The following is a 57,671-nucleotide window of genomic DNA, read 5'->3' as shown; positions in this document are numbered from 1 at the left end:
AATTTATTGATGATTTCCTGGCGAATAGCCAAATTTCCGTGAATGAGATAGTCCAAAATACTCATTTTAGAAAAAATCTCTCCTAATTATCATTTTGCCGGCAGATCCATGATATAAGGTTCCTTTTTACCAGCTTGTAAACTTTTCGAATCGTTTTTCTTTCATCTCTCCATGGAGGCTCCGGGTCAGGCAAATAATCCGGCAGACCTGTTCCAGGCAGGAAGTCCACTGGTAGGCTTCCTCAATCATTTGGCCTACCGCGAAACTTCCATGTCCGCGGACCATCACAATTTTATATTCACTTAAAAGACCGGGTAGAATATTTTCCAATTCTTTAGATCCAATCGTATGCTCCGCCCCAATCACGGGGATTTTGTGCAACAGGTAAGCCCCTTCGGAATCAACGGGTATGATTTGATCTTCAAGCAGGGAAAGGGCAATTGCGTGGACCGGGTGGGCATGTACTACGGCAAGAGCGGAGGTCCCTTTGTAAATGGCCCGGTGGACACCGATTTCAGTTGAAGCCAGGATGATCTTGGAGTCGTTCTTGGCAAGCCCCGTTTCGATCAGGTCACGCTCTTCCAAATGTCCCAACATCGAACCCCGTCGCGTGATGACAATTCTATCCCCGTAACGCACACTTAGATTGCCGCTGTGCGAGCTGTTAAGGCCGCTAAGAAAAAGGTCTCTGCCAATCTTCTGAAAATCTTTCAACACGAGTATTCCTCCAATTCCAGCTCCTGTAATTTTTTAGAAGTGGGAATGCCTGCCGCATCCCAGCCTCTAAATCTGTAGTATTCAGCAAGCATAGGTTTTAATTCGACTGTTTTACCGAGGGACGGACCTTCTGCAATAGGTTCTTCCAACAGTCTCGGAGGGAGGGTGTCAAAGGAGGAATCCAGTCCCGCTTGTAAGTTATATAGTCTTTCCAGGGTCCAAATCCGCTCCCCGATGCGGTGCAGGTCCTGGGGCCTATAATCGACACCGGTTGCCGCGGACAATGCTCTGGCAAAATACTCCTCCGATACGGCCAGGTTAATAAAACGGCAGATGATCAGGCTGTCAACGGCAGCGTTGATGTTCTGCTGGGTGATGGTAAGACCGGCCTTACCGCCTGTGCTGAAACGATCCACCATCTTTGGAACCCCGAGCGCCTCAGGTCCAACCATATAGGCGCTCAGGTGGCAGCCACCCCTGTTGGAGGTAGCAAACCCCAGGCCCATACCCTGCATGCCCCGGGGGTCGTAAGCAGGCAGCTCCAGTCCCTTTACCTGCATACTATACTGGGAGAAGCCGCTACTATCAGCCATACGGCGTGAACCCTCCGCCAGCAGATCGCCGACTCCCTCCCGGCTGGCAATTTGTTTGATAGCCCGGAGGAGCCCAACCGCATCATTGAACTTTAGCCCTGTTTTGAGCAAGCCTCTCTCTTCAAGCTCCATAGCGCAGCCTATGGTTACCCCGGTGGAAATTGTGTCAAGTCCAAGCTGGTTGCAGAGATTATTGGCCTCGGCTATGACCGTTAGGTCGTCAATGCCGCATTCCGGACCCAAGGCCCACAAGGACTCATACTCCGGACCGGGTATAGTTGAAGCACCAATTTTGACCATCCGGGTACATTGGACCGGGCAGCGGTAACAGCCCTTGCGGCCGGCGTAAATAGTTTCAGCAATAGCTTCACCTGATATTTTGCCGGCATTGGCAAATTGTGAACCTTGAAAATTATATGAGGGGAACACTCCCAGTTCGTTAAAAAGATTTACCAGGACAGGGGTGCCGAATTCAGGCAAGCCCTTAGAGGTTATGGGGCTTGCTTGAATCCATTTGTCGGACTCGTAAACCATGAGGTCCATTTTCTCAGGGTGGGCAACCCTGACCTTCTTATTACCGCTGACAACGACAGCCTTGATTTTTTTTGCTCCCATGACAGCGCCCAGCCCGCCACGGCCCAGAGCCCGGTGAGCGTCATTCATGATTGCCGCAAATTTAACCTGGTTTTCACCGGCCGGGCCGATGCAGGCAACACTAACATCTTTTCCTAGTATGCTTATTATTTTGTGGTTGGTTTCAAAAACATCATTACCCCAGAGTTCGCCCGCATCTTCCAGGGAAGCTGCTCCGTCTTTTATCGACAGGAAAACAGGTGTAGATGCCGCACCTTCGATAATCAACATATCAAAACCGCATCTCTTTAATCTTACACCCCAGGTTCCCCCGGCATTTGAATCAAAAATCGTCCCGGTCAGCGGTGACTTGGCAGATACGCTGAACCTGCCCGAACCCGGAAAGTTGGAGCCCGTCAGGGGACCGGCGGCAAACACAAGCTTGTTTTCTGACCCAAGGGGGTTGCAGACTGCCGGGACCTCACGGTATATCATACGTGTTCCCAAGCCGCGGCCACCTAACCAATCCATCATAAGGGTTTTTTCTATTTCCTCTTCTTTAATAACACCTGTACTTAGATTAACTCTGAGAGCTTTACCAAACCATCCATATAAATCCATACTATAGCCTCCCTGGAACAAGCAGTTGATCAACTTTTGTTGAGATCTGGCTTCTTTTTCGAGCTTCTCCGGTATTTCTCGGGGAATAACTCAAGCTGATAGGTTGAGTCAGGGTATTTTTCCATGTAAGGAGTACTTTCGTTGTTACGGTATAGTTCTAGGGCCGCATAAAAGTTTAGATGAAGCCGTGAGCAGACATAGGAAAGAAGACACTGTCCCCGTTCAAGTATCTCCCCCTGGTGAAACCTGAATTGTGAGGCGCGTTTTCCTCTTGCCCGGAAATGAAAGTAGGTGGCTGATTCCTGCATTTCCTTGATCTTTTTAAATTCTGCTATTGTATCGGCGTCTTCGCAATAGGCCACCCAAAAACCTTCGCCGGCATACCATAGGTCATTTTCCATTTTATCAACGCTCATTTTGTTTTAGAGGTTCTCTTCGGGGCAAAATAAGTATTTTCCTGCTTTACTTTGGATTCCTCCCTGCAAGTACGCTTAAAAAATAAGTGTTGACGGTTGTAAGCTGCTGTAAAATCGTTTGACTTGTTCAATACTTAAGATCCCGCTATTATAAAGATAGGACTCTAGCCGAACGAGGTGTTTTGAGTGAACTGCACAGGTCCAATAGGCTTTTTTGATTCCGGCGTAGGAGGTCTTTCTGTGATGAAGGAAGTCCGGCGCCTCCTGCCCGGGGAAGACATGATTTATTACGCCGACTCAATTTACTGTCCTTACGGTGGAAAACCGCCCGTGATCATACGCGACAGGGTTTTTACAATCTGTGATTTTCTTATCTCCAAAGGTGTAAAGTTGATTGTAATGGCATGTAATACAGCTTCAATCACTGCCTTGGATGCGGTTAGGGAGCGTATCACTGTTCCCGTCGTTGGGCTCGAGCCGGCTGTAAAGCCGGCTGTAGCCGCAACCAAAAATGGGAAAATTGGAGTTTTGGCAACCGGAGTGACGCTTGCAGGGGAAAGGTTCCATTCGTTAGTAGAGCGGTTTGGGGAGACAGTTGAGGTTTATACCCAGCCTTGTCCGGGTTTGGTTGAACTGGTTGAGGCCGGTAAGTTGGAAAGCCCTGAAACCAGGACTTTACTTGCCCGCTATCTGGACCCGCTGCTGGCCAGAGGGGTTGACACCATTGTGCTCGGCTGTACGCATTACCCCTTTCTGAAGCCGCTTGTGCAAAAGATGAGCCATAGCGGGGTCTCTGTTATTGATTCTGGAGCCGCAGTTGCCCGTCAAGTTGCGAGACTGTTGCAAGGCTGTAATCTCGCTGCGGATATAAGTGCGTCCGGCCGGGAGCATTTCTTTACGAGCGGTGAGCAGGAGGAAGTGCAAAGAGTAGTGCGCTTATTATGGGGGGATCGCAAGCTGGTAGTGGAGCAGGTTAGACTTTAAATAAATGCCGGCCCTTTAAGGGCCGGCATTTATTTAAAGCGATTAGATTGTACCTTTTTCTGGTAATTCTTGTGCGGTTGGGCCGGCTCTTCATCAAGTTTGATCGTCTTGATAGCCTCGTAGATCAGTACCGGCTGACCATTTTCAACTCTGATTTTCATGTCGCCCCACCCCAGTTCGCGGATAAACTGTATGATCTGCTTTTCCCTGCTGCTTAGGCAGTGTACCATAACAGTACCTTCTCTCATTGTCAAGTTCGTATAAATTAAATATAATAACTATACAAATAATTCTGTATTGGAGCTGAATTTCCTGCTTGCTCATGAAAAATTTATATTTTTGTACAATATTACAAACATAGATGCAGCGGTGGAAGTCATTATTGTTGGGTTTAACCAAAAAAAGGACCTATAAGCATTTAATACCCAAAATCTACTAAAATAAAAGGGAAAGGAAACCTGCATGGGGCCTGCCGCTAAAGATGCGGCAAAAAAGTATGGTATTTCCGGGCCGGACAATAGACGCCGGTCTTTTGTGCGACTATTCACATGCTTTATATCAAAGCAAGGGTTTAAAAACTAGACAGCTATAGTTAATTACGTATTATTCAAAGATTTTTTAATTATAAACGCTATTTTACATTCTATTCGAATATGGAGTAAAATAAGGTTTAGGCTTTATTAATAATACTATCGATTAAACCAAAAAAGGGTGAACCTGCTGAATAATGAATGGTAACTATAAAATAATTATATTGTTTATATGCGTTTGCCTATTTACACTGCTGCTCACTCCAACGGAAATCCTCCATAATTCCTGGGCGGAGCCGAACGAGACGATTCGTGTAGGCGTTCTTGCAGGCGAATTGAAGTCCGAACAGGATACACTGTTGCTCTCAGCTTACGAGCAGATCTTGAAGGAAGAGGGGTTCCCCTGCCAGGTGGTAAAACCTGGTGACCTGGTTAATAGTGCAGGGGAAATCCAAATTAATTATGATGCCTTGATAGTCCCCGAAGTTATCAATGCGACTATGCCTGAGGACTTTTCTCAAGCTATAAGTTCCTATGTCCGCAGCTATGGGCACGACGTCTTGCTGGTCCTGGATCCGGCCACAAGAACAGCCGGGGGGGAACTTCGCCAGGCAGGACTGTTGTCGGAATTAGCCGGAGTCAAGTATTACCAGCAAGCGCCGGAGGACCAGCAGACAACCTATTCCGGTTTCTGGTATTTTTCTTCAGCCGGCAAGGGCCGTGAATGGGGGATAACACCCGGGAAACTGGATGGAGACAATGCCGTCAACAGCTATTCCTACGGGAAGCTGAAGTATGAACACGCCAGAGCTGTTAACCAGGATGCCGATATTGTGGCCTTTGACCGGGTGGACGGCTCGGAAGTGCCGGTTATCACAGAAAAGCAGTATGCCGGCGGGGGAACCGTAGTATACGCCAACCTGCCCCTGGCCAAGTACAAGTTGCGCTCGGATGACCTCGCGATCAGGTCTGTTCTTCGCAGTTTCCTGATTAAGAAGGCGCGCCTGCCTCGCCTGGTCAACAGCCCTGGAGGGGCGGGAGGATTAGTCTTCAACCTGCATATATGCAGCGGCGCCTACTTCAAGGCCTTAACAGTTATGATGATGCAGGGTATTTTCCAAAAAGAACTTCCTTTTTCCATACATATTACGGCCGGTCCGGATACTTATAAACTGGGCGATCATATGGGTTTTTCAGCTGAGGACAAGCTTAAGGGGCGACCGCTCCTGGAAATGCTGCAGGATTATGGTGAGATCGGCTCGCATGGCGGCTGGGCGCACAACTTTTTTGCCTATAACATGCAGTACCTGCCACAGGATCAAGTCGTTGAACTAATCAGGTGGAATTCTGAGGCGCTGGAGGCGGTTACCGGCAAAAAAGTGGTGGAATACAGCGCCCCGGGTGGTAATCACCCTTACTGGGTTAATCAGGCGCTGGAAGAAATGGGGGTTAAAGCCTATTATTTTGCTGGTGACACCGGTTCCAGCCCCACTCAGCCGTTACTGGATGACAAACCGACTGATGGAACAACCTGGGCCTTTCCCATTACCCCTTACCGGCAATTTGCCTCCCTCGAGGAGATGGAAAGGGGACATGTGTCCCCGGGGGAAGTCAAACAGTGGCTGGAGGACCTGGTAGAATTCTCAGCGCAGGAAAGGTCAATCCGCATGGTCTATACGCATCCCTCATATGTGTCCTTTGAACTGGATGCAATGCGGGCATTGGAAGATAAAGCGCTTGCTGAGCAGGAGAAAGGCAGGCTCAGAGTTGAGCCGATGAGCCGGTTTGCTGATTTTCTCAACCGGCATGCCGCCACCAAGTGGCAGGTCGAAAAGCTGGAAGGTAACGGGTTTGCCATTAATCTCGAAAACCCGGACGGATTAAAGGATATGACAGTGGCTGTTTACGTGGGAACAGACCGCAAAAATTACGTCATTGGTGAATCTATAACGACCGTCCAGGAAGACGACGGATGGCTCTACCTGACAGTCAACTCGAACGAGAAGGAAAAGCACCTGGAGGTTTATATAGATTAAAAGGACGCTATGCTCCACGCACTGCGTCCTTTTCTTCCTTAAAACAAGCGGGGTGGCCAACAATGACCTGATCATTGACGTACCCATAAAATGTGCGGTCGCCCGCACCGACAACCTGACCGCAGATCGAACAAGTCCTCTTTTCATCCCTGGCGTTCAGGATTACCCCTTCGATCTTGGAGGAGTTCCAGCTTACTACAAACGTTTCCAGCGTACTCTTTAAAGGTGTCACCGGGGTGCAGGCAGGATGGAAGTACCTGCGTATGCGGCGTCCGTTTTCCCTGAAGCGGTAAACGACAACCGGTGAATATGGCCTGATTTTTTGACGGCACTGCTGGCAGGAGCGGCTATGGCCACCGTTGCATTTAAGAATATAACGGGTTTCGGCAGGTTTGCGCCTGACTTCACGGTCTTTCCAAAAGATTTGGCGCCCTGGTTCTGCCCCTACCCATTTTTCAATAAGGCTGTAATACTCCCGGTAATTACGCTCAACCAGTTGAAGTTCAGGAGGAAAGCCGGCCTGGACAGCCTGGGTGTGAAAAAAATATTCTGCGAGGTCATGGGCAAGCCCGTCAATTTTGCCTGTATCCCAGGTGTAACCGCTCTCGGTCAACCAATGGTGAAAAGTATTAAAAATATTGCCGGAGCACACCACCAGCCGGTCATTTTTCTGTACGCCTGCCTTTTCCATCAGGCCGGTTAACTGGTTGCATGCCTTTTCCTCAAGGCTGAATCCGTCATCCCAGGTCAAGGGCAGAGCAGTGGCAAATATTTCTCTTGTCTCCTCGCATACAAGCACCAAAATTTCAGAAAAAGCGCGACAACCGCCGCCGGCATCCTCAACATGCCATTCCTTCACAAAGCCAACTCCTCTTAAGTTTTTTTCCGGAAAAATCTATGCCGCCTTTGTGTTTGTATTTTTAACCATTGATTATTATACAACACCTTGAGGAAAAGGACATAAAATATTCTGAGTGATAGAATGTAAAATATGGTATTTTCGCAGTAATGCTTGTTTTCTTTTGTAAAATAAAATTATGTCTTAAATAATCGATATATCAATAAATGAAATAATGTGTTATAATGTCCTTACTATAATTTAGAATCCAAGGTAGGAACTGGGGTAGTTATGCCCTGGTTAATTTAAATTTCATATATGCATGGGGAGCTGGGTAATCCGGCTGAGAAAGAACAGTGCGTTCTGACCCAATGAACCTGAACTGGGTAATGCCAGCGGAGGGATGCTGCTTTTCGATTGGATCGTTAGCCCTTTGCCAACTTCAGGTAAAGGGCTGTTTCTATTTAGACAATTATGCGCTGAAGCGGCGCCACGTATGATGAAAATACCAGCCGATGTAGTCGCCATTTCAATCGCACACGGCGCGCCAGCGCCGAACTTGGGCATTTAAAGTAACTTTTGTGAATTCGCACCTACATTTTGAGGGTAGAAGGAGGGATGTTGTTTCTTTTTGTTGCCATAATGAAAGCGAGGGGGCTTTAGTTTGAAGACAAAAGTGGCATTAACAATTGCGGGTTCCGATTCATGTGGCGGAGCAGGAATACAAGCAGACTTAAAAACATTCAGCGCACTGGGCACCTATGGTATGAGTGTGATTACAGCAGTGACGGCGCAGAATACCACAGGCGTGGTTGATGTCAGGGAAATGGATGTTGATATTGTCAGAAATCAGATTGACTGCTTGTTTGCTGACATTGAAATTGACGCGTTAAAAATTGGGATGGTGTCAAACGCTGAAATCATCAACGTCATCGCGGCTTGTCTGAGGGCGAATAAAGCTGTGAATGTAGTTGTGGATCCGGTCATGGTTTCCAAAAGTGGTCATTATCTTTTGCGTCCGGAAGCGAAAGAAGAGCTGGTAAAAGTATTGTTTCCCATAGCGGCAGTTGTTACGCCAAATATTCCCGAGGCAGAGCTGATAACCGACGATAAGATCGCAAGCCTCGAGCAAATGAAAAAAGCGGCCCGTAAAATCTACGAATTTGGACCGGGCTGTGTCGTGGTAAAGGGGGGCCATCTTACAGAAGATGCGGTAGACGTGCTTTATGACGGCAGCAGCTTTAAGTACTTTAAGGGGACGCGGGTAGATACAAAAAACACGCATGGTACCGGGTGTACCTTTTCATCGGCGATAGCGGCTCACCTTGCCAGGGGGTATGCAGTGCCGGAAGCGGTGTCGCTGGCAAAGGATTATATCAACGGCGCAATATTGCACTCAATAGAACTTGGCCACGGATTTGGACCGACCGGTCACTTTTATGACTTATATCGAAAGGCAGGTATTTTCAATGGGTAAAGAAGGAACACTGGGGGGGCTTAACCAGTTTGCCCTTTGGTTTGGCGCAGCCGTGTCCCTGGCAGAAATTATGACGGGCAGCTTAATCGCTCCCCTCGGTATCAAGGAAGGGATAGCGGTAATCCTGGCAGGGCATCTGATCGGCACGCTGATCCTGGCATTAGTGGGGGTTATTGGTTTCAGGGAGAAAAGTCCATCCCTCAAATCGAGCCGCCTGTCTCTCGGCCGGTATGGTTCGTACATTATTTCAGTGTTTAACATCATCCAGTTGGTCGGTTGGACTGCCATTATGTTAATCCAGTGTACAAGATCACTGCAGTCTATCACAGGGAAACTGTTTGGTTTTGATAATTTCACCGTACTGGTAATAGCTATTGGAATTCTTGTGGGGATTTGGGCGTTTAACGCCCACCGGGGTATTAATCTGATTAACAACGTTGCCGTAGTACTCCTGTTATTACTATGTGTGTTGATGTTAAGGTCAGTATTGCAGGCGGGAGAAGCGCAGGAGTTTGCTTCTAGTATTACCTTTGGCGCAGCGTTGGAATTAAGCATTATTATGCCTTTGACGTGGCTGCCGTTAATCTCTGATTATACCATGCTGGGCAAAAGCAGGGCAGGGAGTTTCTGGGGCAGCTTTGGCGGATATTTTCTGGGCAGCTCTTTTATGTATATCATTGGCCTGTTGTCCGCGACATACGCGGGAACGCCGGATCCCATAGGGGTTATGGCCGGTTTGAACCTGGGCATATCAGCTGTTTTTATCGTGATCTTATCAACTGTCACCACAACCTTCCTGGATGTATACTCCGCGGTAATGTCAACAAGCAATATCTCACCCGGCGTTTCAAGGAAGAACCTGATTCTGATTTTTACAGCCCTGGGTACGCTGCTGGCAATGTTCTTTCCTATGGAACAGTACGAAAATTTCCTTTACATGATCGGGTCCCTATTTGCGCCAATATTTACAATTGTGTTAATGGATTATTTTATCTATAAAGACAACCGCTCCATGGATGCTTTCAATATTACCGGTTTTGTCGCGGCTATAACTGGTGTAATCACCTACTACGCCGTTACCGGTATGGATCTATTAATCGGCTCGACGATTCCAGCCATGACCGTTACTATGGTGGTATATGGGTTAATCCGTCTTATTAGCAAATATCTGGTTTTGAAAGGAGATAAATATGCTAAACAAAATTGCTAGCGCGCTCAATACTGTCAGGGATAAAACTCCGCTCGTCCAAGCTATTACAAACTATGTAACAATCAATGACTGCGCCAACATCCTGTTGTGTTTCGGCGCCTCACCGGCCATGTGCGAGGTCAGGTCCGAGGTGGAAGAATTTGCCGGATTTATATCCGCCCTGTATATCAACCTTGGGACCTTGACCGAAGAGCAAAAAGTCGCCGCCGTGCTTGCAGCTAAAAAGGCCACAGAGCTGCAAAAACCGGTTGTGCTGGACCCGGTTGCCTGTCCGGTCATCACCCGGAAAATGGATGTATCCAGGGAACTTCTTGAAAACGCGAAAATAACTGTTGTTAAAGGGAATATAGCTGAAATCAAGTCACTTGCGGGCTTTAAAAGCATGGCCAGGGGGGTTGATTCTTTAGATGAGGGAGACGACGCGGTTGAGGCCTGCGTGAGCCTGGCTAAAAAATACGGGACGGTGGTCGTCGCTACAGGTAAAACGGATATTATTACGGATGGCGAAAGGACTTGCCTGATCCATAATGGGACACCAATGTTGAGAATGGTAATAGGGACAGGCTGTATGGTTGGCGCCCTGGTCGCAGCCGCTGCCGGGACTGTAGAGGATAAATGGGTTGCGAGCGCCGCTGCTGTTATGATTATGGGGCTGGCCGGGGAAATGACTGCCGGTTCTATGGTAAAGGAACTTCCTGGTACCTTCAGGGTCAGGTTGTTTGATTACGTATACGGGATGACTGCACAAGACATATTGAAAGGGGGCAGAATTGAATGCCTGTAGACTACAGTGTCTACCTTGTTACAGACAGAGGTATTCTGGGCGGCAGGGATTTGTTCAAAGCTGTTGAGGATGCGATAAAAGGCGGGGCAAGCCTGCTTCAACTCAGGGAAAAAGATATATCCAGCCGGGCTTTTTATGATTTAGCTGTTAAAATGAAAGATCTTGCCAATTCGTACGACGTCCCGCTGATTATCAATGACAGGCTCGATATCGCCCTTGCCGTTGATGCCGATGGCCTGCATATCGGACAGGATGATATTCCTCTGCGTATTGCGAGAGAAATTATGGGTCCTGACAAGATAATCGGCTATTCGGTATCCAATCCTGAACAAGCGCTGTTTGGTGAGAAAAATGGGGCGGATTACCTGGGGGCCGGCCCGGTTTACGCAACAGGAAGCAAAGCTGACGCCGGTTTGCCAATAGGGCCTGGAACCTTAAAAACGATCAAGGATAGCGTGTCGATACCGGTAGTGGCTATCGGAGGAGTAGGTATAACCAATATTAGTGAAGTGAAAAAGACGGGTGTGGATGGGATTTCCGTAATCTCGGCCATCCTGGGGAAACTTGATATAGTGGAAGCCGCCAAAAATATTACCGGATTGTGGAAGGACATATGAAAAAGACAATTTTTGTTGATTTCGACGGCACAATAACAAAGGTTGATACCTGCGCGGCCATGGTCGAAGCTTTTGCCGAGGAGGGCTGGCAAGAAATAAATGAAAAGTGGGAACGCAAGGAATTGTCAACGCAGGAGTGCGCCAACCGGACTTTTCAGCTTTTCCGGGCCGGTATCGACGACATCGCCGGGTTGATGGAAAAAATGGAGATAGATAATTTCTTTAAGCAATTTTTGAGTATCTGCCGGGAAAAAGGCTATAAAGTTTATGTTTTAAGTGATGGCTACGATTTTTGTATTGAAGCAGTTTTTGAAAAATATGATATACAGGTTCCTTATTACGCAAATAAAATGCTATATGACCGGGGCTTCAAAATTGAATGCCCTCACTTCAATGAATCATGCGGGAATTGCGGAACCTGCAAAACGAAACTGATGACGGCGTTAAAGGAAGAGGGTCAGGCTGTTTACATAGGAGATGGTTATTCCGACACATGTCCTGCTATGCATGCCGATGTTGTGTTTGCCAAAGGAGACTTGTATATCTATTGTCTCAAAAAAGGAATCAAAACGATTCGTTATGAAACTTTTGCAGATATATTAGCTTACATTGCCTAAGCTCAACTCTCATTACCAACCTCCATAATCCTTGCATACGCGCCGTAACGGAAAAATTTCTCCCGAAATGCTTGAGTTGTCAAATGCAGAGAATCATAACGGCCAAGTATGACTTTAGCTTTTTTGGTATCGTACGCGGGTATGAGGCTGGCGCCATCAATAGACCGGGCATTTTCATAGAGCTTGTTGGCATTCGTATTATCCAGTGTTACAGATAGTTCATACTGCTTGGGGCGGAATAATTGGTCATTGAAATAAGAAAAACTACGGTCACCGATACGGCCCAGACAGTACCTGGTTAGAATTGCTTTCCCGCCTTTTTTTAGAATAAACCGTTCCCGAGACATCTCTGATAAATCAAGCCTGCTCACTTTATATGAATTGTATGCAAAGCCGTTTTCATATACCCGTACAACGGCATAGGCGCAGGGAAACTGAACGGTTGCCGGAACTTCCACATACGGGCGGCTGCCGGTCATTAAACGGTTGACGCTCACATAATTGCGGTGTATATGCCCGCAAAAAATACCTTGTATATTGGGAAAGGACCGGGTAAGCTTCAGAAACTCCCGGTTGTTTTTTATCCCAAACCACAAGTCCGGGCCGTTACAGGGATGGTGAAGAAACAGGAAAGCCGGCCGGTCTTTGTTTGTTGTCAACATGCTTTCAATCCACCGCATTTGAACAGGATCAATGTCGCCCCAATTTTCATCCTGTCTGCATGAATCGATCAGCAGAAACAGGTAATCTTTAAATATTATACTTGTGTAAGTTTTTTCTCTATCGGCTAGGTTATCAAGGAAACCTTGTTCACCTAGACCGGAATTTTTCGTATATTTGTCGTGGTTGCCGGGGCAAAGAAGATATGGTGTATCACCAAAGTAAGGCAATAGCTGATTCCTCAATCCCAAATACTGAAGCCTGCTGGCAGTGTCGGTCAGGTCGCCGGTAATGACGGCCAGGTCGATATTCCTTCTCTTACTGTCCAGAATACACTGGGTTAAGAGAGGATTTGCATAATCTACAAGTTTACCAAAATAAATCTCATTGATATCTTCTGCGACTTCTCCGTAGTTGATATGGGTATCGCTCATAACAGCAAAGCTGAACAGGTATTTCCCCTTTGGCGCAGGCAAGGTTGTAAAAGAATTGAGAGAACCTTTGACGCCGTTGCTTTCCACCTGGTACCAGTAGCGGGTGGATGGTTTTAGATTATACATTTCTAAATAGTGAAATTCTGAATCCAAGGCAAAAGTGTGTTTTTTAAGGTGTTTTGGCGTTTCTCCAATATACATGGAGGTATCCGCGCGTTGTTGCGGGGTTACCCAGGTGATGACGGCATGTTGACTACCCAAGGTACAAAGTTCTTCGTTGGTAATTTTTGTACCGGTAGAATTTGTGAGTTTAATCTTTGAACCCATGTTCCCGTTTCTCCTCATTTTTTATTATTCTATTAACGAGGGTTACAGAATGTAAACAGACCCTGAACGGGGATTAAGCCAAGAGCGGGCTATTCAAAATAAAACCAGTTTGTAAATCAATGGCGCTGGTGATAAACTACTACTTGGGTGATGAATATGAATCTAAATTGTGGTCTGATTGGTCTTCCAATGGTCGGGAAGACAACAATTTTCAACCTTCTGACGGGAGCGGGGGCGGAGACTTCCAATTTTTTAACCGGCAAAGCAGAAACCAATACCGGTATGGCCAGGTTGCCGGACAGCAGGGTGGATCTACTTAGTAGTATGTATAAGCCCCGCAAGACTACCTATGCTCAAATCCATTTCAGCGATGTGCCCGGACTGGTACGCGGCTCAAGCCAGGGAAAAGGAGTGGGCAACCAGTTCCTCAACGCCATCCGCAACGTGGACATGCTTGCCCATGTGGTGCGGGCTTTTGAGAACCGGGATGTGCCGCATGTGGACGATGAGATTAATCCCTTAAGGGACATCGAGACCATACATATGGAACTCCTGTTTGCGGATATGGAGATCGTTGAGAGAAGGATTGAACGTATTAAAGGCGGTAAAAAGGTCAAGAAAGAAAACCTGATCGAGCTCGAAGTGCTGGAAAAATGCCTCGGGGCCCTGGAAGAAGAGCGCCCCATAGGCAACCTGGAGCTTACCGCCGATGAAAGGATGGTTTTGAAAAATTATAGTTTCCTGACTGAAAAACCTTTACTGCTGGTAATCAACATTGATGAACGGCAGTTTAAGGCACAAAAATACCCCTTCAAGAGTGAGCTTCTCGCCTATGCCGCAGAAAGGGGACTGCCTGTCCTGGAAATAAGCGGGCGAATTGAAATGGAAATCAGCCAGCTGCCCGACGAGGACAAAGAGCTGTTTTTGGCAGACCTGGGTATAACACAGTCGGGAATTGACCGCCTGGCGCGCGCCGCCTACGAGTACCTTGGGCTGATCTCTTTCTTTACCGTTGGAGAGGATGAGGTGAAAGCCTGGACTATTCAAAAAGGGACCGACGCTAAACGGGCGGCGGGTAAAATCCACTCGGATATTGAGCGGGGTTTCATCAAAGCTGAAGTTGTCAAATACGCAGACCTGAGAGAGACCGGCAGCATGAGCAAGATCAAGGAAAAGGGCCTGTTCCACCTGGAGGGCAAAGAATATATTGTGCAGGACGGGGACGTCATAAACTTCAGGTTTAATGTTTAATTCTACATTTTTCAACATCCGGCTGAACCATCCAGCCAAATTCAGCGTCATATTGATAAGGACATCCTAAAAATCCTCATGCATTCAGATGTGGGTGCGCATTAATTGTAACCTGGTTTTGCAGCCATTATAAATTTGGGTGAATCGCAAGGTAAGGTCATTGTTAACTGGTTCTCGAAAAGTCTCTGGGGTAGTGGTCTGGGGGTTATCCTCCGCTCGCTTCGCAATTCTCCATTAGTGAAACAAGAGCGTCATACCGACCGCATCTACAGACAGCCATCCGGTAGCTACGCGCTATTTAAGCTTTTCTGCATGCAACGCACGCGCTAAGGAACGCACCCAGGTGCTCCGCTCGCTCCGGATAACCCCCAGCCCGCAAGTCAAGCCTTTTCGAATAGTATTTTTGAGACAGGTGAGGCAGGTGACGAGACATATGTCTCACCATTGTGTATTTTCATTGATTTAAAGTTTTAGATTGGCTCATGACCTTTTAAAAGTTGAACTTACTGTTTGTCTTTGAGTAAATAAGCAGGGTTGTTGAAATAATACCTGTAAAGCTTAAAGAGAAACAGGGAGGTCAACCATGCCAACTCAAAGAAATGTGGCCGCGGCTATTCTTGAGCAATTGGCCGCTTGGGGTGTCCACAACGCGTACGGGCTGGTCGGTGATGATATATTTTTAAATAAAATCGCCTGAGGATAATGACCCCGCGCGGGTCTTTTGTTTGAAAGGAATAATTATGAGCCAAGGGTCCTATTTGCAATTAACAACCGGAGAGTTGGGAAAAAGAGCTAAAAATGCCGTTGACATGCTGGGCGACTGCACGGTGTGCGCTCAGTACTGCCGGGTCAACCGCCTCAAGGGGGAACTGGGCCTCTGCCAAGGGGGCAGGTATGCTGCGGTAAGCAGCTTTTGCCCTCATTTCGGCGAGGAAGCGCCGCTGGTCGGCTCCGGAGGGTCGGGAACGATATTTTTTGCATTCTGCAATTTGAAGTGTGTTTTCTGCCAAAACTGCGACATCAGCCAATATGGTTATGGTGATGAGGTTTCTGCCAGGGAACTTGCCGAAATGATGCTGGAACTGCAGGAGGGTGGCTGCCACAACATCAACCTGGTGTCGCCGAGTCACTTTGCTCCCCAGTTCCTGGAAGCGCTTGTTGTAGCTGTTGACTTGGGGCTGACAATTCCGATCGTCTACAACACGGGTGGTTACGACACGCCGGCAACGCTTGACCTGCTGGAAGGCATTATTGATATATATATGCCGGATATAAAGTTTGCAGATGATGACGCCGGGCGAAAGTATTCAGGCGCGGCAGGCTACTATACCGTAACCAGGCAGGCCGTAAAAAAAATGCACGACCAGGTCGGTGACCTGGTTATAGATGAACGGGGGATTGCCACCCGGGGACTGCTGGTAAGGCACCTGGTCATGCCCGGTAACCTGGCCCGTACTGAAAAAATCATGGAATTTATAGCCGAAGAAATATCCAAGGATACTTTTGTCAATGTTATGGACCAGTATTATCCGGCCTACAAGGCCTTTGACCATCCCGAATTAAACAAAAGAATCAGCAGAAAGGAGTATTCGGCGGCGGTTCAGGCCGCCAGAGAGGCCGGTTTGACCAGGCTTAACGGCGGGTGACAACCCCGCCAAACGATATGGTGAACCGTAATTAATTAGTTAGAAAATCATGCCGCTATCGCGGCGTCACGTATCAACTAAGTGATGTAGGCGCCATTTCAATCGCAAAACGGCGCGTCAGCGCCGCACTTGGGCGCCTAATGTGGCTTTTGAGCGAATGAATTCGCACCTACATTTGAGCACATTGTAGCGGCCGAAATGTTTTCAAGGTAGTTGTATGGGAGGGATTCTTTTGTCTATTAAAAGTTTTAGAAGAATAATAAAAAATATTGTTCTGGTATCCATAATATTGTCTCTGGTTGCGCCCTTTCAGGCTTACGCCTATCAGGTGAACGGCAACAACGTCACTGAGGAAATCATCACCCAGGGGGTTGTTTTACATAGCATCAACCTGAATACTAACGAGGGACCGCTGAATGTTTATGTCCTCGAAGCAGATCTCTCCAATCCTTACGTTAAAATTGATACGATCATCGGATCGGACGGCACCCTCAATAAGAACCAGTCAGTGCTGGATATGGCCAAGCGTACCGGGGCGGTGGCCGCTATCAATGGAGATTTCTTTCAAATGGCGGAAAGCGGCCGGACCATCGGTTTAGCCTATCAAGGCGGGCAACTGGTGGAGAGCCCCGCCCTGCGTAATGATATGTATGGATTTGGCATTACCGAAGATAAACTGCCGCTGTTGGAAATTTTCAACTTCACCGGCCAGGTGGTCACAGAAGCCGGTAAAAGTTTTCCGCTGGCCGGAATCAACAAGCCGGGTTATCTCTTGATGAACGGACTTTCATCTGATGTGGATGCCCTTAATATGTACACAACGCTGTGGGGTACCACCAGCCGGGGTAAAATATCCGGCCTCACCGGGGTAAAAGTTGCAGTGGTCAGGAACGGAGTCGTCCAGCAGGTCTTAACCGACCAACCGGGCGTAACGATCCCGCAGGATGGTTTTGTCCTGCAGGGACATGGCCTGGCAGCCCAATTCATAACCGACAATATGCCGGTGGGTACAAAAGTTGCCGCCAGCTACTCGGTGGCCCCTCACGGAGACAAACTCCTGGCTGCGGTGGGCGGACAGGCACTGCTGGTTGAGGATGGCCACCTGCCTGCCTACTTTACCCAGAATATTTCTGGTAAAGTCGCCCGGACGGCGGTTGGTGTATCAAGTGACGGCAAGACTCTCTACCTGGTGGCGGTTGAAAGGAAGGCTGCTGCCGACGGGACTATAATCAGCAGGGGTATGAGCCAGGAGGAGTTGGCTGAATTTTTGATTTCAATCGGGGTCTGGAGAGCTGTTAATTTGGACGGTGGTGGTTCCACCACCATGGCCGCACGGAGCCTGGGTGACTTCGAGGCCAGCCTGATCAATCAACCACAGGGTTCTTCCTTGCGATCGGTTGCAGATGCTATAGGCGTTTTTTCGACAGCGCCGCAGGGCAGTTTGCACGGCATGGCTTTAAGCGGGCCGTCGTTGGCTCTTGCCGGAACACAGGCTTCATTTAGCGCCAAAGGGTATGATCAATACTACAATCCTGTAAGTATTAAACCAGCCGACATAAAATGGTCCGCAACTCCTTCAGGTGATTTTACCGGTAATGTTTTAATACCTAAGCAAGGTGGTACGGTAACCGTCACGGCCAAGCTGGATAACGTACAGAGTTCGGTGAATGTGCAGGTTGTCGGGCCGGAGTCTCTATTAAGTTTAGCTGTAACACCGTCGGCTATTACTGTTAAGCCTGGGGAGAAGGTTCCCCTGTCGGCAAAGGTGAATACAATTTATGGTGATACCTTTGATTTAAAATTCCAGGATGTCACATGGACCATCAGCGGTTCAATAGGTAAGATTGCGGATGGCAGCTTTACCGCGACAGATCAGGTTGCTGAAGGTGAAATTAAGGCCACCTTCCAGGGGTTGAGCACATCGATACCGGTTACTGTTAAACCGTCCTGGGTAGAACTGCAGGCTCTTCCGGAGCAGGAATCATCTGCTGGACTGGATAGCTGGATTCATGTTACGTTCCCTGCGTCAAGCGTATCAGCGCCGGCCACGATAAGGCTGGCTTATGCCGCTGAGACTACCGGGCTACCGGCGAACTGCATCAACCTCGGCGCAATAACGGTAAGCCCGGCGCCTGGGGAGAAAGCTGATCTCATGGCCCCCTGGTGGCTGAGTTGGGATTATCAACCCGGTACAATAACAGGCCGTCCGGCCATCCTGATGTGGGATGATTCCACTAAAAAATGGGAAGAGCAGCCTGCCAGGCTGGATGACCAGGGTGAGGTGAAAACAATTAGCGCCCGGGTATGGGGGTTTGGCCAACTGGTCCTGGTGGATGACCATAGGAGACTTCCGTCCTTCAAGGATACCGGCAAGCACTGGGCCGAAGCGGCCATCAACGACCTGGCGGCGCGCGGGGTGGCCAACGGTTTTCCCGATGGCACATTTCTACCCGGTCAGGCCGTAACCAGAGCTCAGTTTGTCAAGCTGCTGTCATCAGCCCTGCAGTGGCCGGCCGTGGAAAAGTTACCGGCCTTTAAGGACAGCATACCGGACTGGGCCAGCAGCGCTGTCGCTGCCGCGGTTGCCAACGGGGTCGTCTCAGGTTACCCGGACGGTACCTTTAGGCCGGATGCCAGCATTACCAGAAGTGAAATGGCTGTTATGATCGACCGGGCGCTGGCGCTGCAGGAGACAGACGAGAACCTAAAGTATAAAGATACTGGATCAATTCCCGATTTTGCCAGAACCGCGGTGGCCAAAGCTACCAGCGCCGGTTTATTGCAGGGCGAAGGCGGCTTATTCAGGCCCAAGGACGGGGCAACCCGTGCGGAAACAGCGGTGGTGGTCAGCCGGGTGCTTAAGTTGTGGGTTGAAAAATAGAAAATATTTCTGCTTTAAACAGCAGGAATATGTATGGCTAAAGTTGAATCTTTATGAAAATTATTACTGTGTTAAACCAACAGGTGCCCGCTGGGGAGAATAGGGAATCAGGTTTAAGTCCTGAGCGGTCCCGCCACTGTAAACACGAGCGCTATCGCTAGTTTACCACTGGCAGTTTGCCGGGAAGGTGCGATGTGTGATGAATGTGAGCCAGGAGACCTGCCTGTTGTGTCCACGAACCCTGCTATGCAGGGGTATCCGATGGATGATGGTAAAATCCACGGCCTGATGAGGCTGTGGATTTTTGTTTTTTCCCCAGCCGATTCCAAGTTCTAACTATATTAGGAGGTTGAAAAACAATGCTTTATCAAACCATCAAGCAAATTGGGGAGCTGGATCGCAAGGCCATGGAAGAGGCGCAGAAACGGCTGGACAGCTTAATCAAGCCGCCGGGGAGCCTCGGCGTGCTGGAAGAGATAGCAGTACGCCTGGCCGGTATTACCGGCAAAGCCAAACCCCGCGTTCAGGGGAAATCGGTTATCGTCATGGCGGGGGACCACGGAGTGGTCGACGAAGGTGTAAGTGTAGCGCCCCGTGAAGTTACCGTTCAGATGATGCAGGCAATGGTAAATGGTGTAGCCGGAATAGGGGTTCTGGCAAGGCACGCTGCTGCCAGGCTGGTTGTGGTCGATGTCGGTGTTCTCACGCCCGTCGCCTTGCAGGGTGTCGTACAGCGTAAGGTCAGGGCAGGTACCGGGAATATTGCCGCCGGCCCGGCTATGTCACGGGACGAGGCAGTACAGGCACTGGAAGTGGGGATAGAGGTAGCTCAGTCCGAGATTGACGCAGGAAGCAACCTCCTCGCTACAGGCGATATGGGGATCGGCAATACCACCCCGAGCAGCGCTATCCTGGCAGCCTTTGGCGGCTATACAGCTGAAGAGGCGACCGGCCGCGGGACCATGGTCAACGACGAAGTTATGAAACTGAAGATTTCCGCGATAGCCCGGGCGCTCGCAAAAAACCGGCCGGATCCGGAAGACGCCCTGGATGTTCTGGCAAAAGTCGGCGGGCTTGAGATCGCCGGTCTGGCCGGTGTGATCCTGGGGGCCGCTGCCAGGCGGACGCCGGTATTGATTGATGGGTTTATAACCACCGCGGCCGCCCTGGTGGCCTTCAAACTGCAGCCTAAATCCCGCCAGTACATGATTGCCTCCCACCTGTCCGGTGAACAGGGACACCGCCTGATGTTGGACCTGTTGGATCTGCGCCCGGTGATTCACCTGCAAATGAGGCTCGGGGAGGGAACGGGAGCCGCTCTAACCATGAGCCTGGTTGAAGCTGCCACGAAAATAATGCGGGAGATGGCTTCTTTTGACGAAGCCGGTGTCTCCGACCTGGAAGAAGATAAAATACTGAAATAAAAACACGGAGACAGCAGCGGATGAAAACTAGTCAATGTGGGGGTACGCCGGACTCTTATTTTCAGATTAGTTATTTTTTTTACTTGATATGATTTTATTGTGCTATACTATTGTTTACAGGCAGCAGTTAAGAAACAACTGCAGGATCCTTGTCGGAAGGAAACAACTATAAAAGCAGCTTTATGCTGCTGGGTGGTGAGCGCCGGTGAATTGGGTAGTTAAGCTAATTCTAAACAGTCTGGCCCTGATTATAGCCGATGCTCTGGTATCCGGCTTTGCTATCAGAGGGTTTTTTTCGGCAATGCTCGCCGCGCTGGTCCTGGGTGTGGTTAATACCTTGATCAAACCTGTGCTGATTGTCCTAACGTTGCCCATTACTTTTTTCACCTTGGGGTTGTTTATCTTTATCATAAACGGTCTGGCCTTTTGGCTTGCTTCCTGGTTCGTGCCCGGGTTTACAGTATACGGTTTCTGGGGAGCGTTTTGGGGAGCTATCATCACCAGTATTGTCAGCTGGGTCTTAAACGGAATTTTTCAACCGGAAAACTAAACAAATTATTGCCAGGGATAACGGGTGGGGGGATTTTTTATGTTTCCCAGTTTGGGTATGCCTGAGATAATATTAATCCTGGTTATAGCGCTGGTAGTTTTTGGTCCCAAACAAATTCCCGAAGTCGGAAAGGCTCTGGGCAGAACCTTAAACGAGATCAGAAGGGCATCCATGTCGGGGTGGGATGAGGTGCTGGAGTCAGACAAGGAAGCCAAAAAAGAAGTGGAAGAAGAGACTACGCAACCGCGGACAACTGCTACAGAAGCCCAAGAGAAGCCTTAACTAAGGCGGAATAGGTTTTGAGGCTTTCAGTAATGGATAGCTATTTTTATATCTTAGTGAAGTAAAAATCAGGGGACTGCACAGCCCCCTGATTTTTTATGAATTTCTTGAAAGTTTGAAGTGAACCGGTTTGGCTAAGCGTGGAAGCCGGTATCGTAGATCCTGGTTGTGGTGTGGGTATGCTCTTCCTTGGGCAGAATCGAGAAATTTTCAACGATGAACAAGTACGCTAATGCCAGGAAGCTCCACATGCCGATGGTAATGAGCAATTCCCAGATACTGGGAAAATAGCTGCTGCCCACGCTCTTGGCCATTCCGGTGAACACCACATTCATGCGGTTAAACACAACACCTACTACCACCAGGAGAGAAGCCGTTACAACCCCCCACAGCCTGGTGCGGATGGAAGGGATGGCGTACATGAAAATCGGTAACAGGATAAAGACGATCATTTCAATTAAAAACATGTTGCTCTCGTGAGAACCGTTGAAGGCCATCCCGAACACACCACGGTAGTTGAGATCGATCATCTTGACGATAAAGTAAATGATCATCATCCACATGGTCACCTTGGTCATGCTTTGGAATACAGGCAGCTCCGGATTCCTTCCATAAGCTTTCGCCGCCAGGGTGCCTTCAACGGTGACCATGGCCGGCCCCAGGAAGAAAGCGGACCAGACGAAGAAGAACGGGATCAGCATGGACCACCACAGGGGATAGAGTTTATCAACTGCAACGATATAGAGCGAACCCAGGGAGGACTGGTGCAGGCTGGGCAGGACGATGCCAAGGATCAACAGCGGCGTCATCATGTAGCCCAGGATCTTTTTCAAAGCGGGGAACTTCACCTTCTCGAAGAAGATGTCCCCAAACTCCAGGACCTGGATTGTTGTGTAAAGTGCAATGCACCAGAACACTTCGAACAATACCGAGTGGAAACCCCAGTAAAAGAAAGGCCTCCAGAAGTTAAACCATCTCCCGATATCCAGGAAGAGGCTGACCAGGGAGATAATGTATCCCAACAAGGAAGTTAACAGTGCGGCGCGAGCGATGGGCAGATACTTATCTTTATGGAGGACATGTACAATCAAGGCTGTGCTGAAACCGCCGCCCGCCAGAGCGATCCCGCATAAGAGGTCAAAGCCGATCCACAGGCCCCAGGGCCAATCATTGTTCAAGTTGGTTACCGCGCCCAAGCCGTAGATGAAACGGTATAAGGCAGCCGCAACCGCGCCAAGTACAAATAGTATGAGCAGTATTCTAAACCATGTAATTCTAAAACTCCAGTTTCTTCCGTACACCTATTCTCACCTCCAGTATCTAAAAATAGTTTTTATTCCTTGGGATCGACGGGAGCGTACATTTCGGCTTCATTATGCCCCTCTTCTTTCGGCTTGGTGAAGAATCTCATTGCCGTAAGCAGGGCGCCCCAGCCGACAAAAATATAGGGAGTCCACTTGAGCACATCCCAGGTATAAGATGGTATCGATTTTTGCGTTGCATTGGTGCGGAAACCAAGCTGTTCAAACGGTACGTCTGAAATATACATCCAGGATGTGCCGCCGTATTCCTTTTCCCCGTAGATTTGATTGACATAGCCGGGATTGCTGTTTATTCTCTGCCTGGCCTCGGCAAGGAGCTCTTCCTGGTTGCCGTACTTCAAGGCGCCGGTGGGGCAGGCGGTGATACAGGCGGGCCGTTCGTTCTCCAGCAGGCGGTCGTAGCAAAAACGGCATTTTTGGACGTACGGGAACGTTTTTTCATACTGGAACTTGGGTATGTTGAAGGGACACGCAATCATGCAGTAGCGGCAACCCACGCAGTAATCCTTGTCCAATTCGGTGGGTTTATAAATAACCGCGCCTTCCTCGGTCTTTTCGAAGGAATGGGTAAAGCAGGCGGACTCGCAGGCCGGCTCGTTGCAGTGCATGCACTGCCTTTTGACAAACCGCCACTTGCGCTGGTTCCCCTCGCCGACAATGTGGCAGCTAATCCTGGTCCAGGTATCGGAATCGAGATCGACGGGGGCGTCCCACTGATTTGTATTTTGGGACGTTTTAACGGGCAGGTCATTCCATGTCTTGCAGGCTGTCACACAGCTCCGGCAGCCGATGCATTTGCTAATGTCTACCAAAACGCCATTGGACATCTTTGCACCTCCTATTTCCGCTCGGACTTAATACATGGTAATTAGACGATAAAGCTCATCGGTTCTTTGGAAACACCCTTGATTTCCAGTACATGGACCGCGCAGGCAATGCATGGGTCAAAGGCCCGGACGATACGCGCCAGTTCAATCGGGTTATGCGGATCTTTCACCTGTGTTCCCACCAGGGCCTCCTCGACCGGACCGCGCTGGCCGCGGTCGTCCCGCGGGCCGCAGTTCCAGGTTGTAGGCACCACAGCCTGGTAGTTCTCAATTTTGTAATCTTTGATGGTAATCCAGTGCCCCAGGGCGCCGCGGGACGCCTCGTGCAGACCCATGCCCGACCCTTCCTTGGGAATATCGAAGGGTTCATAACAGGGTTGGCCCGGCGCCAACTGGTCAAGCCATTCCACCATGGCCGCTGCCACCTGGGCTGTTTCCAGGGCGCGGGCGAAGTGCCTGCCCAAAACTGAAAACGCTTTATCTCCCAACTCCATAACGTCTTTCTGTTTGTTAACGACCTGCCGCGACAATGGGCCGACTTCATAGGGCATGCCGTCATAACGCGGCGCTTTGAGCCAGGAATAGGCGTCTTTTTTGCCCGGCGCCGGTACGGTCGCGCCATCCCCGGGGTATTTGCCGGTCGATTTGTCGTCGTACCAGGAATATTTAACTTCCTCGGTAATCTTTTTAGGGTCCATGGGCGCGTACTGGCCTTTGGTGTAGATACCGCGCCTGAAAAGCTGTTGTTGTCCATCCGGGTCCAACTGGTCGGTTAACCGGAAAGCGCCGTAGGCCAGCAGGTTTTTGCAGCCTGCTCCGATGGTGAACCAATCGTCATATGCGCCTGCTACAGCCAGGACATCCGGGACATATACGTCGTTGATAAAGGAAGTTATTTCCACGAGGTAAGCCTTGAACTGAGTAATTTTCTCCGGCGTGACGGTTTCCGTTACCCCGCCTGCCGTGTAGGCGGTAACGTGCGGCATTTTGGCCCCGAATACGGCGCCCATTTCATGCGCCTTTTTGCGGATGTCCAAAGCCTGGATATAGTGCTCCACGGCTTTGTCGTTGATTTCCTTGGGCAGCCGGTAGTCACCCTCATACCGGGGGATGAAAGGGGCGGTATCCGGACCCTTAACGTAATCAAGGGCGGTCAGATGGTAAAAGTGCAGGATGTGTGACATCAGGTAGTTTGAGCCTTGAATCAAGTTGCGCAAAATCCTGCCGTTGGCAGGCGGGGTGACGTTAAAGGCGTCGTCCAGGCACAAGATGGAGGCGGTGCCGTGCGCGATGGGGCAGACGCCGCAGATCCGCTGGACCAGGTGGCAGGCGTCGCGGGGATCCCGCCCTCTGGCGATTATTTCCAGACCGCGGAATAGAGTGCCGCTCGACTTGGCGTCAATGACCCGGCCGTTTTCAATCTCTGCTTCAATTTTCAGGTGCCCTTCTATCCGGGTTACCGGATCAATAATAATACGTTGTACCACTGCTTCATTTCACCTCACTCAGCAAGTTTTCTGCTAGCTCTGTTCTTTTCCAAAAACTCTGTTTTCTGGGGATTCAAATAGGCTGCAGCAGCCGCTGTTTTGTTCGTTAAGGGATAAACGCCGTAAATTGGTGAGGACATATCGGGGAATGTCGGTTCCGAGCAGGCATAGCAAGGGGCGCCGGCCTTAACACACCAGTTGACGTTGTTGTTCCAGCCGCGGGTGGGGCAGTCGGACATAGCCACAAAGCCCTTGCAGCCCAACAGGGCCAGGCAGCCCTCATCTCCGATGAAACGCGCGAACCTGCCTGCGTCAAAATGTTCACGCCTTAAGCAGCTTTCATGTATTGGTTTCGGGAAAAACATCTTGGGCCGTCCATACCGGTCCAGTTCCGGGATCTCGCCGTATGTCAATATATATACCACGGTGCCCAGGAAATGGTCCGGCTGCATCGGGCACAGGGAGATATTGATCACCTTTTTTTCGTCAACGATCTTATTTACTCCCACGACTCCGGTGGGATTGGGGGCTGCGCCGGGAATACCTCCGTATGATGCGCACTGGCCGGCGGCAATCACGGCCTTGGCCGCTTTGCCCAGTACATTTACCGCGTGCAGCATGGTTATTTCCCGCCCGTCCTTTTCAGCGATGGTACAATAAACACCGTCGTTGTTAAGGGGGATGGCGCCTTCAACAACCAGTATAAACTGATCCTTGTATTTGGTGGCGGCTTCGTCCAGGATCTCAGCGATGAGGTGGCCGGACCCGGCAGAAATATTCGGGTGATATTTTAAGCTGATAATATCGAGAAGTACTTTTTCAATTGCGGGGTCAACGCTGTTTAACAAAGATACGGAACATCCGGTACAGCTGGCCCCCTGCAGCCAGATCACCGGCGGTTTGCCTTCGGCTGCCAGAGCCAGTGTTTTCTCAAGATCAGGTCCGACAATTGTGAGCAGGCTTGCCCCCACCGCAGAGCTCATACATAGCTTAATAAATTCACGCCTGGTTAAACTCAAGTCCTTATCCCTCCCTGTAAATGAATTAATAAAGTCCCGGTAAGTTATGTGTCTCTATGCACCCCCTTTAACCGGTTACTTGGAAACCAGTCTCATATTTGGCCGCATCTGAGCTGCCAAATTTAACGCATCGTTTCACGAAAGAGGACTCCTTATGGCTGGAACTCCAGTATCGATATTTTAAATGATTAAGAATCATTAAATGCCTCTAAAAGGAAAGGTAAAACTTTGTCCAATGTGAAAAGAACAAAGTTCTACCTTTGCTTACGAGATCTCCTTTCCACAATGGGAGGCCCAACAGTTTCCCGATGGACCCTAACGGCCAGCAAACCATACCAATTGCTTAGGTTGTACCTGGCTCGGAGAACATAATGATATTTTTCAAAAAACATTACTTATAACAAAGCTATATCATATCAATATCTTTAAAAGGAAAGGTAAAACTTTGTCCAATGTGAAAAGGACAAAGTTTTATCTTTGCTTAAGAGATCTCCTTTCCACAATGGGAGGCTCAACAGTTTCCCGGTGAACCCTAACGGCCGGTAAACCATACCAATTGCTTAGGTTATAACCTGGCTCGGAGAAATATAATGATAATTTTCCACTAAATATTTAAAATTCCTTCTAAATTACAATAATATAAAATATTTTTTATGTAAAAATTTTTAATATTTCCTTTTTGATAAGTTGGATCAAACGGTGGAGTGTATTTTGAAGGGTTGGTGACAGCTCAGTTTGGTAACCGATAACCTCAGGCTGGACGCCAAAAATTATAATGGGGGGAAGTGTATTCATTTTAGTTGCTCATAATAATACTTCGCTTAGATTAATATCCTGCAGGGAGATGAGCTGGCCTGTGGATTCAATAAGCAGCTCATCTCCGGGAACACGAAAAATAGCTCCTGGTTCCCCCCCTGCTGCTACGCAATATGGCGGAGAGGGTGGGATTCGAACCCACGAGACCGCTCATCACGGTCTACTCGATTTCGAGTTCTGTGGAGGGCCTTTCGGGCATTTTCAGCTGTTGACGGGAAGTGTTCAGTATTACCGACTTATGCTATTTCCTAACCCTAATATTTTCCCTCTAATTATGATTATCTCTATGTAATATCACCCATTACGGCAACTAATCGGCGGCTCAATGGCTCCTTTTTCCGCTATGCCCAATACGGGGAACCTGAAGGTATACTCCATTTCCAGAAAGTCATCTCCCTTCCTGTGAAAAAAGCTCCTAAAACGTCGGTACCCCCTCTTACACCGGAGGCCATGAAGCATTTATTATTAAAAATATTTTAGGTGATGTGAAAAAAGGCTGATTTCCACAATGAAGTTATGACAAAACAAAAACAGCGCCAACCGCTATGTTTCAAGTGGTTACGCTGTTTTTTTCTTTGTCTTTCCTGCAAAAGTCAGGCTGTTGCTTTAAGGATACCATAAAACATGATTAATTACTAAGGTTATTTAGGTCCGCTCGTTAGTCTTAAGCTAATAGTTATGCTTTTCTAATGTTAACTAAAAAAGATTTGTATTCCGGAACAACGACGTTAGCATCACCGATAAAAGGTGTTAAATCGTTCCCAATGCTTCCCTTGGATAATCCCATGTAGCCCCAGCTCCATGGCAAGGAAACAATTTCAATGGGACTGCCGTTTACAATTAAGGGTTTAACAATCGGTAAAACATTGGCCTTCATTTTTATTTCCGCCCGGGCGCTGCTTACAATTATCTCATCTCCAGGTTTTATTCCCAAATTACCGGCTAAAGTCGGCGATATGGTGGCAAATTGTTCCGGCATCAATTCTACCAGCATGGGGCTGTTTCTGGTTCTTACCCCGGTTTGATAATGTTCAATGTAATGGACGGTTGTAGCCACGTAAGGGAACTCTTTGCTGCCGGTTTCGGCCAATTTAGCAAATTCGCCTCCCCATCTCTTAGCCATAGGATTGTTTTGCTGCTTACTAATTAAATTTTTTACCGGGCTTTCCACCGGTTCGTAGTGTTCCGGCATAGGACCTTCTTTCAAGCCGGCAGGAACAAAGAAGCGCGCCTGCCCTTCAGGAAGCATAATAAAAGGAGCATTGGCTGTCTTTTCCGGTGGTACCGGCGCTTTTGTAGCCGCGTCCGTGATGCCGAAATCGGGAACATCGTTGGCAATCCACTTTGTTCCGTCCCAGACCATATAGGGTTTATCCTTTTTCCAGGGCCGTCCGGCCGGGTCAGCCGAACAACGGTTATAAACAATGCGCCGATTCACAGGCCAGGCAAAGGTCCATTTCGGATATACGCCAAGCCCGCTTTTATCCTCCGTACCATGCCTTTTGGTAGCGGGTATCTTTAACAACGGGTCTTGCTCATTGGGGTCAACGTAATAATAACCGGCGTAAACCCATATACCGCAGGCCGTAGAACCATCATCTTTCAGGTCGCCGAAAGTACCTAAAACCCGGCCGTCCGCCACATTATAACCGTTCATTTCAATCGCTATTTTTTCTATATCCGGCCCGTCCTGTCCCGGCTTATCATAATTCCAAACCATGTTTAAAATAGGATCGGTAAATTTGCCGCCGCTACGGTATTCCTGGCGGACAGCCTTAAATATCCGGTCGGCAATCCAGAGACTGCTTTTTGCCTGTCCGGGCGGCTCAACAGCCTTCCAGCGCCATTGAATATGGCGTGAACTGTTTGTTCTCGTGCCTTCTGATTCGTATATGAGAGCGCCCGGCAGCACAAAAACTTCAGTTTTTATATCCGCCGGGTTTACTCCTGGACGCTTCCAGAAAGCTGCTGTTTCGTTTTCAAATAAATCAACACAGACCATCCAGTCCGCGTTTTCCAGGGCCTTGGCCTCGTGAGAAGCATCCGGCCCGGCTACGGAAGGATTTTCAGCCCAGCAAAAGACGCCTTTAATATGTCCTTCCGCCAGGGAGACGTAGGAAGACATGTGGGAATGGTCTTTCCCGTCTGATTTAGGCAGCCAGTCATAGCAAAAGTCATTTTCTTTGGCGGCTTTTTCCCCGTACCAGGCCTTGAGCAGGCTGGCCAGGAACTTGGGTTTGTTGGACCAGTATCCCGTCTTGGGCGTTTCCACCGCCAGGTAGTCCTTATACGTGGGATGTTTTGTCGCATCGGGGACATTGAGATAGCCCGTAATATTATTCCACAGCATTCCCACGTCACAGGCGCCCTGAACATTTGACTGCCCCCGCTGGGGGTTAAGGCCGCCACCGGGCAGGCCTACATTGCCCAGCAAGAGCTGCACCATGGTAGTTGCCCGTGTGTTTTGAGTTCCGTAACTGTGCTGGGTGATTCCCAGTACGTAAATTAAATTGCCTGCCACATCCGGTTTTCCCGACTCGCAATAAGTAGCGTAAGCTTTTTGTAAAATATCTTCCGGGGTTCCCGTGACTTTGCTGACCGTTTTGATGTCATAGCGGGAAACATGCTTTTTCATGATTTGCCAGACGCACCGGGGATCCTGCAAAGTGGGGTCTTTTTTAATATTATCGCCGTCTTTTTGGTAAGCCCAGCTGGCGGTGTTATAGGATAGTTTGCCGTCTTTTTCCTCTAAACCGGAAAAAACACCATCCGCAAAATTATAATCGGGACTGATTAAGTAAGAAGCATTGGTATAGTTATGCACGTACTCGTGTTGGTAAAGATCATTTTCAACGGCGTAGTTAATCAGACCGTAAAGAAAGGCAATGTCTGTCCCCGGACGCAAAGGAACGTAAATATCTGCCTTGGCCGCTGTTTTGGTAAACCTCGGGTCAACGACAATCATTTTGGCTCCTTTTGCCAGGGCCTTGCCAATGTGACGCATGGCCATGGGGTGAGCTTCGGCCGGGTTGGATCCAATAATTAAAAATATGTCTGTATTCTTATAATCAGTAAAACTATTAGTCATTACTCCCCGACCAAAAGTATTAGCCAGACCGGCTACGGTTGGGGCGTGTCAGAGACGGGCGCAATGGTCAAGATCAACCACACCCAGGGCTCCCCGCATGAGCTTATTAATTAAATAGTCTTCTTCGTTGTTAATATTTGCGCTGCCCATCTGGCAAATGGCCATGGTGCGGTTAACCGTGACACCATTAGCGTCTTTTTCTTCAAAGTGTTCATCCCGGGTCTTTTTTACCCTTTTAGCGATTTCAGGCATAGCCCAATCCCAGTCTTTTACTTCCCACTGGTTGCTGCCGGGGGCACGGTAAAGAACCTCCGTTAACCGATTCGGGTTGAGTACACGCTGACGCTTTTTATTTACAAAGTTATGGATATCCGGAAGAGCTGCCCCTTTTGGACATAAAGCCCCCTCATTAATAGGACTATCAGGATCCCCTTCAATAAAAACCACCTTATCGTTTTCTGAATAAACAATAGTACTACAACCACATCCGCAATAAGGACAGCCAGAAGCAGTTTCTTTGGTTTTCTTTAACTTAAAAGTACCCAACTCAAAACTAGGCAAATTTTCTCCAGCTAAAGCAGGTTTTGCGCCGACTCCTCCAAATAAAGTCGCTCCGGATAAAGTCGCTCCGGCTGCGCCTACTCCCAAATATTTAAAGAAATCACGGCGGCTAATATATTTTTTCATATTAGTTAATAGTAACCTCCTTTACTTTAGAATAAACGAAATAAATAGTTTTTCAAGCATTCCAGCTCTTCCCCTCAAAGTTCCTGAATCTATTGATTTTATTACGTATCGGCCAAAACTGCCGAATGAATATCTCTCAATTCATTTAATGCGTTGTTTGTTATTAAACATTGAAGCCTGTGCCATAGCTGGTATGTGTGCTGTGAGTATGTTCTTCCTTGGGCAGGATCGAGAAATTTTCAACAATAAACAGGTAGGCCAGCGCCAGGAAGCTCCACATACCGAGGGTAATGAGAAATTCCCAGACGCTCGGGAAGTAGCTGCCGCCCACACTCTTGGCCATACCGGTGAAGACCACATTCATGCGGTTGAACACTACACCGACTACCACCAGGAGAGAAGCCGTAACAACACCCCACAGCTTGGTGCGGATGGCAGGAATGGCATACATGAAAATAGGCAGCAGGATAAAGACAATCATCTCGATTAAAAACATGTTGCTCTCGAAAGAGCCGTTGAAGGCCATCCCGAAAACGCCACGGTAGTTCAGATCGATCATCTTGACGATAAAGTAAATGATCATCATCCACATGGTTATCTTGGTCATGCTTTGAAAGACAGGCAGTTCCGGCTGCCGTCCGTAAGCCCTCGACGCCAGGGTGCCTTCAATAGTGACCATGGCCGGCCCCAGGAAGAAGGCGGACCAGACGAAGAAGAAGGGTATGATCATGGACCACCACAGGGGATACAGCTTATCAACCGCAACGATGTAGAGCGAGCCCAGTGAGGACTGGTGCAGGCTGGGTAGAACAATACCGAGGATTAAAAGCGGCGTCATCATGTACCCCAGGAGCTTTTTTAAAGCCGGAAATTTCACCTTCTCGAAGAAGATGTCGCCAAACTCCAGGACCTGGATAGTGGTATACAGCGAAATACACCAGAACACTTCGAACAATACCGAGTGGAAACCCCAGTAGAAGAAAGGCCTCCAGAAGTTATACCAACGTCCGATATCCAGGAAAAGGCTGACCAGGGAGATAATATAGCCAAGCAAGGAAGTTAAAAGCGCGGCCCGGGCAATGGGCAGGTACTTATCCCGGTGCAGGACGTGTACAATCAGCGCCGTGCTGAAACCGCCGCCCGCCAGGGCGATACCGCACAGGAGGTCAAACCCGATCCACAGGCCCCAGGGCCACTGGTCGCTCAAGTTGGTGACCGCTCCCAGACCGAAGACAAAACGGTACAGGGCAGCCGCCACAGCGCCAAGCATTAACATAATCAACAGTATTCTGAACCAGGTAATTCTAAAGCTCCAATTCCTTCCATACATACATTCTCACCTCCATTTATCTAAAATTCTATTCTTTGGGATCGACAGGCCCGTACAAGTCTTCCTCGTTATGCACCTCAGCCCGTCTCTTGGTATAAGCCCGCATGGCGGTCAGGAGGGCGCCCCAACCGACGAAGATGTAGGGAGTCCACTTGAGCACATCCCAGGTCAAGGAGGGGATTGACCTTTGCGTTACAGGGCGGTTGAATACTTCCGTCTTGAAGCCGATTTGATCAAAGGGTACATCCGATATATACAGCCAGGAAGTACCGCCGTATTCTTTTTCTCCGTAGATATGTTTAATGTACCTGGGGTCTTTGCTCATCCTGTCCTGTGCCAGTGCCAGCATTTCATCCCTTTCCCCGTAGGTTAAGGCGCCTGTGAGGCATGCCGTTACACATGCCGGCTCAAGTCCTTCTTCCTTCGTGCGGTCGTAACAAAAACGGCACTTTTGCACGTACGGAAGAGCCTTATCCCACTGGAAGCCGGGTACGTCAAAGGGGCAGGCGATCATGCAGTAGCGGCAGCCGACGCAGTAGTCCTCATTCAGTTCGGTAGGCTTGTAAATAACCGCCCCTTCTTTAGTCTTGACAAATGAGTGGGTAAAGCACGCCGACTCACAGGCTGGCTCATTGCAGTGCATGCATTGTCTTTTAACGAAGCGCCACTTGAGCTGGTCGCCTTCTTCGAGCACATAGGAGCTTACGTTGGTCCAGGTATCGGCGCTTAATTTCCCCGGGCTGTCCCAGTTGTTGGAGAACTCGCTCGGCTCGGCCGGCAGGTCGTTCCATGACTTGCACGAAACCATGCAGCTGCGGCAGCCGATACACCTGGTAATATCCACCAGGACACTCTTTGACATCGTTACACCTCCGGTTTCTGCTTTGATTTAAGGTGTTATTTCTAGACTTCTTCACGTTGCAGATGAAAGCTTTTTATTCCGGGATCATCATTTTGGGATCCCCGACGCTGGGTGTTATGACGTTGGCTGTGCTGCAGTAATTTCAACTGGTTGATTAACATAGCCTTCCTGCAACGCCAATAGGTCCAGGTGGACAGTATTGATGTCTTCCCAGAATAAATCCAAATTGCTGCTGTCAAACATCATGGCCTCATTGAGAGTTTTTATATAGCCGTGACAGTTGTCGCAATAATAAACGCGGTATTGCTCCATTCCTTCCACGCTGAAGAACCGCGATTCATTACTGGAGCAGTAAGGGCAGCCCAGGCGCTGGAATCTCCATCTTGCCTCACACATACCGCAGTACAGATATCTCTTCCCTTCTTCCTTTTCAAGCAGTGCCAGGGTGGGTTTGCCGCCGCAAACCGGGCAGGCGCCTTTTAGCCATTGTTCAGGGGCAAAAAAAGTAGAGACCTTACGTGCGTACTGCTTCATAAACGGTTTGACCACATGGTTTAAGATAAAGCCTAAGCTTTCAGGGGATAATTCCTCATTGAAAGATTCCAGCAGGTTTGTACCAGGTGTGAAGGCCTGCATAACAAAAAGTTCTCTTGCCTCAGCGGCAGCCGGTAAAGCGCTTAAAATTTTGTTTATATCACCCTCCAAGTCCGGTTTATGCTTTACAACGATGCCTGCAACGTCTTTTAAAACATCAAAAAACATATCCGCATTTGCCTGCGGTGGGCAGACCTTTATTATAGGCACATCATTTTCCCTTAACGACTTTAATAACCCAGCCTGCGGCCTAACAACCGTAACTGCATCATCCGGAAGAACAATCTTTGTAAACTCCTTGTTGAAATCAATAAGCATTTGCTGAACCGTATTGTTTGTCATTCTAAACGCTCACTTTCTATGAGTTTTCCAGAACCCTCCTTGTGAATGAATTAACAAAATACTCAACAAGTTATATGTGTTTATATATGCACCCCCTTTAAACAGTTGTATATGAACCATGCTTCACATTTGGCCGCATTTAGGCTGCCAAAATCCAACTAACCATTTCTTTAAAGAGGACCCCTTACGGATAAGACTCTAGTAGCGCTATTTATAAGATTTAGAATGGATAAATACCTCTAAAAACATAAAGGTAAAGCTTTATCCAACGTGAAAAGGACAAAGTTTTACCTTTGTTTAAAGATCTCCTTTCCACAATGGGAGGCCCAACAGTTTCCCGGTGAACCCTAACGGCCAGAAAACCATCCAATTGTTTAGGTTGTAACTGGCTCGGAGAAACATAATGATATTTTTCAAAAAACATTAATTATTGCAAAGCTATATCAATAGCTCTAAAAGCAAAAAAACTTTGTCCAATGTGAAAAGGACAAAGTTTTACCTTTGCTTAGGAGATCTCCTTTCCACAATGGGAGGCCCAACAGTTTCCCGGTGCACCCTAACGGCCGGTAAACCATACCAATTGCTTAGGTTATAACCCGGCTCGGAGAAATATAATGATAATTTTCCACTAAATATCTAAAATTCCTTCTAAATTACAATAATACAAAATATTTTTTATGCAAAAATTTTTAATATTTCCTTTTTTATAAGTTGCATCAAACGGGGGAGTGTGTTTTGAAGGGTTGGTGACAGCTCGGTTTGGTAACCGATAACCTCAGGCTGGATACCAAAAATTATCGTAGGGGGAAGCTTATTCATTTTAGTCGCTAATAATAATACTTCGCTAAGATTAATATCGTGCAGGGAGATGAGCTGGCCTGTGGATTCAATAAGCAGCTCATCTCCGGGAACACGAAAAATAGCTCCTGGCACTGCCCCGGCTTCAACGCAATCAACTATGATAGCGTAATCTGCTTCTTCCAGCCAGTACAGCAGGTCAATCCCGGCGGTGCCACCATCGACCAGTTCGACATTACGAGGCAAAAGCTCCTTTTTCATCTCCCGGATGAGATGTATGCCAATGCCCTCATCACCCAGAAGCAGGTTGCCAACGCCGATAACAAATACTTTTTTGCTGTTCTCTTGATCCATTTTCAGCAGATCCTCGCAGGTGCGTTTATAGGGGCCGCTATGGCGGCGCCACGTATCATGAAAATACCAGCCGATGCAGGTGCGATTTCAATTTATTATATGATCTTCGAATTGCTCAGTATTTGGCCCAACTGTTTGATAAAATTGGTATGCAGCAGTTTATCAGTGTCACCCAGGGCTTCCTCAAGGTCTTCATCAAAGTCAATTGAACCTAGAAAGGGGACCTTTAAGCCGGCCAGAGCCTCTCCGGCGGGGGAATCCTTTTTTATTTTCATGTTCTCCAGGACTCCGATGACCGGGATGCGGAGTTCCCTCAATACCGATAATTCCTTTTTCATTACTTCCCGGGCTACCCGTGACGGTGTTGTGACCAGGAGAAACTCAACCCTCTCCATCAGGCGGATTACATCCAGGGTTGGGTCACCGGTGCCGGGAGGCATATCAACAATTAAAAAGTCCAGTGACTCCCAACGGGTTATGGCCAGTATTTCAATGATGGCATTGGAGATTTCTCCGCCGCGCAGCGGAGAAGGTTGACCACCGCTGAAGAACGTGATTGACATGAAACGAATACCGTTGACCAGCGGTGGTATGATGCCCATGTCTTCCTCTGGGGAAACCCCTTCAATCCCCAGGATTACGTGAGAAGAGGGACCGCAAAAATCCAAATCCAAAAGACCCACCCGGTAATTCTGACTAGCCAGATATAGCGCCAGGGCTGCCGCGGTTTGGCTTTTGCCGATGCCGCCCTTGCCGCCAGAGACAGCAATGATCCTGTTGATGTTTCCCAACCTTTTATTAATAATATTTAGTCTTGGATCCATTATTTCTCCCCTTCTATTGAATCGATCCACACGCCGCGCCCCTGCAGTATTTCAAAATCCGGACTGCCGCACTGGGTGCACCTCATATAAGTATGGGCAACTTCGGGCACAAAATGGATAGCTTCTTTTTCGTCCTCTGCCAGTTCTTTGGGAGTATCACGGTAGTTCCAAATATTGCCGCAGACCTTGCACTTGAGGATGCACCTGTCTATCTCCAGGTAAATATTTTCCAGGTCCACAGGAGGTTTGTACAATTCAACCATATTTTCCAGGGCGAATTTAAAAATATCAAGTTCAATCGACTGTAATTCACCGATTTTTACCGTAACCTTAAAAACCTTGCTTAGTTTTTCTTTTTCGGATTCTTTCATGACGGTAACGATTATGGATTCCGCCAGCGCCCATTCGTGCATAATATCCATCTCCGGTATTTGTATTTTATATCGCGTACATTCTTTGTTTATTATAAAACAAGTAAGCATGCTTGGACAAACAAGAAAAAATGGGGGGATGTGATCCCCCCGCCAAAAAAGACACTTTTGCTTGGCATTTAAGCATGGAAGCTTGGTCCGTAGCTGGTGTGCGTGCTGTGAGTATGCTCTTCCTTGGGCAGGATAGAGAAGTTCTCTACGATAAACAGGTAGGCCAGGGCCAGCGCGCTCCACATGCCGATGGTAATCAGGAATTCCCAGATGCTCGGGAAGTAGCTGCCGCCCACGCTCTTGGCCATCCCGGTGAAGACCACATTCATGCGGTTAAACACAACACCAACTACCACCAGGAGAGAAGCCGTTACAACCCCCCACAGCTTGGTACGGATGGAGGGGATGGCATACATGAAAATCGGCAGCAGGACAAAGACAATCATCTCGATTAAGAACATGTTGCTTTCGTAAGAACCGTTGAAGGCCATCCCGAACACACCACGGTAGTTGAGATCGATCATCTTGACTATAAAGTAGATGATCATCATCCACATGGTCAGCTTGGTCATGCTTTGAAATACCGGCAACTCTGGCTGACGTCCATAGGCTCTCGACGCCAGGGTGCCTTCAACGGTGACCATGGCCGGCCCCAGGAAGAAAGCGGACCAGACGAAGAAGAACGGGATCAGCATGGACCACCACAGTGGGTAGAGCTTATCAATAGCAACGATGTAGAGCGAACCCAGGGAGGATTGGTGCAGGCTGGGCAGGACGATGCCAAGGATCAGCAGCGGCGTCATCATGTAGCCCAGGATCTTTTTCAAAGCGGGGAACTTCACCTTCTCAAAGAAGATATCACCAAACTCCAGGACCTGGATAGTCGTATATAGTGAAATACACCAGAATACTTCGAACAATACCGAGTGGAAACCCCAGTAAAAGAAAGGCCTCCAGAAGTTAAACCATCTCCCGATATCCAGGAAGAGGCTGACCAGGGAGATAATGTAGCCAAGCAAGGAAGTCAACAGCGCTGCGCGGGCGATGGGGAGGTATTTATCCCGGTGCAGGACGTGGACGACCAGCGCCGTACTGAAGCCGCCGCCGGCCAAGGCGATGCCGCACAGGAGGTCAAAGCCAATCCACAGGCCCCAGGGCCACTGGTCACTCAGGTTGGTTACAGCCCCTAGGCCGAAGATGAAACGGTACAGGCAAGCTGCAGCCGCGCCAAGGACTAATATGATCAACAGTATTCTGAACCAGGTAATTCTAAAGCTCCAATTTCTTCCGTACATATATTCTCACCTCCAGTTAACTGAAATTTACTCCTTGGGATCAACAGGACCGTACATTTCCTCCTCATTGTGCACCTCAGCGCGCCTCTTGGTGTAAGCGCGCATAGCGGTCAAGAGGGCGCCCCACCCGACGAAGATGTAGGGGGTCCACTTGAGCACATCCCAGGTCAAGGAGGGGATTGATTTTTCCGTAACAGGACGGTTGAATACTTCTGTCTTAAAGCCCAGCTGAGCGAAGGGGACGTCTGAAATATACAGCCAGGACGTGCCGCCGTACTCTTTTTCTCCGTAGACATGCTTGACGTAGTTGGGATTGTTGTTAATCCTCTGCCAGGCCTCGGCCAGCAGTTCTTCCCTGTCCCCGAATTTCAAAGCGCCGGTGGGGCAGGCCTGGGTACAGGCGGTTTTAAGGCCTTGCTGAGTGCGTTCATAGCAAAAAGTACATTTTTCAACGTAGGGGAATGCTTTTTCCCACTGAAACGTCGGTACGCCAAAGGGGCAGGCGATCATGCAGTAACGGCAGCCCACGCAGTAGTCCTGGTCAACCACGGTTGGCTTGTAAATAACCGCCCCTTCCTTGGTTTTAACGAACGAGTGGGTGAAGCAGGCCGACTCGCAGGCGGGCTCTTTGCAGTGCATGCACTGTCTTTTGACAAAGCGCCAGACCACCTCGCCGCCGTTTTCACTGATGCAGTTGTTTACTACCGTATATGTGTCGGAATTTAATTGCCCCGCATCCAGGTCATTTGAAAACTCCGTCTTTCTGGATGGTAAATCGTTCCATACTTTGCAGGCGACCATGCAGCTCTTGCAGTCAATGCATCTGGTAACGTCTACCAAAACACCTTTCGACATCTTAACACCTCCGGTTTCTGCTTGGAGTTAAAGCGTGAGCAGAATTTTATGAACCTACGCTTTTCTGATATTAACCAGGAAAGCCTTGGATTCGGGAATCATGGTGTTGGGATCACCGACTGCGGGAGAGAGCTCGTTGGCAGATGCGCCCGGTACCCTTCCCTGGTAACCCCAGTGCCATGGCAGACTGACTATTTCCAATTCCTTGCCGGCCACTTGCAGCGGCTTAACCACAGGCATGACATTGGCCCTGCATTTGATTTCGCCTCGCGCGGAGCTTACCAGCACCCAGTCGCCGGGTTTGACGCCCAACTTATTGGCCAGGCTTAAAGAAATCTGGGCGAACATTTCCGGCTGTATTTCAGCCAGGGTGGGGCAGTTTCTAGTGACGGCGCCGCTCTGATAGTGTTCGACCAGACGTGGTGTGGTGCCGATGTAGGGGAAATCTGGGCTGGCTGTTTCCGCCAGCCTGGCAAAGTCACCCTTGTACCTGGTTGCCAGAGGGTTGCTTTGGTATTTGCCCATGGCATTTTTAACCGGGCTTTCAACCGGCTCGTAGTGCTCAGGCAACGGCCCGTCTTTCATACCCGTTGGAGCAAACAGGCGCCCTTGTCCTTCGGTGGTCATGATAAAGGAATTGACGGCCGACTTGTCCGGAGTAATAAAGGCCCCGGTTGCGGCATCCTTAAACCCGAAGTCAGGCACGTCGTTGTTGACCCATTGTGTTCCATCCCAGGAAACCAGCATTCTTTTCGGATCCCAAGGTCTGCCGGACGGGTCGGCAGAGTTGCGGTTATATACGATACGTCTGTTGACAGGCCAGGCAAACGTCCATTTGGGGAAGAGCCCCAGGCCGCTTTTGTCTTCACGGTCGCGCCGCTGTGAAGCAGGTACTTTGGCCACCGGATCGACAAACATGTAGCCGGCGTAAATCCATATACCGCAAGCCGTAGTGCCGTCATCTTTTAATTTGGCGAAAGAATCCAGAATGGTTCCATCCCCCACTACATAACCGTTCATCTCATTGGCTATTTTGATGATATCCGGCTCGTCGTGGCCGGGCATGTCGTAGTCCCAGACCAGGTTGTTAATCGGGTCGGTGAATTTGCCGCCGGATTGGTACTCCTTACGGATGGCCTTAAACATATTATAGGCAATCCACAGGTCGCTCTTGGCCTGCCCGGGCGGTTCCACGGCCTTCCAGCGCCACTGGATCCAGCGCGAGCTGTTGGCGACAGTGCCCTCTTTTTCGTAAGAGAAAGCGGTCGGCAGGAGGAAAACCTCTGTTTTGATATCGGCCGGGTTGACGCCGGGACGCTTCCAGAAGGCGGCGGTTTCTGTTTCAAACAGGTCGACAGCCACCATCCAGTCCAGGTTTTCCAGCGCGCTGCGCGCGGCAAGGGCGTTGGGGCCGCCGACCGCCGGGTTTTGTCCCCAGGCAAAATAGCCTTTGACTGTACCGGCTGCCATAGCCTCGTAAATGGCCATATGGGAGTGGTCTTTACCGTCGTGTTTGGGAATGTAGTCAAAGCAGAAGTCGTTTTCTTTGTTTGCCTTATCCCCATACCATGCTTTGAGCATGCTGATTAAAAACTTTGGTTTGTTCGACCAGTAACCTGTCTTGGGCGTTTCCTTCTCGATGTATTCCTGCAAATTAGCATGGGCGGTCGCGCTCGGTGAACCCAGGTAACCGGTGAGCAGGTGATAGAGGATCCCCTGATCCGTGGAACCCTGCACGTTTGACTCACCCCGCTGGGCGTTGACGCCGCCGCCGGCGATGCCGATGTTGCCGAGCAGCAGCTGCAGCATGGCGGTTGCCCGGACGTTCTGGCTGCCGTAGGTGTGCTGGGTAATACCCATGGCGTAAATCAGGTTGCCGGCCTTATCGGGCTTGCCGGTGGAGCAATAGAGATCACAGACTTTCTTATATACATCTTCCGGAGTACCGGTGATGCTGCATACGGTTTTGATATCATAGCGGGCGACCTGATTCTTCAGAATTTGGAATACACAGAAAGGATTCTGCAAGGAGGGGTCTTTTCTAATGGTATCCCCGTCTTTTTGGTACTGCCAGCTTGTAGTGTCATAGGAGAATTTGCCGTCTTTCTCCGTTAAACCGCTAAACGCTCCTTCGTTAAGGGCATATTCAGGGCTCACAAGATATGAGGCGTTGGTATAATTGGCGACATAGTCATGGAAGTATAAGTTGTTTTCAAGAGCGTAATTCATAATACCGTAAAGAAATGCGATATCGGTGCCAGGGCGTAGAGGAGCGTAAATATTTGCTTTGGTTGCCGTTTTGGTAAACCTGGGATCAACGACAATAACCTTGGCGCCTCTTTCGGCCATGGCCCTGCCCATGTGGCGCATAACCTGCGGGTGGTTCTCCGCCGGGTTGGCGCCGATAATCAGGAAAACGTCCGTGTTTTTGTAATCCGTAAAGCTGTTGGTCATAACACCCCTGCCAAATGTTTGGCCAAGACCGGCCACTGTGGAGGAGTGTCAGAGGCGGGCGTGGTGGTCGATGTTGATGACCCCTAATGACCGCATCATCTTTTGAAAGAGGTAATTCTCTTCGTTATCGCAGGAGGCGCTGCCGATATGGGCGATGGCCTGGGTACGGTTAACGGTGACACCATTCGCGTCCTTTTCTTCAAAGGCGGCGTCACGGGTATTTTTGACCCGTTTGGCTATTTCACTAAGAGCCCATTCCCAATCCTTCTTCTCCCACTTGGTCCCGCCGGGGGCGCGGTATAGAACGTCCATAATCCGCCGGTCATTAACTGTACGCTTGCGGCTCTTCGGGTCGATAATAGTGTTGGCGTCGCCAAGCGCGATGCCTTTGCAGCACATGGTGCCTTCATTATTCGGGTTGTCCGGATCTCCTTCTATGTTCAAAACCCTGCCTTCTTCATTCGAATAAACAATAAGGCCGCAGCCAACCCCGCAAAAAGCGCAAACTGAAGGGGTTTCTTTGGCCTTGGCCAGTTTAAATTCACCCAAAGCGAAGGTAGGCAGCTTGTCTTCCGCCGTGCTGGCTAAGGCCGGCACGGCTGTTACGCCATTAAGCAAGGCCGACCCGGCGGTACCAATTCCAAGTATCTTCAGAAAATCGCGACGGCTAATCTTTTGCTTCACAAACCTGACCTCCTTATCCAAAAAAGTGCGCGTAAATAGCTAAATGACGCTACTCCTTTCCAAATGGGAGGCATACAGGTTTCCCTTATATACCCTAACGACCTGGAAATCATAGCTTATTAAGCCTTAGATTGCCAGGTTCGGAGTAAATTTGGTGCCCCTCTCTCCAGAAAATTTATTATCTATAGAATATTCTTAAAATTAGAAGCCTCCTTTCACCATTAATATCCACAGCCTTGTTTATTTAACTGTGACTGCCGGTTCCGCCATTTCGGCCAGTCGCTCACGTTCCTTCCTGCGAGCAATCCTGCGTTCGACGATGCGTACAACCAGCACGCTTACTTCAAAAAGTAAATACATGGGGCCGCTGACGATGAGGCAGGTAATCAAGTCCGGGGTAGGAGTGATTATCGCTGCCAGGGCTACGACCCCCAGTATCGCATAACGGCGGTTCCGGGCAAAAAAGGCATATGTTACCAGTTCCAGTTTGGCCAGGAAAAAACTTACCAATGGAAACTCGAATACGATTCCAAAAGGCAGAAGAAAGGAAATAATAAAAGAAATATACTTGTCGATTGTCAGAAGTGGAGTCAGAGTGGGGCCGGCAAACTGGAGCAGAAACGCTACCCCTATTCGGAAGACACCGAAAAAACCGAAGGCGACTCCCGCCACAAAGCTGATAAAGGAGACCAAAACGAAAAGTGTAAAATATAACTTTTCTTTCTTCTTTAAAGCAGGAACGACAAAACTCCAGATTTGCCACAAAATTATTGGCAGGGCTGCCAGAAAACCTGCGAAAAAAGATATCTTGATTTTAGCAAATATAGCCCCCGTGACCGCGGTGAAAAATACGCCCTGGCCAAGTGTAGTGAGCGGTTCCATCAGAAACGCTAAAATTTTGTCGCTGAAAAAATATGCTGCCACAGCAAGTACGGTTGTTGAAATAATGGAAACAATTAAAACCCGACGCAGTTCTTCCAAATGCGAAATAATGGTCATTTCGTCGGTTTTTTTAGCCATCGTTTATTCCCTCACTAATATGACGGGCGGTTTTGGGATGGGGGGTTTTTAACTTTTTGCTGCCTTAATCAGCTGTTGTTCTTCTTTTTTGTCACCACTGGCTACTGTTTCCACATCGTTCATTATTTCGTTGGAGGAACGGCGAAATTCTTTAATCGTTTTACCAACCGCCTTACCAAGGTCGGGTAATTTGCCGGGTCCAAAGATAATTAAAGCCAGCGCCAAAACAAGGATCAACTCGGGAGCTCCTATGTGCGGCATATAAAATTACACCCCTTTCAAATATTTACAATTTTAATTACGCCATTTCAGACAGATCTCCTGCTGGAATTATATTATTTTTCAATAATTTCAGCTGGTCGATTGACATAACCTTCCTGCATGGCCAGCAGGTCCAGATGGACTGTATTGATATCTTCCCAGAATAAATCCAAACTGCTGCTATCTAGCATGGACTCGTTGACAGTTTTAATATAGCCGTGGCAGTTGTCGCAATAATAAACGCGGTATTGCTCCATGCCATCCACCGTGAAGAACCGCGATTCGTGGTTCAAACAATATGGGCAGCCCAGACGTTGGAACCGCCACCTTGCCTCGCACAGACCGCAATAGAGATATCTCTTCTTGTCCTCCTTTTCCAGCAAGGCCAGGGTGGGCCTGGCGCCGCATACCGGGCAAGTTCCTTTATACCACTGCTCCGGGTCATAAAAAGCAGAAACCTGCCGGGCGTATAGCTTCATAAAGGGCCTGACCGCATGGCTTAAGATAAAACCAAAGGTCTCGGGTGATACCTTTTTTTTGAAATAATCCAACAGGTTTGCACCAGGTGTGAAAGCTTGTCTGACAAAAGTTTCTCTGGCCGCGGCATCCTCCGGTAAAGCACTGAAAATTTCGCTAATATCACCCTCCAAGTCCGGTTTGTGTTTTACAGTGATGACGGAAACCTCTTTCAAGATATCAAAAAATATATCCGTATTTACCTGCGGCGGGCAGATCTTGATGAAAGGCGCATCATGTTCTCTGAGCGACTTCAATAAACCATCCTGTGGTCTAACAAGCTTAACGGCATCTTCAGGTAGAGCAATCTGCGTAAACTCCTTGTTGAAATCGATAAGCACTTGCTGAACCGTATAATCCGCCATTTTTCAACGCTCACTTTCTACAAAGATTCTATAATACGCAGGAGATATAATCAGGGGGGTGAGCTGGATACTTCAAACTGCTGTATATATTCAACAAAATTGTTATATTTCCTCCATGTTTATAGGAAAAAAGTAGAATTTCTTTTTTTTTCAACCCGGGTTTATCTGATATAATGATTCTATATCCTTACCACGGAGGGTCAACATGAAAATATTTGGATTTTACATATTATTAACCTTGCTCACCCGCAACCCCTTGTTAGCTCTTGTTGTCATGCTGCTGATTCTTTTCCTTGTAGAAAGGCGTTTTATTGGCTTATTACCTGATTTTACCGCCTCCTGGAGGAGGTCCAACAGAGTGCGGGAACTACAGAGAGAAGTAAGGGTCAATCCCGCCAACGCTGAAGCCTACCTGGAGCTCGGCGAATCCTTCCTGCAGAAGGGGCAATATGAGCAGGCTTTATCATATTTAAATAGAGCGGCTGACAAGATGGAGGACCACCCCTTATTTCATTTTTACCGTGGGGCCTCGTATTATCAACTTGGCCGGATCGAGGAGGGCAGGGCTGAGATTGAAAAAGCGGTTGTCATCAACCCAAAGATAAGTTTCGGTGAACCATACCTGTATCTGGCAAGAATTTACCTCCAACAAAGTCAGGACGGTGCAAAGATTGATAATCTTTACCAACAGTTGCTGCAATACGGATCACCCAAAATCCACTACTTGGCGGGCAGTTTGTTTTTAAATTACAACGACAAGGAGAAAGCCCGCCGTTTGTTCAGAGAGACGATAGAAAATTATCAGGCCTGCAGAGGTTCTTTGCGCCGTCTGTATAGAAGGTGGGCGCTACTGTCAAAAGTAGGCCTTTTCTACAGCAAGTGAACCTCCCTGGTACTGGACTATTTTGCAAAGTTCCTCTGCTGAGCATTGCTCTGCTAATAAATGCGGGTGCGAATTCATTCGTACATGGCCCATAAAAAAGCAGAATTAATAAGGTGAGCAGAAATCCCTTAAACTGCTTCACTGCGCAAGTGCGATTGAAACCGCACCCACAAAAAGACTTGGACAAAGCAGGATTCATATTATTATCTCTTCTGCAAGTTTTGTGCCAGCGGCATGTGTTATGGGGCTGACTTGCATCCATGTTTGAAAGCTTATCCCAAGGCGCCCGGCCTTGGGTTTATTTCTGCATAAAACTCATGAAATTGTCCATACTCAAATTTTATAGAGCAACAAAAGACATTAAAGGAACGGAGGATCATGAATGCGGGTAACCTTTCCCCATATGGGGAACATGCATATTCCTTTAAAGGCAATGCTGAAGCGCCTGGGCTTGGATGTTGTGGTACCGCCGCCTTCCAGTAAAAAAACTTTGAGTCTTGGGGTGAAGCATGGTCCTGAATTTGCCTGCCTGCCCTTGAAATTAAACCTTGGCAACTTTATAGAGGCTGGTGAACTGGGCGCCGATACCGTGATCATGGGCGGCGGCTGCGGACCGTGCCGCTTTGGCTATTACGCCCAGATTGAACATGCAATATTAAAGGATATCGGTCGAGATATGGATTTTATTGTGCTTGAACCGCCTGACCGCCATATTACCGAATTACTGGCAAAAATAAAACGAATCGCAGGAAAGAAGTCTTGGTGGGATATTTTCCAGGCGGTTCGCTTTGGCTACAGGAAAGCAAAGGCGGTCGACGACGTTGAAAGGGCGTCTTTCCAACTGCGGCCTCGTGAAACAGTGGTTGGAGCAACGGACGCAGCTTACCGGAAGGCACTGGCCCTGATTGATGGCGCCTGTACCTGGGATGGTTTAAATTACGCGGTGGAAAAAGCCGGAGATGCGCTCAGGGAGGTAATGGTTGACGATAAGAAAACAGTCTTAAAAATTGGCCTTGTCGGGGAGATTTACACCCTGTTGGAGCCTTTTTCGAACCAGAACCTGGAGCGCAGCCTGGGCACTTTGGGGGTTGAAGTGGATCGTTCTATTTACTTAAGTGAATGGGTAAACAACCATCTCTTTGGAGGATTATTGAAAGGCGAAAGACGGAGAAACGAGGTTTGCGCATCGGCTCATCCATATCTGCGGCATTTCGTCGGCGGGCATGGCCAGGAAACAATAGGGTCTGCGGTCCTTTATGCAAAGGCCGGTTATAACGGACTAATCCAGGTGTTTCCATTTACCTGCATGCCCGAAATCGTAGCTGAAAGCATACTGCCTGATGTCAGTTGCGACTTGAATATTCCTTCCCTGACACTGATCATGGATGAGCACTCCGGTGAAGCGGGTATACAAACCCGGCTTGAAGCTTTTGTCGACTTGCTGGAACAGAAAAGGGAAATTGCCTTCAGAGAGCGAAGCGTGGGGTAAGAACCAACCATGATTTTCATCACATGATACCGATGAAAATGCACACTGGGGAGTGACAATGGGGGGGATATCGTCATTTGTCTCACCTGTCTCAAGAATATTGCTCGAAAAGGCTTGACTTGCGGGCTTGGGGTTATCCGGAGCGAACGAAGCACCTGGGTGCGTTCCTTAGCGCGTGCGTTGCATAAAAGTCAAAGCTTAAATAGCGCGTAGCTACCGGATGGCTGTCAGTAGATGCGGTCGGCAAGAGGCTCATGTTTCACAAATGGAGAATTGCGAAGAGAGCGGAGGATAACCCCAAGCCCACTACCCCAAAGGCTTTTCGAGAACCAGTTAACAATGACCTTTACCATAGCGACACACTAACATTTATATTAAGTTGCAAAACTATGGTTCATATTAATTCGCAACCATTGTATATTGTGTTTGAAGAAGGATTATCTTGCTGTTGTATGTATAGAAAACGGGGACTTTGCCGGTTAGTACCGGGAGTCCCCGTTTTTTTTATGTGAGTCTTTTGTTTTAACGTACAATCATGGCCACGTAGCTTACGATCAGAAGGGCGACAATGTTGACCACTTTAATCATCGGGTTGATGGCCGGGCCGGCGGTGTCTTTGGCGGGGTCACCTACAGTATCCCCGGTCACTGCCGCAGCGTGGGCAAAGCTACCCTTGCCGCCGAAATTGCCGTCTTCGATGTATTTCTTGGCATTGTCCCAGGCGCCGCCGCCGGCGGTCAGCATCACGGCCAGGAAGAGACCGGTGATAATTACGCCCATCAGCATGCCGCCGAGAGCTTTTGCTCCCAATAGAAAGCCGACCAGAATGGGGACCACAACCGGGATCAGGCCGGGCAGCATCATTTCCTTGATGGCCCGCTTGGTTACAATGTCAACACAGCGGCCGTATTCCGGCCTGGCTTTGCCTTCCATGATGCCTGTTATTTCCCTGAACTGGCGGCGCACTTCGTTGACCACCTCGTTGGCGGCCCTGCCGACAGCGCCCATGGCCAGTGAGGAGAAGAGGAAGGGCAGCGCTCCGCCAATTAAAAGACCGGCCAGAACCCAGGGGTCCTCGATATTGAAGCTGAGCGCCTCGCCCCTGAACCTGGTGATTTCCTGGGTGTAGGAGGAAAACAACACAATGGCAGCCAGACCGGCGGAGCCGATGGCATAACCCTTGGTTACCGCTTTGGTGGTATTGCCCACCGCGTCAAGCGGGTCGGTAATGTTGCGAATTTCAGGCGGCAGTTCCGCCATCTCGGCAATGCCGCCGGCGTTGTCGGTAATGGGGCCGTAAGAGTCAATGGCTACGACTATACCGGTCATGGAAAGCATGGCCATTGAAGCAATACCGACTCCGTAGATGCCGCCAATAAGGTACGATAGCACAATACCGGCGACGATGGCGATGGCCGGTGAGACGCTGGCCTCCATACCTACCGATAAACCGCTGATGATGTTGGTCGCATGGCCGGATTCCGAGGCCTTGGCGATTGTCTTAACTGGCTTGTAGCGCGTTGAGGTATAGTAATCGGTAAGGAAAACGATGATTAGCGTCACTGCCACGCCCACAATTGCCGCATAGAAATACTGCGGGGTACCGAAGAAATAGGTGGTGGCGGGGTAAAAGCCGATAAGAGAGATAATTGCCGCGGCAAATAAGCCCTTGTACAGCGCGGACATGATTTCCCCGCCCTGGCTCATGCGAACAAAGAAGACGCCGATAATACTGGCGATGATGGCAATAGCGCCAAGCACCAGAGGGTATACCACGTAATGCTCGTTGCCGGGGAAGAATATCTGTCCCAGCAGCATGGCTCCGATGGCTGTAATGGCGTAGGTTTCAAAAAGGTCGGCAGCCATACCGGCGCAGTCACCTACGTTGTCACCCACGTTGTCGGCTATAACAGCCGGGTTGCGCGGGTCGTCTTCCGGAATACCGGCTTCCACTTTGCCGACCAGGTCCGCCCCGACATCGGCGCTTTTGGTATAAATACCGCCGCCCAGACGGGCGAAAACGCTGATTAGACTGCCTCCGAAGCCCAGCCCGATCAGGTAGGTCGGGTCTCTAAAAAGAATATACATGCCTGCCACGCCCAATAGCCCCAGACTGACACACATGAGGCCGGTTACAGAGCCGCCTTTAAAGGCCAAAGCCAGTGCGGCAGGCAGACCTTTCTTAGCTGCTTCACAAACCCTGAGGTTACTCTTTACCGAGACGGTCATGCCTACGTATCCGCAGAGAGCCGAGAAGACAGCTCCGATGATGAAGCCCAAAGTAGTAATCCAGCCCAAACCGAAAAAGAGTAAGACGGCGATGATAATGCCGACCACCGCGATGGTTTTGTACTGACGGGTCAGGTAAGCCATGGCGCCTTCCTGGATAGCCTCCGAAATCTCGATCATGCGTTTATTGCCTTGCGGTTGTTTTAAAATCCAGGATGCAAGATATAATGCGAAAAGAATACCGAGCAATGACGCATACACTGCATAAATAGAAAACCCACTAAACAAAATCCAAACACCACCTTACGAAACCTTAATTTTAAATATAATGAGCGGCAAGCTGACTTTAAAATATGCTGCTACCACCTCCTGCGCAAAATGATGGCCCTTATTTGCCGCCATTACCTCCCAGACAGATTTTTTCATCTGAAGAGGGGGCCTTCAAAAAATAAACCGGGTACTGTAATGGAAATAAGAAAAAACTATTAATTGAAATTATACCCCTTTTTTTACCAAACAATCCATTTTATTATCTATAATAGTCTGGTAGAGGTCTTGAAAAATAAAAAAACCAGGCAATACAAATTTTTGTAATGTCTTGAACTTATACTATTATAGCTTTTTAAACTAAATTTGCCAAACCCTATTTTTATTAGATATTTATTGACTTTATAAATTCCAGTAAATAAAATGATAAAAGAAGCGAAGGAGTCGCTTTATGTTGAAAAATGATTACGCTTTTGTAGATACTAGAGAGCCTTTTATTTTTCAATAGACTTGATCTGTATATGAGTTCTCCGAGCCTGCTTACCTGGGACTTGGTAGTTATGGTTAATGGGCCGGAAGGGTGTGTATGGGAAACCTGCGCACCTCCCACTGCGGAAAGGAGAACACTACCTGATTACCACACACGGTAGATGATGCTTTTCGCATAACCTGCCGTTTTTTATTGGTCGGGTGTAATAGCCTAACAACTATTTACGAAAAAGACCATGAAAAGGTGGTAACTGATATGGAGATTATCTGGCAAGGGATAATTAAGGCCAGCGAAATGCTCTTGCAGGGAAACCGTGAAATCATGCAGATTACCGTGCTGACTATTAAGGTTTCAGGTCTTGCTACCCTGATCAGCGTTATAATCGGGCTCCCTGTAGGTGTATTTTTAGCTTTATCCGTTTTCCCGGGGCGGAGGCTCTTGGTCAGCCTGGTTAATTTCGGGATGGGCCTGCCGCCGGTTGTGGTGGGACTATGGGTGAGTATTTTCCTCTGGCGGAACGGGCCGCTGGGATTCCTCCACCTGATGTATACGCCAACGGCTATAGTACTGGCCCAGGCCATTATTGCCTCACCTATTGTAATAGGCTTTACCATCGCCGCCATCCAGCAGTTAAATCCCAAAATAAGGCTGCAGATAATAGCCCTGGGGGCCACCTGGTGGCAGACCCTTCTGTTCCTGGTGCGCGAAGCCAGGATGGGGCTTCTGGCGGCAGTGATGGCCGGTTTTGGAGGAGTTATCTCTGAAGTGGGGGCCTCCATGATGGTCGGAGGCAACATCAAGGGAGAAACTGCGGTCTTGACTACTGCGACAGTATTGGAAGTCTCCAAGGGCAACCTGGATGTGGCCATAGCTATCAGCGTGATCCTCCTGATACTTGCCTACGGTGTCACTTTATTTCTCACCATCCAACAACAGAAGAGGCCTGTATGAGCAGTAATACTATTATAGAAGTAAAAAATTTAAACCTGACCAAAGGGAGAAAAAAAATTCTTGACATTGAATACTTCTCTCTTGAGGAAGGAGAAGCGGTAGCCCTGATTGGCCCAAACGGGGCCGGCAAGAGTACCTTTATGCAGGTGCTGATGCTTTTGCAACGACCTACCGGAGGAGAGTTGTTCTTTAAAGGGGACAGGGTGGATTGGAAAAAACCTATCGCTTACCGCCGCCGCATGGCCATGGTATTCCAGGAGCCACTGCTTTTGGATACCACTGTTTATCATAACGTGGCCTCCGGATTGAAGCTCAGGGGTTTTAAAGTGGATACCATCCCGGCCAGGGTAAATGAATGGCTGGGGCGCCTGGGAATTTCCCACCTTGCCGGACGCCAGGCGCGCTACCTTTCCGGCGGCGAGTCCCAGCGGGTGAGCCTGGCCAGAGCGCTGGTCTTAGAGCCGGAGGTCCTTTTCCTGGACGAGCCTTTTGTGGCGCTGGATGTTCCGACCAGGGCCGCTCTGACCGCCGAACTCGCCCGCATCTTACGGGATACTCGCATAACGAGCGTGTTTGTGACCCATGATTATAGTGAGGTGCCCCTACTGGCCGAGACCGTGACGGTCCTGGAGCAGGGGAGGATTATCCAACAAGCTTCTCCCAGAGAGATTATGACCAGACCGACCAGCCGTACCGTAGCCTCTCTGGTAGGGGTTGAAAACATGATCCCAGGTAAGGTGGTAGGGACTCAGGATGGGGTAGTGTTTGTGCAGGCCGGACCTCATCGCATTAAGTCTATAGCGGCTGTCCCGGTCGGAACTAATGTTCTAATCCTGTTACGGCCGGAAGACATCAGAATTTTTAAAGGTGTATCCCGTCATGGGGATAATAGTTTTGGCGGCAAAGTTTCCGAGCTTTTGCCACACAACTACCTGTATAAAGCCGTAATTGACTGTGGTTTTCCGCTAATCGCCTTTGTGAACCCGGAACAGGTTATGGGTGGAGAAGTGCTGGCTGATAATGAAATTACCGTCCAGTTCAGTCCGGATAAAGTACACCTGATTGGACAGTACGATTAATATAAAAAATGGGACGCTAGCGCGGGCGCCACACGTATCATGAAAATACCAGCCGATGTAGGCGCCATTTCAATCGCACACGGCGCGCCAGCGCCGAACTTGGGCATATAATGTAGCCTTTGTGCGAATGAATTCGCACCTGCATTTTCAGAATAGCGCATGCAAAAGGCTCCGGTTCCCGGAGCCTTGTTTTTATTGTATAGGAAATTATGCTTTTCGAAGTTTGTGGATAAGTGTAGAATTATGGTATGGAAGCAAATGGTAGAGAGCAGATAGAGACAATTAAAATCAAGCAGATCTTTGCTGACCACTGGGAAGAATTTAAAAAAACTAATTTGCAAAAGATTCCCAAAGATCTAGTTGAGAGTGTCATAGAATCTGTTGAAAAGATGTTAAAGTGTGGTGACCCACGGTACGGCTATGCTAAGTATATTTGCCCGGAATGTGGCAAGCATCAAAGGGTTGTAGGATTTTCATGTAAGAGCCGGTTTTGTAATCGATGCGGTAAGATTTATATAGATAATTGGGTAAACAAACAGGTTGAAAGGATTATAGATGTAGGGCATCGCCACACGGTGTTTTCTATTCCCCAAGAATTAAGGGGTAAGTTTTATTGGCATAGAGAACTGCTAAAAGATCTGAGCGACGGAGTTGCAGAGGTAATTCAATACTGGTACAGGAACAAGTCCAAAAAAATGGGTTATGAAGTTGGTATAATTACAACAATTCATACCTTTGGACGTAATTTAGGTTTTAATCCTCACGTTCATGCCTTGGTAACGGAAGGTGCAATAGATAAGTTTAAGAATTGGAAAGACGTGGGGTATATTCCTTACAATTACTTAAGGAAAAGCTGGCAGAAAGTAATGCTGGGAATTATTCAAAAGAGATTTGGACGTGAGCCGGGGATAAAGAAGCTAATAAATGAATTATACCGTAGATATCCAAAAGGTTTTTACGTACATGCTAAAAATAGGATGAGAGATGCCAAGGGAGCGGCGGAATATATAGGCCGGTATTTAGCCCGGCCAGCAATAGCAGAGTCTAGAATAATTGGCTATGATGGTGAGAAGGTAAAGTTTTGGTATATTGATCATAGGGATGAACAAAGGAAAGAGGAAGAGCTGCATGCTCTCGAATTTATTGGGAAACTGATTATGCATATACCTAAAAAGCATTTCAAGATGGTCAGGCGATATGGCATTTACCGTCGTGATCTTAACAAATTGGCTCAAAAAATAGTAGGGCTTTATAAATACCTGAAAACGAGAATAAAAAGTAAGCTGAAGCCGGCCGCGGCAAAAAAACAGACGTGGAAAGAACGATTGATACAAAGTTTTGGTAAGAATCCCCTTAAGTGTCCAAGTTGCAAATGTGAGATGGAACTCTGGGTGATTTGGCATCCCCGTTATGGCTACATTTATGATGCCATTGCTGATATGAAGAAGGAGTGTGTTGTGGAGGATGGCGGGCAAAACAGACGAAATATGGGACGAAGATGTAATTCCATTTCAGGACGGCCCAGAGGACAGGGAACATCACAGGTATCGTTGTCAGAGTTGTGGGTTTAGCGAATGGATCCCTGCGTGGATAATTGATGAATTTGCTTGGGATGAAAAGCCTGGAGTAATGCCTACCGTTGATTGTCCACAGTGCGGGAGGGATATGTTTTATACGGGTGAAACCGAGGATAGAGATAGCCCATAGCTAATCTATCCCCGGTTTAATTAAGTCGCCCGATAGGGCGAATTTGTTCCTGAAAAGTTAGGTGAATATAGATGCCAATGCATTTTTACGCATAATACTTATTTTCTCAGTTTAAAGTCAATATTTTTACTCTTTGCTTTTTCATTAAACCATGATTCTACCATTTTCACTTTATCTTTTTGCGGAATTGTTTCGTCACATTTTTTAATATGTTCTTTTATGTCATTCAAATCCGCAAGATCCAGGAGATTGACGGCAATACAAAAAAAGTTTTTTTTCTGCCATCGTTAAAATTACTGATTAAGTATTCCAAAAATAAAATTTTTTCATTAAGCTCCGCTTGATACTGTTCAATCCCGTTGTCAATGGCCTTCTGCATATCATTTATAACATTCCGATAGGTGATGAACGAATCTTTTTCGCTTGGGCATTTATATCTATTACATGGATAATTTTTGCACAGGAAGCAATACTCAACATCACCATGCTTTTTACTGCACGTAATCACTGCACAGCTTGGGTGTTGCAGATGAAAATCTTTGCCACCGCATCCGGGACACCTTGATGTTCCCTCACTTTGATATCTTGGGCAAAGTCCACAGTTAAGACCACATAAAGAAAACAAGGGATATTCTCTTTTATATTCCTTCATTATTTATCACCATTTTCATCTCTTCCTTATACAAAAATAATTCTTTATACTGAATATATCATAAATATAATATGAGCAAAAAGACTTAAAACCACGAGGGTTCAAGTCCCTTTACTTTACATGTGAATGGGAAGTTGGTATGATTATAGTAATAGAGGGTCTTTTTTTTAAAACCGCATATTTTTTCTAGAAAAATAGAAGCCCTTTAGTCTTCAAAAAGACGCGGTTTTCAGGAGGCGGTCTTATTTGACAGATAAATGGAACAAGCTACGTATTAAGGCGGGGGGCGTGGAACAGTCATTAAAGAGTCTGCAGCAGATTATCGCCGAAAACGACCTTGAACTAGAAAAATTACTTAATCTAAATGATGAAGACTGTCATAAGGAGATTGTAAACCTGTAGAGGATTCTCTACAGGTTTTTCATTGCTGATATCAGCTGGTTAAATTGTTTGACAATTCTATTGGTGTACTAATTGGTGTACTACTGACTTAGTAAACTTGGGAATGTGGTGGACCTAAGGGGATTCGAACCCCTGACCTCTTGAATGCGAACTAATCGCAATACGTAATTTCGGGTTGTTTTCCGTATTTTCATGTTCATTAAATGCTAATTTTTAAAGGCTTTCCGGCTGGGTTATTTTATTGAGTATTTAAAATTACAGGTAATTATTTGCCGTATGTGATCATTTGTGTGATCATTTTTTGGAAAACGTTTGCTTATACTAAAATATAAGGGTTGTCTTTATTTTGGGCGATGGGCCTTTAAGACCTATCGTTTTTTCTTTTGTGAGAAAATTCTAGTTGGGGCTTTTTGTCAGGTTCTTTTGCATTGTTTCAAAAGGTGGGATAATAATATATGGCAAAAGATGTTTTAATTAAAATTCTTGCGGATAGGCCGGTTTCTTATCACGCTGATTTTGCACAAGCACTAGGAAGCGTTACAGCCGGACTTTTCTTGTGTCAAGCAATATACTGTTCTGAAGTTGGCAAGCAGCATCGATAGAATGCAGGACTAAAATATTTTCCGTAGAAATTCTTAGTTTAAGCGAGAACCGTTTGAGGAAAGGTGGTGAAAGTGCTGAAACCACAAACGTTAAATTGGATTGAGACTGCTGACGATGACCATGAGGTGGCTGGGCACTTATTTAATAAAAAGAAATACCTGTATAGCCTTTTCTTCTGCCAGCAGGCCATTGAAAAGGCTGTTAAAGCTGTATATTATGATAAGTCAACAAGACACCACCCAGGAAACATGATTTAGTAGCTTTGGCGAAGAATGCTGGCATTTTTCCTGAACTTGACGAAACAAGAAAGGAGCTTTTTGTCCTGCTCTCACAGTATTATATAGAGTCCAGGTATGCCGAGGATCGGAAGGAACTGGCTAAGAACTGCACGCGGGCGGTTACAGAGGATATTATGAAAAAAACGAGTGAGGTTTTAGAATGGCTAAAAAACAGTTTGACGTAAGTATAAAAAAATACTTAGAAGAACTTAGATCTAAAAATATCCGGGTTAAAAAAGCCATCCTTTATGGTTCCCTAGCTGCTGGTACCAGTGATGAGGACAGTGACATTGACCTGGCCATCATCTCTCCGGATCTCGGGCGCGACCGGTTTAAAGAATCATTGATGCTTAAAAAACTAACCTTTGGGGTTGACCTGGATATCTCACCACGTCCATATTCTGTTGAGCAGTACCAAAAGGCCAGGCAGGGTGACTTTTTGTTTGATGAGATTATTCAAAAAGGTAAGACCGTTTATGAAGAATAAATTTACAACCTGAACGCTAAAGCCGGGCATAAGCCGGTTTTACTCTTAATGGGAGGAATTACTTTTAAACATCGGTTACGTCCGGGTTTCCAGCAAAGACCAAGAAGATTGTATGATTATTTTATTTGGCTAAGAATATAAGCTTCAAATTTTAGACTAGAAAGGATGAATTACAATGAAGACTAAATTAAATAAGAAGGTTAAAGAGAAAAAAGTACCGATGAAATTAATGATATCACCAAGTTTACTATCTTTTGTTCGGCAAGAGTCAAAAAACAAGAAATATCAATGAATAGATATATAAGACAATGTATTATTAATAGTATTGGGCGGTAACTTCGGACCTCCCAATACTATTTTAAATTAACAAGTTTTTTTAACCAATCCGGACAAAATTTGGACGTCTTAACAACCATTTTATAGGGTCATGTATGTCAACTTCCCAGTATCTTGTATAATCTACTTTCCAGGCTCTTAGCTTATTTGCTTTAATAAGTTTAATAATGTAGTTGTATACGACATCACCTAGTAATGCAAGATGCGTAGGTGATACGCCAATATCTTTTGTATTTAAGTCACTTGTACTTAGGTTATAGGCACTCTCTATAGCAGACCTTGCTTGAAATACTTTTCTTGCATAGACAAATCGAGGAGAATCAGACGGTTAAAACGATAACAGAATTCGTTGAGATAAGCCTGTAGATGTTTTTTAGCAAGACCATGAAAAGTACCGGCAATAAAGGCTTTAGCATTTGGAACGACAGTATGGAGCCACTTTAAATGGTCGGGATTTTGTTTTGGATCAAAATCTTTGGGTTCATGCTCAAAACCTTCTTTAGCAAGTTTTAAGTATGAACGATAAGCAGCACTTGAGATTTTGGAACCGGATCCAATAACAGAATGAGCAAATTCCGCCAAGGTGACCCCTTTTACATCTGATACAACTTGCATTTTTAGGAATAAAGGATATCCTTGATTATTCAGAGACAAGCCGGCTAGAACGAGCGATTTTTCTGTCCCACGCCCACGTTTTCCACCTTCATTTGGTGCACCAAGAAAAAAATCGTCAAGTTCTACGATCCCGCTAAGCATGTATTGTGAATCTCTGTCTCCCATGGCTTTAGGAATTTTTTGCAACATCAGCCAAGCAGTTTTGTATGAAACACCCAGTTCTTCACTTATCGAAGTAGCAGATCGACCACGTTTGTCATGAGCAACAAGATAAATGGCCCAAAACCAAATCATCAATTTAGTATGAGTCTTCTCCATGACTGTACCTGCGGTAACGGAAGCTTGGTAGTGGCATCTGGTACACTCATAGAGGTTACGAGTAGTTATTTCATAGCAGCGATTATGGCCGCACCTGGGACACTGGAATCCATTAGGCCAACGTTTTTGAAACAAGTACTGTAGGCAGGCTTCTTCATTTGAAAACTTTTGCTGAAAATCTATCAAGTTAATCTTTTCTTGCTTTGCCACCATCATCACCCCAGAACGTTAGTTTGTATAATTAGTATGCCAAACATGTGTTCCGTGGTAAAGTGGTTGCTGAGCTAAAGGGATAATCATTTAACCTGATTATTGTTCCTAGACGTATACGTAGAAAGCATGATATAAAGAAAGAAATACTGTCTAGGAGGCGGTAAATTTTGTTTGGCTTAAAACCTGAAATAAAAGTTTTTACGGAGGTAAAAGCCGGTAACGCATTAATAAGCAAGGGGCCAGTAATTATATCAAAGGGGGAGCAACCCGGATACTTAAAGTTTAGCCGAGCCCTGAAAAAATCCGTTGAATTCCAGGTAACTAGTGTAGACTGGGAGGAAAATGCTACCCGTAGCGCTGGAAAAGCCGCAGCCGGAGCCGTCGTAGGCGGGCTGCTTACCGGAGGTATAGGTCTGGTAGCAGGTGCAGCTATTGGAGGACGTAAGCGGGACAATTCTACAGCTGTTTTAACCCTGCTGGATGGAGGCCAGGAGCACAAACTTTTTCTTAAGTTAAAAGGCGCTGACTTGGAAAACCTACAGCGTCTCCTTTACGAAACAGATACGCGTCTATAGTTATTTATTAATATAATAAATAACTATTACTATTAATATTTATATATAAGGTATGTTAATTTCTTGGGGGGTACTTTTTACTTCTTGAACTAGAAAAATTACTTAATCTAAATGATGAAGACTGTCATAAGGAGATTGTAAACCTGTAGAGGATTCTCTACAGGTTTTTCATTGCTGATATCAGCTGGTTAGATTGTTTGACAATTCTATTGGTGTACTACCAACTTAGTAAACTTGGGAATGTGAGAAGTTAGGTAATAAAAGATGCCACAAGTTTTTATGAATATGCCGGGTCAAACTGAACAGTTTGACCGCTGAGATTGAACAGTGTCTCCGTTTGAAACTGGACACCCTTTCCGGCAAAGTTGAACACCGGATATGACCTTTCTGCTAAATTGAATTTATGC

General features: G+C 47.6%; 50 protein-coding genes, 1 pseudogene and 8 riboswitches (1 of these 59 running past the window's edge). Of the genes and pseudogenes, 24 read left to right on the top strand and 27 right to left on the bottom strand.

Annotation, left to right across the window (positions count from 1 at the left end; all coding sequences use genetic code 11):
- The 4 genes from Psch_RS11245 to Psch_RS11230 all read right to left on the bottom strand — a co-directional run.
- A protein-coding gene (locus Psch_RS11245) for a hypothetical protein (RefSeq protein ID WP_190240354.1) crosses the window boundary here: on the bottom strand, nucleotides 1–65 show its 5' end (the start). The gene continues 472 nt to the left of window position 1, outside the view; the window shows 65 of its 537 coding nt (coding positions 1–65); it begins with the start codon at nucleotides 63–65; its stop codon lies beyond the left edge, outside the window.
- A gap of 61 nt (nucleotides 66–126) precedes the next feature.
- Entirely contained in the window at nucleotides 127–717 is a 591-nt protein-coding gene (locus Psch_RS11240; protein ID WP_190240353.1) for an aldolase, read from the bottom strand.
- Nucleotides 711–2,504: an aldehyde ferredoxin oxidoreductase family protein gene (locus Psch_RS11235; RefSeq protein ID WP_190240352.1), complete on the bottom strand. Its 1,794-nt coding sequence runs from the start codon at nucleotides 2,502–2,504 to the stop codon at nucleotides 711–713. The genes Psch_RS11240 and Psch_RS11235 overlap by 7 nt, the downstream gene beginning before the upstream one ends.
- Nucleotides 2,505–2,533: 29 nt before the next feature.
- The gene (locus Psch_RS11230) at nucleotides 2,534–2,905 is read right to left on the bottom strand and encodes a hypothetical protein (RefSeq protein WP_190240351.1); all 372 of its coding nucleotides are present in this window, start codon (nucleotides 2,903–2,905) and stop codon (nucleotides 2,534–2,536) included.
- A gap of 201 nt (nucleotides 2,906–3,106) precedes the next feature.
- On the opposite strand from Psch_RS11230, the gene murI reads away from it, so the two are divergent.
- Nucleotides 3,107–3,904, top strand: a complete 798-nt coding sequence (gene murI / locus Psch_RS11225; protein ID WP_190240350.1) for a glutamate racemase — start codon at nucleotides 3,107–3,109, stop codon at nucleotides 3,902–3,904.
- A gap of 29 nt (nucleotides 3,905–3,933) precedes the next feature.
- Here murI and Psch_RS11220 read toward each other — a convergent pair whose 3' ends face one another.
- Nucleotides 3,934–4,134 (bottom strand): hypothetical protein, encoded by a 201-nt coding sequence (locus tag Psch_RS11220; protein ID WP_243120778.1) that lies wholly within the window; start codon nucleotides 4,132–4,134, stop codon nucleotides 3,934–3,936.
- Between the two features lie 497 nt (nucleotides 4,135–4,631).
- Between Psch_RS11220 and Psch_RS11215 the strand changes: the two genes are divergently transcribed.
- Nucleotides 4,632–6,470 (top strand): polysaccharide deacetylase family protein, encoded by a 1,839-nt coding sequence (locus Psch_RS11215; protein ID WP_190240349.1) that lies wholly within the window; start codon nucleotides 4,632–4,634, stop codon nucleotides 6,468–6,470.
- 7 nt (nucleotides 6,471–6,477) lie between these two features.
- Here Psch_RS11215 and Psch_RS11210 read toward each other — a convergent pair whose 3' ends face one another.
- Nucleotides 6,478–7,329, bottom strand: a complete 852-nt coding sequence (locus Psch_RS11210) for a hypothetical protein (RefSeq protein WP_190240348.1) — start codon at nucleotides 7,327–7,329, stop codon at nucleotides 6,478–6,480.
- 292 nt (nucleotides 7,330–7,621) lie between these two features.
- Nucleotides 7,622–7,729: riboswitch (TPP riboswitch) on the top strand.
- A gap of 243 nt (nucleotides 7,730–7,972) precedes the next feature.
- Here Psch_RS11210 and thiD point away from each other — a divergent pair.
- From thiD to Psch_RS11185, 5 genes are read left to right on the top strand one after another with little or no spacing between them, the layout of a single operon-like run.
- Nucleotides 7,973–8,785, top strand: coding sequence for a bifunctional hydroxymethylpyrimidine kinase/phosphomethylpyrimidine kinase (gene thiD, locus Psch_RS11205; RefSeq protein WP_190240347.1), 813 nt, complete (start codon nucleotides 7,973–7,975; stop codon nucleotides 8,783–8,785).
- A complete protein-coding gene (cytX, locus tag Psch_RS11200; protein ID WP_190240346.1) occupies nucleotides 8,778–9,995 on the top strand; it encodes a putative hydroxymethylpyrimidine transporter CytX in 1,218 nt (405 codons plus the stop codon). The genes thiD and cytX overlap by 8 nt, the downstream gene beginning before the upstream one ends.
- On the top strand, nucleotides 9,976–10,779 hold the full coding sequence (thiM, locus tag Psch_RS11195; protein WP_190240345.1) for a hydroxyethylthiazole kinase: 804 nt from the start codon (nucleotides 9,976–9,978) through the stop codon (nucleotides 10,777–10,779). The genes cytX and thiM overlap by 20 nt, the downstream gene beginning before the upstream one ends.
- A complete protein-coding gene (thiE, locus tag Psch_RS11190) occupies nucleotides 10,770–11,396 on the top strand; it encodes a thiamine phosphate synthase (RefSeq protein WP_190240344.1) in 627 nt (208 codons plus the stop codon). Before thiM ends, thiE begins: the two co-directional genes overlap by 10 nt.
- The gene (locus Psch_RS11185; protein WP_190240343.1) at nucleotides 11,393–12,013 is read left to right on the top strand and encodes an MtnX-like HAD-IB family phosphatase; all 621 of its coding nucleotides are present in this window, start codon (nucleotides 11,393–11,395) and stop codon (nucleotides 12,011–12,013) included. The genes thiE and Psch_RS11185 overlap by 4 nt, the downstream gene beginning before the upstream one ends.
- Before the next feature lie 2 nt (nucleotides 12,014–12,015).
- Here Psch_RS11185 and Psch_RS11180 read toward each other — a convergent pair whose 3' ends face one another.
- Entirely contained in the window at nucleotides 12,016–13,434 is a 1,419-nt protein-coding gene (locus Psch_RS11180; protein ID WP_190240342.1) for a purple acid phosphatase family protein, read from the bottom strand.
- Between the two features lie 150 nt (nucleotides 13,435–13,584).
- Here Psch_RS11180 and ychF point away from each other — a divergent pair, with 150 nt between their 5' ends.
- From ychF to Psch_RS11150, 6 genes are all read left to right on the top strand, one after another.
- Nucleotides 13,585–14,685: a redox-regulated ATPase YchF gene (gene ychF, locus Psch_RS11175; RefSeq protein WP_190240341.1), complete on the top strand. Its 1,101-nt coding sequence runs from the start codon at nucleotides 13,585–13,587 to the stop codon at nucleotides 14,683–14,685.
- A gap of 740 nt (nucleotides 14,686–15,425) precedes the next feature.
- Nucleotides 15,426–16,331 (top strand): radical SAM protein, encoded by a 906-nt coding sequence (locus tag Psch_RS11170; RefSeq protein WP_190240340.1) that lies wholly within the window; start codon nucleotides 15,426–15,428, stop codon nucleotides 16,329–16,331.
- A 232-nt stretch (nucleotides 16,332–16,563) separates the two neighbouring features.
- Entirely contained in the window at nucleotides 16,564–19,212 is a 2,649-nt protein-coding gene (locus Psch_RS11165; protein WP_190240339.1) for an S-layer homology domain-containing protein, read from the top strand.
- A gap of 64 nt (nucleotides 19,213–19,276) precedes the next feature.
- Nucleotides 19,277–19,453: riboswitch (cobalamin riboswitch) on the top strand.
- Between the two features lie 118 nt (nucleotides 19,454–19,571).
- The gene (gene cobT / locus Psch_RS11160; protein WP_190240338.1) at nucleotides 19,572–20,636 is read left to right on the top strand and encodes a nicotinate-nucleotide--dimethylbenzimidazole phosphoribosyltransferase; all 1,065 of its coding nucleotides are present in this window, start codon (nucleotides 19,572–19,574) and stop codon (nucleotides 20,634–20,636) included.
- Nucleotides 20,637–20,841: 205 nt separating this feature from the next.
- Nucleotides 20,842–21,186, top strand: a complete 345-nt coding sequence (locus tag Psch_RS11155; RefSeq protein WP_190240337.1) for a phage holin family protein — start codon at nucleotides 20,842–20,844, stop codon at nucleotides 21,184–21,186.
- 39 nt (nucleotides 21,187–21,225) lie between these two features.
- Nucleotides 21,226–21,468 carry a twin-arginine translocase TatA/TatE family subunit gene (locus Psch_RS11150; RefSeq protein WP_190240336.1) on the top strand — a complete coding sequence of 81 codons (243 nt, stop codon included), beginning with the start codon at nucleotides 21,226–21,228 and terminating at the stop codon, nucleotides 21,466–21,468.
- Nucleotides 21,469–21,602: 134 nt separating this feature from the next.
- Here the strand turns inward: Psch_RS11150 and nrfD (Psch_RS11145) are convergent, their stop codons facing one another.
- The 17 genes from nrfD (Psch_RS11145) to Psch_RS11065 all read right to left on the bottom strand — a co-directional run bounded on the left by nrfD (Psch_RS11145) (nucleotide 21,603) and on the right by Psch_RS11065 (nucleotide 43,690).
- A complete protein-coding gene (gene nrfD / locus Psch_RS11145; RefSeq protein WP_190240335.1) occupies nucleotides 21,603–22,769 on the bottom strand; it encodes an NrfD/PsrC family molybdoenzyme membrane anchor subunit in 1,167 nt (388 codons plus the stop codon).
- A 32-nt stretch (nucleotides 22,770–22,801) separates the two neighbouring features.
- The gene (locus Psch_RS11140; RefSeq protein ID WP_134219916.1) at nucleotides 22,802–23,617 is read right to left on the bottom strand and encodes a 4Fe-4S dicluster domain-containing protein; all 816 of its coding nucleotides are present in this window, start codon (nucleotides 23,615–23,617) and stop codon (nucleotides 22,802–22,804) included.
- A 41-nt stretch (nucleotides 23,618–23,658) separates the two neighbouring features.
- Entirely contained in the window at nucleotides 23,659–25,104 is a 1,446-nt protein-coding gene (locus tag Psch_RS11135; protein WP_190240334.1) for a nickel-dependent hydrogenase large subunit, read from the bottom strand.
- 14 nt (nucleotides 25,105–25,118) lie between these two features.
- The gene (locus Psch_RS11130) at nucleotides 25,119–26,123 is read right to left on the bottom strand and encodes a hydrogenase small subunit (protein ID WP_190240333.1); all 1,005 of its coding nucleotides are present in this window, start codon (nucleotides 26,121–26,123) and stop codon (nucleotides 25,119–25,121) included.
- Between the two features lie 257 nt (nucleotides 26,124–26,380).
- Nucleotides 26,381–26,500, bottom strand: a riboswitch (molybdenum cofactor riboswitch).
- A gap of 97 nt (nucleotides 26,501–26,597) precedes the next feature.
- A riboswitch (molybdenum cofactor riboswitch) is annotated at nucleotides 26,598–26,718 on the bottom strand.
- Nucleotides 26,719–27,615: 897 nt separating this feature from the next.
- Complete coding sequence (fdnG, locus tag Psch_RS11125; RefSeq protein WP_190240332.1) at nucleotides 27,616–30,714, bottom strand: formate dehydrogenase-N subunit alpha; 3,099 nt, start codon at nucleotides 30,712–30,714, stop codon at nucleotides 27,616–27,618.
- 163 nt (nucleotides 30,715–30,877) lie between these two features.
- Nucleotides 30,878–32,044, bottom strand: a complete 1,167-nt coding sequence (gene nrfD, locus Psch_RS11120; RefSeq protein ID WP_190240331.1) for an NrfD/PsrC family molybdoenzyme membrane anchor subunit — start codon at nucleotides 32,042–32,044, stop codon at nucleotides 30,878–30,880.
- Nucleotides 32,045–32,072: 28 nt separating this feature from the next.
- Entirely contained in the window at nucleotides 32,073–32,906 is an 834-nt protein-coding gene (locus tag Psch_RS11115; RefSeq protein ID WP_190240330.1) for a 4Fe-4S dicluster domain-containing protein, read from the bottom strand.
- Between the two features lie 114 nt (nucleotides 32,907–33,020).
- A complete protein-coding gene (locus Psch_RS11110) occupies nucleotides 33,021–33,842 on the bottom strand; it encodes a formate dehydrogenase accessory protein FdhE (protein WP_190240329.1) in 822 nt (273 codons plus the stop codon).
- A 289-nt stretch (nucleotides 33,843–34,131) separates the two neighbouring features.
- Nucleotides 34,132–34,250, bottom strand: a riboswitch (molybdenum cofactor riboswitch).
- 90 nt (nucleotides 34,251–34,340) lie between these two features.
- Nucleotides 34,341–34,461, bottom strand: a riboswitch (molybdenum cofactor riboswitch).
- 56 nt (nucleotides 34,462–34,517) lie between these two features.
- Nucleotides 34,518–34,994, bottom strand: a complete 477-nt coding sequence (locus Psch_RS11105) for a HyaD/HybD family hydrogenase maturation endopeptidase (protein ID WP_190240328.1) — start codon at nucleotides 34,992–34,994, stop codon at nucleotides 34,518–34,520.
- A gap of 95 nt (nucleotides 34,995–35,089) precedes the next feature.
- Nucleotides 35,090–35,818 carry a P-loop NTPase gene (locus Psch_RS11100; RefSeq protein WP_190240327.1) on the bottom strand — a complete coding sequence of 243 codons (729 nt, stop codon included), beginning with the start codon at nucleotides 35,816–35,818 and terminating at the stop codon, nucleotides 35,090–35,092.
- Nucleotides 35,818–36,231 carry a hydrogenase nickel incorporation protein HypA gene (gene hypA, locus Psch_RS11095; protein WP_190240326.1) on the bottom strand — a complete coding sequence of 138 codons (414 nt, stop codon included), beginning with the start codon at nucleotides 36,229–36,231 and terminating at the stop codon, nucleotides 35,818–35,820. Before hypA ends, Psch_RS11100 begins: the two co-directional genes overlap by 1 nt.
- Before the next feature lie 137 nt (nucleotides 36,232–36,368).
- A complete protein-coding gene (nrfD, locus tag Psch_RS11090) occupies nucleotides 36,369–37,535 on the bottom strand; it encodes an NrfD/PsrC family molybdoenzyme membrane anchor subunit (protein ID WP_190240325.1) in 1,167 nt (388 codons plus the stop codon).
- Nucleotides 37,536–37,562: 27 nt separating this feature from the next.
- Nucleotides 37,563–38,390 (bottom strand): 4Fe-4S dicluster domain-containing protein, encoded by an 828-nt coding sequence (locus Psch_RS11085; protein WP_190240324.1) that lies wholly within the window; start codon nucleotides 38,388–38,390, stop codon nucleotides 37,563–37,565.
- 54 nt (nucleotides 38,391–38,444) lie between these two features.
- Nucleotides 38,445–41,528, bottom strand: coding sequence for a formate dehydrogenase-N subunit alpha (gene fdnG, locus Psch_RS11080; RefSeq protein WP_190240323.1), 3,084 nt, complete (start codon nucleotides 41,526–41,528; stop codon nucleotides 38,445–38,447).
- Between the two features lie 36 nt (nucleotides 41,529–41,564).
- Nucleotides 41,565–41,686, bottom strand: a riboswitch (molybdenum cofactor riboswitch).
- 82 nt (nucleotides 41,687–41,768) lie between these two features.
- Nucleotides 41,769–42,548: a twin-arginine translocase subunit TatC gene (tatC, locus tag Psch_RS11075; protein WP_190240322.1), complete on the bottom strand. Its 780-nt coding sequence runs from the start codon at nucleotides 42,546–42,548 to the stop codon at nucleotides 41,769–41,771.
- A 48-nt stretch (nucleotides 42,549–42,596) separates the two neighbouring features.
- Complete coding sequence (tatA, locus tag Psch_RS11070) at nucleotides 42,597–42,809, bottom strand: twin-arginine translocase TatA/TatE family subunit (RefSeq protein ID WP_190240321.1); 213 nt, start codon at nucleotides 42,807–42,809, stop codon at nucleotides 42,597–42,599.
- A 74-nt stretch (nucleotides 42,810–42,883) separates the two neighbouring features.
- Nucleotides 42,884–43,690 carry a formate dehydrogenase accessory protein FdhE gene (locus tag Psch_RS11065; RefSeq protein ID WP_190240320.1) on the bottom strand — a complete coding sequence of 269 codons (807 nt, stop codon included), beginning with the start codon at nucleotides 43,688–43,690 and terminating at the stop codon, nucleotides 42,884–42,886.
- 205 nt (nucleotides 43,691–43,895) lie between these two features.
- On the opposite strand from Psch_RS11065, the gene Psch_RS11060 reads away from it, so the two are divergent.
- Entirely contained in the window at nucleotides 43,896–44,573 is a 678-nt protein-coding gene (locus tag Psch_RS11060; RefSeq protein ID WP_190240319.1) for a tetratricopeptide repeat protein, read from the top strand.
- A 382-nt stretch (nucleotides 44,574–44,955) separates the two neighbouring features.
- The gene (locus Psch_RS11055; RefSeq protein WP_190240318.1) at nucleotides 44,956–46,062 is read left to right on the top strand and encodes a CoA protein activase; all 1,107 of its coding nucleotides are present in this window, start codon (nucleotides 44,956–44,958) and stop codon (nucleotides 46,060–46,062) included.
- A 522-nt stretch (nucleotides 46,063–46,584) separates the two neighbouring features.
- Here the strand turns inward: Psch_RS11055 and Psch_RS11050 are convergent.
- Nucleotides 46,585–48,579 (bottom strand): sodium-translocating pyrophosphatase, encoded by a 1,995-nt coding sequence (locus Psch_RS11050; RefSeq protein ID WP_190240317.1) that lies wholly within the window; start codon nucleotides 48,577–48,579, stop codon nucleotides 46,585–46,587.
- 496 nt (nucleotides 48,580–49,075) lie between these two features.
- A riboswitch (molybdenum cofactor riboswitch) is annotated at nucleotides 49,076–49,196 on the top strand.
- 107 nt (nucleotides 49,197–49,303) lie between these two features.
- Between Psch_RS11050 and Psch_RS11045 the strand changes: the two genes are divergently transcribed.
- From Psch_RS11045 to Psch_RS11035, 3 genes are all read left to right on the top strand, one after another.
- On the top strand, nucleotides 49,304–49,999 hold the full coding sequence (locus Psch_RS11045) for an ABC transporter permease (RefSeq protein WP_190240316.1): 696 nt from the start codon (nucleotides 49,304–49,306) through the stop codon (nucleotides 49,997–49,999).
- Entirely contained in the window at nucleotides 49,996–51,078 is a 1,083-nt protein-coding gene (locus tag Psch_RS11040; protein ID WP_190240315.1) for an ABC transporter ATP-binding protein, read from the top strand. The genes Psch_RS11045 and Psch_RS11040 overlap by 4 nt, the downstream gene beginning before the upstream one ends.
- 248 nt (nucleotides 51,079–51,326) lie before the next feature.
- Nucleotides 51,327–52,649: an IS91 family transposase gene (locus Psch_RS11035; protein ID WP_190239491.1), complete on the top strand. Its 1,323-nt coding sequence runs from the start codon at nucleotides 51,327–51,329 to the stop codon at nucleotides 52,647–52,649.
- Nucleotides 52,650–53,011: 362 nt separating this feature from the next.
- Here Psch_RS11035 and Psch_RS11030 read toward each other — a convergent pair whose 3' ends face one another.
- Nucleotides 53,012–53,437, bottom strand: coding sequence for a DUF3795 domain-containing protein (locus Psch_RS11030; protein WP_243124061.1), 426 nt, complete (start codon nucleotides 53,435–53,437; stop codon nucleotides 53,012–53,014).
- Nucleotides 53,438–53,683: 246 nt separating this feature from the next.
- Here Psch_RS11030 and Psch_RS11025 point away from each other — a divergent pair, with 246 nt between their 5' ends.
- From Psch_RS11025 to Psch_RS11005, 5 genes are all read left to right on the top strand, one after another.
- Nucleotides 53,684–53,839 carry a hypothetical protein gene (locus Psch_RS11025; RefSeq protein WP_190240314.1) on the top strand — a complete coding sequence of 52 codons (156 nt, stop codon included), beginning with the start codon at nucleotides 53,684–53,686 and terminating at the stop codon, nucleotides 53,837–53,839.
- A 455-nt stretch (nucleotides 53,840–54,294) separates the two neighbouring features.
- A complete protein-coding gene (locus Psch_RS11020; RefSeq protein WP_190240313.1) occupies nucleotides 54,295–54,441 on the top strand; it encodes a hypothetical protein in 147 nt (48 codons plus the stop codon).
- A 66-nt stretch (nucleotides 54,442–54,507) separates the two neighbouring features.
- The gene (locus Psch_RS21400) at nucleotides 54,508–54,699 is read left to right on the top strand and encodes a HEPN domain-containing protein (protein ID WP_190240312.1); all 192 of its coding nucleotides are present in this window, start codon (nucleotides 54,508–54,510) and stop codon (nucleotides 54,697–54,699) included.
- 5 nt (nucleotides 54,700–54,704) lie between these two features.
- Nucleotides 54,705–54,905 carry a HEPN domain-containing protein gene (locus Psch_RS21395; RefSeq protein WP_190240311.1) on the top strand — a complete coding sequence of 67 codons (201 nt, stop codon included), beginning with the start codon at nucleotides 54,705–54,707 and terminating at the stop codon, nucleotides 54,903–54,905.
- Nucleotides 54,881–55,207 carry a nucleotidyltransferase domain-containing protein gene (locus tag Psch_RS11005; RefSeq protein WP_190240310.1) on the top strand — a complete coding sequence of 109 codons (327 nt, stop codon included), beginning with the start codon at nucleotides 54,881–54,883 and terminating at the stop codon, nucleotides 55,205–55,207. The genes Psch_RS21395 and Psch_RS11005 overlap by 25 nt, the downstream gene beginning before the upstream one ends.
- A 660-nt stretch (nucleotides 55,208–55,867) precedes the next feature.
- Here the strand turns inward: Psch_RS11005 and Psch_RS11000 are convergent.
- Nucleotides 55,868–56,686: pseudogene (locus tag Psch_RS11000) on the bottom strand (IS1595 family transposase); the annotation flags it as partial.
- 170 nt (nucleotides 56,687–56,856) lie between these two features.
- On the opposite strand from Psch_RS11000, the gene Psch_RS10995 reads away from it, so the two are divergent.
- Entirely contained in the window at nucleotides 56,857–57,264 is a 408-nt protein-coding gene (locus Psch_RS10995; RefSeq protein ID WP_190240308.1) for a hypothetical protein, read from the top strand.
- The last annotated feature ends 407 nt before the right edge of the window (nucleotides 57,265–57,671 follow it).

This window comes from Pelotomaculum schinkii (genome assembly GCF_004369205.1).
Taxonomy (GTDB): Bacteria; Bacillota; Desulfotomaculia; order Desulfotomaculales; family Pelotomaculaceae; genus Pelotomaculum_C; species Pelotomaculum_C schinkii.
This window is presented reverse-complemented; position numbering and strand designations above follow the sequence as displayed.

Excerpts from the sequence above, each read along its gene's own strand:
- Psch_RS11235 (WP_190240352.1), bottom strand. The coding sequence starts at position 2,504 with ATGGATTTATATGGATGGTTTGGTAAAGCTCTCAGAGTTAATCTAAGT.
- Psch_RS11230 (WP_190240351.1), bottom strand. The coding sequence starts at position 2,905 with ATGGAAAATGACCTATGGTATGCCGGCGAAGGTTTTTGGGTGGCCTAT.
- Psch_RS11220 (WP_243120778.1), bottom strand. The coding sequence starts at position 4,134 with ATGGTACACTGCCTAAGCAGCAGGGAAAAGCAGATCATACAGTTTATC.
- Psch_RS11215 (WP_190240349.1), top strand. The coding sequence starts at position 4,632 with ATGAATGGTAACTATAAAATAATTATATTGTTTATATGCGTTTGCCTA.
- cytX (WP_190240346.1), top strand. The coding sequence starts at position 8,778 with ATGGGTAAAGAAGGAACACTGGGGGGGCTTAACCAGTTTGCCCTTTGG.
- thiM (WP_190240345.1), top strand. The coding sequence starts at position 9,976 with ATGCTAAACAAAATTGCTAGCGCGCTCAATACTGTCAGGGATAAAACT.
- thiE (WP_190240344.1), top strand. The coding sequence starts at position 10,770 with ATGCCTGTAGACTACAGTGTCTACCTTGTTACAGACAGAGGTATTCTG.
- Psch_RS11185 (WP_190240343.1), top strand. The coding sequence starts at position 11,393 with ATGAAAAAGACAATTTTTGTTGATTTCGACGGCACAATAACAAAGGTT.
- Psch_RS11180 (WP_190240342.1), bottom strand. The coding sequence starts at position 13,434 with ATGGGTTCAAAGATTAAACTCACAAATTCTACCGGTACAAAAATTACC.
- ychF (WP_190240341.1), top strand. The coding sequence starts at position 13,585 with ATGAATATGAATCTAAATTGTGGTCTGATTGGTCTTCCAATGGTCGGG.
- Psch_RS11170 (WP_190240340.1), top strand. The coding sequence starts at position 15,426 with ATGAGCCAAGGGTCCTATTTGCAATTAACAACCGGAGAGTTGGGAAAA.
- cobT (WP_190240338.1), top strand. The coding sequence starts at position 19,572 with ATGCTTTATCAAACCATCAAGCAAATTGGGGAGCTGGATCGCAAGGCC.
- Psch_RS11150 (WP_190240336.1), top strand. The coding sequence starts at position 21,226 with ATGTTTCCCAGTTTGGGTATGCCTGAGATAATATTAATCCTGGTTATA.
- Psch_RS11140 (WP_134219916.1), bottom strand. The coding sequence starts at position 23,617 with ATGTCCAATGGCGTTTTGGTAGACATTAGCAAATGCATCGGCTGCCGG.
- nrfD (WP_190240331.1), bottom strand. The coding sequence starts at position 32,044 with ATGTATGGAAGGAATTGGAGCTTTAGAATTACCTGGTTCAGAATACTG.
- Psch_RS11115 (WP_190240330.1), bottom strand. The coding sequence starts at position 32,906 with ATGTCAAAGAGTGTCCTGGTGGATATTACCAGGTGTATCGGCTGCCGC.
- Psch_RS11110 (WP_190240329.1), bottom strand. The coding sequence starts at position 33,842 with ATGACAAACAATACGGTTCAGCAAATGCTTATTGATTTCAACAAGGAG.
- Psch_RS11105 (WP_190240328.1), bottom strand. The coding sequence starts at position 34,994 with ATGGATCAAGAGAACAGCAAAAAAGTATTTGTTATCGGCGTTGGCAAC.
- Psch_RS11100 (WP_190240327.1), bottom strand. The coding sequence starts at position 35,818 with ATGGATCCAAGACTAAATATTATTAATAAAAGGTTGGGAAACATCAAC.
- hypA (WP_190240326.1), bottom strand. The coding sequence starts at position 36,231 with ATGCACGAATGGGCGCTGGCGGAATCCATAATCGTTACCGTCATGAAA.
- nrfD (WP_190240325.1), bottom strand. The coding sequence starts at position 37,535 with ATGTACGGAAGAAATTGGAGCTTTAGAATTACCTGGTTCAGAATACTG.
- Psch_RS11085 (WP_190240324.1), bottom strand. The coding sequence starts at position 38,390 with ATGTCGAAAGGTGTTTTGGTAGACGTTACCAGATGCATTGACTGCAAG.
- tatC (WP_190240322.1), bottom strand. The coding sequence starts at position 42,548 with ATGGCTAAAAAAACCGACGAAATGACCATTATTTCGCATTTGGAAGAA.
- tatA (WP_190240321.1), bottom strand. The coding sequence starts at position 42,809 with ATGCCGCACATAGGAGCTCCCGAGTTGATCCTTGTTTTGGCGCTGGCT.
- Psch_RS11065 (WP_190240320.1), bottom strand. The coding sequence starts at position 43,690 with ATGGCGGATTATACGGTTCAGCAAGTGCTTATCGATTTCAACAAGGAG.
- Psch_RS11060 (WP_190240319.1), top strand. The coding sequence starts at position 43,896 with ATGAAAATATTTGGATTTTACATATTATTAACCTTGCTCACCCGCAAC.
- Psch_RS11055 (WP_190240318.1), top strand. The coding sequence starts at position 44,956 with ATGCGGGTAACCTTTCCCCATATGGGGAACATGCATATTCCTTTAAAG.
- Psch_RS11045 (WP_190240316.1), top strand. The coding sequence starts at position 49,304 with ATGGAGATTATCTGGCAAGGGATAATTAAGGCCAGCGAAATGCTCTTG.
- Psch_RS11040 (WP_190240315.1), top strand. The coding sequence starts at position 49,996 with ATGAGCAGTAATACTATTATAGAAGTAAAAAATTTAAACCTGACCAAA.
- Psch_RS11035 (WP_190239491.1), top strand. The coding sequence starts at position 51,327 with ATGGAAGCAAATGGTAGAGAGCAGATAGAGACAATTAAAATCAAGCAG.
- Psch_RS11030 (WP_243124061.1), bottom strand. The coding sequence starts at position 53,437 with ATGAAGGAATATAAAAGAGAATATCCCTTGTTTTCTTTATGTGGTCTT.
- Psch_RS11020 (WP_190240313.1), top strand. The coding sequence starts at position 54,295 with ATGGCAAAAGATGTTTTAATTAAAATTCTTGCGGATAGGCCGGTTTCT.
- Psch_RS11005 (WP_190240310.1), top strand. The coding sequence starts at position 54,881 with ATGGCTAAAAAACAGTTTGACGTAAGTATAAAAAAATACTTAGAAGAA.